Origin of the sequence: Pseudomonas syringae (assembly GCF_002157375.1) — a bacterium.
In the GTDB taxonomy this organism is placed as follows: Bacteria; Pseudomonadota; Gammaproteobacteria; order Pseudomonadales; family Pseudomonadaceae; genus Aquipseudomonas; species Aquipseudomonas syringae_T.
The window spans coordinates 1-57671 of the sequence record NZ_MTSA01000022.1; the positions used below are offsets into that span (position 1 = coordinate 1).

Genomic DNA, 57671 nt, shown 5'->3' on the forward strand with positions numbered 1-57671 from the left:
TCTGCGCCGGAAGTGGGGCGAATTATAGACAGATCACAGAGGGCGTCAACCGTTATTTTGAACTTTCTGCGATCCACCCTTCGCTGCCCCTCTTAAACGAGGGATCAACCGAGTAATCATCGGCACCCTCAGCAGCAGCAACGCTCCACCTATAGCCGCATACAACGCCCACTCTTTAAGGTCAGCCCTGACGATCCAGAACATGTGCAGCAAACCCAGCCCCAGAATCACATAGATAAGCCGATGCAGTTTCTTCCAGCGACTACCAAGACGGCGCTGACTGTAACGATTGGATGTCACCGCCAGGGCCAGCAGCCCAAGAAACGCCAGCGCGCCGACGATGATATAAGGACGCTTCACCAACTCGACGCCCAACTGCCCCCAATCCAGACCGAGGACGAACAGCGCGTACATCGTCATGTGCAGCACCACATAGGCAAAGCACCACAGCCCCAACTGGCGACGCACCACAATCCAGCCCGACCAACCGGTCAGACGCTGCAAGGGCATCATCGACAGGGTGATCAGCAACATGATCAATGTCGCCAGGCCGAAGTTCTCGACAAGGGCTTTTCCCGGATCAGGCCCTAAAGCGAAAATCCACGCCTGATAAAGCCACCAGACCGGTGCCACACAAGCCGCGACGAATACCGCCAGGCGAAAAAACGGGTATCGCATCAATAGTCCTTCCGCAAATCCATCCCGGCGTACAAAGAGGCGACCTCTTCCCCATAGCCATTGAACATTTGGGTGTCTCGCACATTGGGACTGAACAGCCCGCTCGGCAAGCGGCGCTCGCGAGCCTGCGTCCAGCGTGGATGATCGACCGTCGGATTGACGTTCGCATAGAAGCCGTACTCATTGGCCGCAATGCTTTGCCAGGTCGTCTTGGGCTGTTCGCTGACCAAGCTGATTCGCACAATCGACTTCACACTTTTGAAACCGTACTTCCACGGCACCACCAGGCGCAGCGGCGCGCCGTTCTGGTTGGGCAGTTCACGCCCGTACATGCCCACCGCCAGAATCGCCAACGGGTTCATGGCCTCATCCAGACGCAGCCCTTCTACATAAGGCCAGTCGATCAAGGCGAAATTGGACCGTTGACCCGGCATGGACTTGGCGTCCTCCAGGGTTTCAAAGCGAATGTATCTGGCCTTGGAAGTCGGCTCTACCTGCTTGAGCAGCGCAGAGATCGGAAAACCTATCCAGGGAATCACCATCGACCAGGCTTCTACACAACGCAGCCGATAGATCCGCTCTTCCAGTTGATAAGGCTTCATGAAGTCTTCAAGCGCATACCGACCCGGCTTGCCGACCTCACCATCGATCACGACACTCCACGGCTCGGTCTGCAAAGAGCCGGCGTTCTTCGCCGGGTCACCCTTGTCAGTGCCGAATTCGTAGAAGTTGTTGTAGTGGGTTGCGTCCTTGAACGGCGTGATCGCCTCGTCCTTGACGTTGACCGCCTGCCATTGCGTGGCGGGAAGTTTGTCGGCAAACCAGCCTGGCGCCTTGCCCGGCTCGACATCGGCATAACGGGACGCATCAGCCGCACCCGCCCAGCGTGGCAACGCCGTGACAGCCAGCCCCGCAAGCGAACTGGCAAGCAGTGTGCGTCGAGAGAGGTAAATGGATTCAGGCGTGACATCCGACTCTTTGGAGTCAGACGCAGAAGGAAGCTTGATTAGCATGATGACTCCGCAGCCTAGGGGAACTGATGCACCAATAGACTACGGAGTATGGTGGAAATTAGATCATTGCGATGCTTTATGACGACGCAACAGATATTGAATCGGCCCGGACAACGCATAGGCGAGGAAAATCAACAGCAGAATGCGCGGCGGATCACTGAACACCACAGCGAATACCAGCACAACGGCCAGAATCGCAACGAAAGGCACACGCCCTTTCAGGTCCAGCTCTTTGAAACTGTTGTACTTGATGTTGCTGACCATCAGCATGCCGGCAGCAGCCACCAGCAGCGCCACGAGAAACGACAGCTTGGAGCCCTGAATCCCGAAATCGCTGAATGCCCAGACCGTACCCGCCACGACACCTGCCGCTGCCGGGCTGGCCAGGCCGATGAAGTAGCGTTTGTCAGCCTTGCCGACCTGGGTGTTGAAGCGCGCCAGTCGCAGTGCAGCGCCAGCCACATAAATGAAGGCGACCATCCAGCCGACCTTACCCATGTCACCCAATGCCCAGCCGAACGCCAGCAATGCAGGCGCCACGCCGAATGCGACCATGTCGGACAGCGAGTCGTACTCGGCACCGAACGCGCTCTGGGTGTTGGTCATGCGGGCAACGCGACCGTCCAGCCCGTCGAGAACCATGGCAACAAAGATCGCAATGGCAGCGAACGCGAAATACTTGCTCGCCCCCGCATAATCACCCGCACTCATGGCACTTTGTGCGCTCATGGAACTGATGATCGAGTAGAAACCCGCGAACAGGTTCGCAGTGGTGAACAGATTGGGCAGCAGGTAGATGCCGCGATGACGGACCTGACGCCCTTCAGCGTCATGGCCTTCTTCTACGTGCTCATCGATCGGTAGCAGACTTTCAGCGTCAGAGGCCTTGATGGGCTCTTCAGGACGTTCGCTCATGGAGATTACCTTGCAGCGGTATGAAAAGGTTCGACACAGGTCTGGGGCGAGGGTTCGCCCGCAAACAATTGCAGCTTTATACCAGAGCCTGACCCATAACGAAAAAACGCGACCGATTGGCCGCGTTTTTTTTGAAGCGGAAACGCTTAGTTCTTGTCTTTGTCGACGATTTTGTTCGCCGCGATCCAAGGCATCATCGAGCGCAGTTTCTCGCCGATGATTTCGATGCCGTGCGCAGCGTTGTTACGACGCTTGGCGGTCATCGATGGGTAGCCAGTGGCGCCTTCAGTGATGAACATCTTGGCGTACTCGCCGTCCTGAATGCGCTTCAGAGCATTGCGCATGGCCTGACGGGATTCGGCGTTGATGACTTCTGGACCGGTCACGTATTCGCCGTACTCGGCGTTGTTGGAGATCGAGTAGTTCATGTTGGCGATACCGCCTTCGTACATGAGGTCAACGATCAGCTTCAATTCGTGCAAGCATTCGAAGTACGCCATTTCTGGCGCGTAGCCCGCTTCAACCAGTGTTTCGAAGCCAGCCTTGACCAGCTCGACCGTACCGCCGCACAGAACGGCCTGCTCGCCGAACAGGTCGGTTTCGGTCTCGTCCTTGAACGTAGTTTCGATGATACCGGTACGGCCACCGCCAACGCCCGACGCGTAGGACAGTGCAACGTTCTTGGCGTTGCCGGAAGCATCCTGATAAACCGCGATCAGGTCAGGAATACCGCCGCCCTTGACGAATTCGGTACGCACGGTGTGGCCTGGAGCCTTCGGCGCGATCATGATCACGTCGAGGTCAGCGCGTGGCACAACCTGGTTGTAGTGAATCGCGAAGCCGTGGGAGAAAGCCAGTGTTGCGCCCTTTTTCAGGTTTGGCTCGACTTCGTTCTTGTACAGCTGGGACTGGAACTCGTCCGGGGTCAGAATCATGACCAGGTCGGCAGCAGCAACGGCGGAAGCGACGTCAGTCACTTTCAGGCCGTGAGCTTCAGCCTTGGCGACAGTGGCCGAACCTTTGCGCAGGCCGACAGTAACGTCAACACCGGAGTCTTTCAGGTTGCACGCTTGAGCGTGGCCCTGCGAACCGTAACCGATGATGGCGACTTTCTTGCCCTGGATGATCGAAAGGTCACAGTCTTTGTCGTAGAAAACTTTCATGGAAATCCCCTGTTATCTCGGCCGTTCAGGCCCTTTGCTTAATTGAGTTAGATGCTCAGCACTTTGTCGCCACGGGCAATGCCCGTCACGCCACTGCGTACCGTTTCCAGGATGGCGGCAGTGCCGATGGCCTGAATGAAGCTGTCCAGTTTGTCGCTTGTGCCGCTCATCTGCACGGTGTAGACGCTGGCAGTCACGTCGACGATCTGGCCACGGAAAATATCCGTTGTGCGCTTGATCTCGGCACGCTGTGCGCCAGTGGCCTTCACCTTGACCAGCATCAGTTCGCGTTCGATATGAGCGCTTTCCGACAGGTCGACCAGCTTGACCACTTCAATGAGCTTGTTGAGGTTCTTGGTGATCTGCTCGATCACCTCATCGTGCCCCACGGTGGTCAGCGTCAGACGCGACAGTGTCGGGTCTTCGGTTGGCGCAACCGTCAGGCTTTCGATGTTGTAGTTACGCTGGGAGAACAGGCCGACCACACGAGACAGCGCACCCGGTTCGTTTTCCAGCAGCAGGGAAATGATATGGCGCATGATTATGTCCGCTCCGTCTTGCTCAACCACATATCGCGCATGGAGCCGTCCTTGATCTGCATCGGGTAGACGTGCTCGGTCACATCGACCTGAATGTCTAGGAACACCAACCGGTCAGTCATGGCAAAGGCTTCTTCCATCTTCGGCTTCAGATCTTTCAAATCGGTGATGCGCATACCGACATGGCCGTAGGCTTCGACCAGCTTGACGAAGTCAGGCAGCGATTCCATGTAGGAATGCGAGTGACGCGCGCCGTAGCTCATGTCCTGCCACTGACGGACCATGCCCAGCACACCGTTGTTAAGCAGGATGATTTTTACCGGCAGACCGTATTGCAGGCAGGTCGACAGCTCCTGAATGTTCATCTGGATACTGCCTTCACCGGTCACACAGGCCACGTGCTCATCCGGGAAGCTCAGCTTGACGCCCATTGCCGCCGGAAAGCCGAAGCCCATCGTGCCCAGACCACCGGAGTTGATCCAGCGGTTCGGCTTGTTGAACCGGTAGTACTGCGCAGCAAACATCTGGTGCTGGCCGACGTCCGAGGTCACGTAGGCATCGCCCTTGGTGACTTCGCACAGTGTTTCGATCACCGCCTGCGGCTTGATGACGGTGCCATCGCCACGGTTGTACGGGAACAGATCGCCCGTCCCGCGCCATTCGTCAATCTGCTTCCACCAAGCTTCGACCGATGCCTTGTCAGGCGTTTCGCCGATTTCCTTCAGGGTGGCAACCATTTCGGTCAACACGCTTTCAACCGGACCGACGATAGGCACGTCAGCCTTGATAGTCTTGGAGATCGACGCCGGGTCGATATCGATGTGGATGATCTTGGCGTTCGGGCAGAACTTGCTCGCGCCATTGATAACCCGATCATCGAATCGCGCGCCGACGGCCAGAATCACATCCGTGTGGTGCATCGCGAGGTTGGCGGTGTAGCTGCCGTGCATCCCGAGCATGCCGACGAACTGGCGGTCAGTGCCCGGATAGCAACCCAGCCCCATCAGGGTGTTGGTAACAGGTGCATTGAGCAACTGGGCCAGCTCGGTCAATTGCGCCGAAGCATTGCCCAGAATCACCCCGCCACCGGCGTAGATGATCGGACGCTTGGCAGCCAGCAGCATTTCGACGGCCTTGCGGATCTGGCCGGAATGGCCACGGACCGCAGGGCTGTAGGAGCGCAGCTTGGCTTTTTTCGGAAAGACGTATTCGAACTTTTCAGCCGGGTTGGTCATGTCTTTCGGAATATCAACGACCACTGGGCCGGGACGACCTGACTGGGCCAGGTAGAACGCCTTCTTCAGGATTTCCGGAATTTCCGACGGGTGCTTGATCATGAAGCTGTGCTTCACGATCGGCCGGGAGATACCGATCATGTCGGTCTCCTGGAACGCGTCGGTGCCGACCAGCGTGCTCGGCACCTGACCGGACAGCACCACCATCGGAATGGAGTCCATGTACGCCGTCGCGATACCGGTAATGGCGTTGGTGGCGCCAGGACCCGAGGTCACCAGTACCACGCCCGCCTTGCCGGTGGCGCGCGCATAGCCATCAGCCATGTGCGTGGCAGCCTGCTCGTGGCGAACAAGGATATGGCTCACAGCCGGTTCTTTGAACAGGGCATCGTAGACATGCAGGAGGGCACCACCCGGGTACCCATAGATATGCTCAACGCCTTCGTCACGCAAAAAGCGGACGACCATTTCAGCGCCAGATAAAAGCTCCACGTTGTTCACCTCTAAAACGCCAGAATACCGCCCACTCCGGGACGGGTCTTAATAGGTTTACTGCCAGCAGAGCATGAGCGACGGTGGTCGCCGACTACGTCAGCACTGACTGAGCAAGTATTGGGATGTCCCTGAGTGTTGCGGAACATTCCCACCCAGCGCGAGGTAACGCGTTGCGGGTGTTACAGGTCGGCGCGGATGTGCGCCTCATGATCTACCGAGAGGGTCTGCTTCTGGCAGTCCTTCTACAGCGAACTTTGGATTGTTGTGATTCCCCCCCTTCAAGTCAAGTCATCCGTGCGCTTTCTTGACGGCGTGTCCATGAATTCGCACCGTTTCGGACTGAAATGCACCGTTATGGTAGTTTTCTGCCTGCACAGACCTCTCAAGGACCCGACATGCATTGGATGATTCTCGCCGCCGCACTGGCCATCAGCACGACCAGTCACGCCGCTTCAATCTATAAGTGGGTCGATGCTCAGGGCGTGACACACTTCGACGCCCAGCCGCCGACCGGCCAGCAAGTGCAGGAAATCAACGTACAGACACCACCGCCTGCAGCCGCGCCCGACAAGCCTTCAGACGACGGTGCTGCACAGCAACGTGCGATTGACCAGAAAGTCAAAACCCAGGTGAAGGCTCAGGAAGCCCAGCGGGCGCAGAACTGCGAAACCCTGCGCACCAATCTCGCGCAGTTGCAGAACAATCCGCGAGTGCGCGAGCAAGTGGGTGGGGAGTCAAGGCGCCTGACGGATGAAAACCGCAAGACGCGCATTGAGGAAACCGAAAAGGCCATCAGCGAATTCTGTCGCTAGAAGGCTCGATCAACGTGCCGCTGTGATCAGTTGATCGAATCGTGCCAGATGCTGTTGCAGCAATCGGGCCTCACCCTGGCGACCGGCATAGACCATCTCGGCCATTTCAAGAATGCCGGACGCATTGGGCAGCGGCAGGTCGTTCTCGAGAATGATCTTCATGCGTGGCAGGAAGATCCATTGCAGCCACTGGGCAAACTCAAGGGTATCGACGCTGAACGGCTCCTGGCTGGCGAGCGCCTGTTCGCTAGGCGGTGTGGCATCCCACCAGCCCAGCGCACGCAACTCACGCTCGATCAACAGCAACTGTTCGGCAACTTCAGGCAAGCGCTGGTCCATTAGCGCGCCTTCTGGCGGGCCAGAGCAGCACCGGCCGCATCACCCTGTTTCTCGCGCGACTGGGCAATCAACCCCCACAGACTGGCTTGAAGGCTGGCACGGCCATTGGCGTACGTCAGGCCGCGACGCGCCAGTTGCTCGGCCTGAGCGGCATCGCCCTGAGCCAGACGCACCTGCGCCAGTCGATAAAGCACTTGAGGCTCGCGCGGCGCCACACGCTGGGCGCGCTCAAGGCTGGAAGAGGCGCCGTTGAGATCGCCACTGCCCTGTTGCTGCTGTGCCGTCGTGAGCAAGGCCAGTACGGGGCCATCAAGCTGCTCGTCCTCGGACAGGCCACCACCACTGGACGGGATACCCGTCGGTGCGGAAGCAGCCGGCATGCTGTAGCTGTTATTCGCCGGAGCCGGGCTGACCGGTGCCTGATTGACCGGAGCGGCATCGGCAGGAGGCGTATTGACACTGAAAGGCGCCTGACTGGCCGGGGCAGAGAAACTCTCTCCTGCGCCCGCACCACCGGCACCCGGCACCATCACCACGACACCCGAGTCCTGCGGCACGGCTTGAGGTTGCTGTTGGACCGGAGCAGTGTTGGCCCGGTTGGCGCCATTGCGCGAAGCGGCCACCCGCTCACCGTTGGACACCTTGGAACTCGAGTCCACGACCGGAATCGAGCCACGTTCCACACTGGCGCAGCCGTTCAGCAAGGCCAGTGTCGTTAAAGCCGGAATCCACCATTTATTCACTTAAAAACCTCGATTGCCTAGTTCAACCAACCTTTGACCCAGTCCATCACCTCAGTGGCCGGTGCTGGAGCGCCGCCGCATGTTGCGCCCGGCTGGGGTTCACTGCCGCGAATATACGGCATCTGCACTGCATTCGGGCAGCTGGCATCCGAACCCTGCCCCGTCTGCGAATCAACCCACGCCTGAACCACGTTGTCCGGCATCGCCATGTCGAGCGGCAACGGATTGGCTTTACGCATGAAGCTGGTCCAGACCTGCAAGGCACCGGTCGCGCCGGTAAACGGGGTTTTACCGTTATCGTCACGGCCCATCCACACCACTGCCAGCAGATCCTGGCTGAAACCGGCAAACCAGCTGTCGCGAGAATCATTACTGGTCCCGGTCTTGCCGGCCAGGTTCAACGAGCTCGGCAACACGTTGTAAACAGATTTGCCCGTCCCTTCGCGCATCACGCGCTGCATCGCATTCTGCACCAGGTAAATGGCACCCGGATCGAAGCGTTGCTCGATCTTGAACGGATAACGCTTGAGCGGTTCGCCTTCGGCAGTCAATACGCTGCGGATACCGCGCATCGGCGTATTGAACCCGCCGCTGGCGATGGTCTGATACATGGTGGCGACTTCCATCGGACTCAAGCCACCCGCGCCCAGCAACATCGACGGATAAGCAGGCCACTCACGTGTCACGCCCAGTTTGGCCAATGTCTTGAAGACCGTCGGAATGCCCAGCTCCAGGCCCAGTTTGGCGGTCGACAGGTTGTAGGAGTGCGCCAGCCCCTGATACAGGAAGATATTGCCGTGGGACTTGTGATCGTAGTTCTGCGGTTTCCAGACCTGACCGTCTGCGCCTTTGACCTGGAAAAGCTCGTCGGCGATCCAGCTGGTCAGCGTGTACTGGCTCGGACGCTCCAGTGCCGTCAGGTAGATCGCCGGTTTGACCAGCGAGCCAATCGGGCGTACCGCATCGATAGCACGATTGAAGCCTGAGAAACCTGCCTCGCGGCCGCCGATCAGAGCCTGCACTTCGCCGGTCTCCGGGTTGGTGACGACCATGCCCGCTTCGACCTCATCAACGCCCTTGCGCCCGGCGAGCTTTTTGAACGTGTCGTCCATCGCTGCCTGGGACTTCATCTGCAGGATCGGATCGAAGCTGGTGAAGATACGCAGCCCCTCCTCGGTCAAGTCTTCGTCGCGATAGTCTTCGCGCAACTGACGCTTGACCAGGTCCAGAAAAGCCGGGAACGAGCTGTCGGCGAGCGTGCCGGTCTTGGTCACGCCCAGCGGCATCTTTTTGGCTGCCGCAACGACTTCCGGCGTGGCGACACCTTGCTGTTCGAACAAGTCGAGCACCAGATTACGTCGCTCCAGCGCACGCTCAGGGTTGCGACGCGGGTTATAGAAGGATGGCCCTTTGACCAGACCGACCAGCATCGCCACCTGATGGATTTTCAGCTCGGACAGCGGCTGACTGAAGAAATACTGGCTGGCCAGACCGAAGCCGTGAACGGCACGCTGACCATCCTGACCGACGAACACCTCATTGAGGTAAGCCTCAAGAATTTCCTGCTTGCTGTAATGAATCTCCAGCAAGATGGCCATCATGGCTTCGGTCAGCTTGCGGGTCAGGCTGCGCTCGTTGGTCAGGTAGAAGTTCTTGACCAACTGCTGGGTCAGCGTACTGCCGCCCTGACGCATCTGCCCTTGCGAGGTATTGACCCACATCGCCCGGGCAATGGACTTGGGAGACACGCCGAAGTGGTGATAGAAATCACGATCCTCGACCGCCACCAGCCCGTCGAGCAGATACGGCGGTGCCTGATCGAGCTTGATCAGGATCCGGTCTTCGAGGTTCTTCGGGTACAGACCGCCGATCAGCAGCGGCTCGAGCCGTGCCACGGCCAGTTTTGCGCCGTTGCCTGAAGACAGGTCGGCCACATAATCGCCGGAAAACCGTACGCGCACCTGCTGCGCGGCGTCGGTGCCTTCGTAGAACTGGAAACCTCGGGTGTTGAGATCAACCGTATTGCCGTTGACTGCCGCAGCGCCCGGACCATTGGCCACGCTCTCACGGCGATAGCCCAATGCATCCAGTTCGATAAGAAAATCATCGCGGCTGAGCTTTTGCCCGACGAACAGCTCCAGCGGCCGGGCATAGACCTTTGCAGGAATCGTCCAGCGCTTGCCGGAAAACTTCTCCTGAACGATAGCATCGAGATAAATAGCCAGACCGCCCAGCAGAACCAGGCCGACAATACCAAGCTTCAACGCCCAGCCCAGCCATTTGTTAAGGCTGCGGGGAGGTTGTTTTTTTGAGGAACGAGAGGTGCGGGATCGAGTCATGGGCGCGGATTATACGCACTTTACCGAGGATCGACAGACGCCCGAGCAGCCGGTTTGCAGCCCGGCGCCAAGCGGCCATAATAGCGGCATCCAGTACTTACATTTTGTACACATTCCTGAAGGATCGCTCGTGAGCCAGTCTTTGATTGCAGCACTGCAGAACCCTGCCCTTTTCCCCCATCCGGTGGAAAACTTCCAGGTCATCGAAACACACATTTCGTGGGTTCTGCTGACGGGTCCTTACGCTTACAAAATCAAAAAGCCGATGAACTTCGGCTTCCTGGATTTCACCACACTGGCCCTGCGCGAACATTTCTGCCACGAAGAGCTGCGCCTGAACCGGCGCACCACCGACGATCTGTATATCGACGTCCTGCCGATTACCGGTTCGGCCGAGGCGCCGCAATTGGGCGGTGATGGCGAAGTCATCGAATACGCGCTCAAGATGCGCCAGTTTTCGCAGGACGGCTTGCTCAGCACGCTGCAGGCCAATGGCGAGTTGACCACTGCCCACATCGACGAACTGGCAGGCCAGATTGCCGCATTCCACCTCGACTCGCCGCGCGTAACCAGCGAAAGCGAGCTTGGTTCACCTGACAGCGTCATGGCGCCAGTCATACAAAACTTTGAGCAGATTCGTCCGCTGATCAGTGAAAAGTCCGACCTGGCTCAGCTTGATGCCTTGCAGGCCTGGGCCGAATCGAGCTTTGCCCGACTCAACCCCTTGCTGGCTCAACGCAAGGCAGACGGGTTCATCCGCGAATGCCACGGTGATATCCATTTGGGAAACGCCACCGTGATCGACGGCAACGTCGTGTTGTTCGACTGCATCGAATTCAATGAGCCGTTTCGCAAGACGGACGTCTATGCCGACATCGGCTTCCTGGCGATGGACCTTGAAGACCGGGGGCTTAAATCGCTGTCCCGACGCCTCATCAGTCAATACCTGGAAGTCACCGGCGACTATGACGGCCTGGAACTGTTGAATTTCTACAAAGCCTACCGCGCGATGGTCCGCGCCAAGGTGGCGCTGTTCAGCCAGGCACCCGACGCCGATGGTCTGCAGCGCGCCGCCACGCTGCGCCAGTACCGCAACTATGCCAATCTGGCCGAAAGTTACAGCGCCATTCCTTCACCGTTTCTGGCGATCACCCACGGCGTATCTGCTGTCGGCAAGAGCCACGTTGCCCTGCGTCTGGTGGAGTCACTGGGCGCCGTCCGTCTGCGTTCAGATATCGAGCGCAAGCGCCTGTTCGCCGGGCGCGATCAGGATATCTATGGCAGCCAGGCCAACATCGAAACCTATGCCCGCCTGCACGAACTGGCCGGCAAGACCTTGCGCGCCGGTTTCTCGGTCGTAATCGACGCCACTTACCTCAAGCACGACCAACGCGACGCGGCAGCAAAAATAGCTGAAAACACCGGCGTTCCGTTTCTGATCCTTGATTGCGAAGCACCAAAGGCCGTGATCGCCGGCTGGCTCGCGCAGCGGCAGGCACAGAACAACGACCCTTCCGACGCAACACTGGAGGTCATCGAGGCTCAACAGGCCAATCGCGAACCACTGGGCGCAGACGAAATCCTGCACAGCAAGAAGGTGGCGACCAACGTCAGCAGTGACATGGACAACCTGATCGACAATCTTCGCCAGCGCCTGCCAGGCCTTTAAAACCAATGCATGGCCGTTGAGCGGGTAGCGCTTCACGGCCTCACAATGGTGGCGATATAATGGCGCCACAATTCCAACGCAATCACGAGGCCGTCATGAGCCAGCCCAAACACATTGACTCACCGCTTTACATGCTGCTGCGCAAGGATGATGTCGAAGGTTTCAATCAGGAGAAACCACGAACCGGCACCATCGATATGGTCGGAGGCGATTTCCGGGGGCTGGACCTGCGTTTGCTGGATACCACAGGCATCGATTTCACCGACGCCTATTTCCGGTCCGCCGACCTGCGCGGCCTGGATTTGCGCAACACGCCGCTGGAAGGTGCGAGCATCGCCCATGCGCAGATATCGGGTGTATTTTTCCCCGCAGAACTTTCGGCTGACGAGATTCTGATGTCGGTCAACTTCGGCACGCGCTTGCGCTATCGCACCCGCTGAACCGATTGACGTTGCAGCCCGATCAAGACCCGGGCAAAAGAAACGTTGACTTACAAATGAGAATCGTTATGATTATCACATCCAGTCGCGAGACTGGCCGGTAGCCTGAAAGACCTTGGTTCGGACTTTCGGATTATCTCCTCATCAGGCTAATCACGGTTTTTGACCCGGCTTTTTGCCGGGTCTTTTTTTTGCCCGCAAAACAGTAGAACAACGTAAAGGCTTCAAAAGCCTCTGTGCCCCATCTCGACCAGGCCCAGTCTCGCCAGCAGATCGTCCAGCAAGCTGGAGCCCCCCAACCGCACGCGTCCTGCATTGACCCAGTGCGGACCAAACCGGGCACGGGCAAGCGCCATGTAAGACCGCACTTCTTCAAACGTGCGAATTCCACCTGCAACCTTGAACCCTGCCTGCCCGCCAACATCGGCAATCGCCCCCAGCATGATCCGCGCAGCCTGAGGCGTCACGTGCGCAACCGCCTTGCCAGTACTGGTCTTGATAAAGTCTGCACCGGCCTCGATCGCATCGCGACAAGCGTCGAGGATTATCTGCGAATCGCGCAGATCGCCGGTTTCGAGCGTGGCCGTCAACGCAGACTGTTTGCCGCAGAGCGATACGCACGCCGCCAACAGCTCGATACCGGCCTGTCGATCTCCGCCCAGCAGCGCGCGAAAGGGGTAAACGACGTCAATTTCATCCGCCCCGGACATCAGAGACGCACGAACTTCGGAAAGCACCGACGCGATATTGCTGCCGCCGTGAGGAAAATTGACGGTGGCAACCACCTTGATGTTCCTCGCCAGCATCCGATCCAGCGTGGTGCGTGCCAGGCACACAAAGCGAGGCTGGACACAAACGGCAGCGACCGGCCCGACGGGCGTCCACGCCCGCTGGCAAATGCCGACAATACGCTGCTCAGTGTCATCGGTATTGAGGGCAAACAACTCCAGCAATCCTATCGCCTGGCGCGCCAGCCGCTCCTCATCTGCAGTTAGCTCTTTCATGGTCTTCCCGTTCTGTAGCGGTTTGCAGAACGGTATACGGCCTCGCGGGCCAACGGACGCTGACGGCACGCTGCGAGACAAGACCTACACAAACACAGGAAGAATCCGACGTAACCTGTGTCCGCAAAAGCGACAGCCCGAAGAGTCTGTCAAACTGCTCCGGCCGAGTCCCGGCCCGACCATCGCTCTCTGGAGGCGTCTTGATATTCCTTTGCCCCTCGTCGCAGTTGCCGGAAGCCCAGAGCAGGGGTTTCGAGTCAGGCGCGCACTCGCTGCTGGCGGTCCGTCGTCAGGGCAAGGTGTTCATCTATGAAAACCGCTGCCCGCATCGCGGTATCCCACTGGAATGGCAACCGGATCAGTTTCTGGACAGCAGTGCCAGCCTGATCCAGTGCGCCACCCACGGTGCGCTTTTTTTGATCGAGAATGGCGAGTGCGTATCGGGGCCTTGTGAAGGTCAGTCACTGAACGCACTGAAATGCCATGAGGACAGGCATGGGATATGGATATCACTGCCTTCAGCAGATGAAGATCACTGAGCCACAGGCGACATGAATGCCTCAATCCGGCCAATGCACCTCGAGGCGGCGGTCGATGAACACTTCTTCCGGGGTCAGATGCACCCCGTAGGCCAGCACCTGAACACCGGCATCGACCGCTTCCCGTAACGCGGCCGCGTAAGCAGGGTCGATCTCTTTGGCCGGGCGCACTGCCTCGATACCGGTGAGATTGACGCAGTACAGCAACACCGCACGAACGCCTTCACGCGCCAGCGCAGCCAGCTCGCGCAGGTGTCGCGCACCGCGTTGGGTAACGGCATCGGGAAAAGCCGCCACTGCCGAACCGTCGAATCCCAACGTGACGCTCTTCACTTCCAGATACAAATAGCCATCCGGGTATTCAAGCCGGAAGTCCACACGACTTTTTTCCTGACCGTAGGCGACTTCGCGCTTGAGCGCCGTGAAACCCTCCAGTTCGCGGATCACTCCGGCGCGCAATGCCTCTTCAACCAGCGTGTTGGCTCGCCCGGTGTTGATACAGGCGAAGCGTCCCTGCGGCGTTTCCGTGATTTCCCACGTGCCCGGCAGTTTGCGCTTCGGGTCGTTGGAGCGGCTGAACCACACTCGCCCGCCAGGCACCATGCAGTTGAGCATCGACCCCGTGTTCGGGCAATGGATGGTCAACAGCTCTCCGTTGTCGGTTTCGATGTCCGCCAGAAACCGCTTGTAGCGAAGTCGCAGACGCCCCTGTTCAAGCTCAGGCGAAAAGCGCATCAGAGACTCCAGCTGCGCAGACCGCGGGCAATTCGCTCGACCGCCTGTTCCAGGCGCGGCAAGCTTTGCGTGTAGGCAAAACGTACGTGATGGCCTGCCTTGAAGCGCCCGAAGTCCAGGCCTGGCGTGAAGGCTACGTGCTCGGTTTCCAGAAAATGCCGGCAGAATGAAAAGGCATCGCCTCCAAACGCGGAAATATCGGCGTACAGATAAAAAGCCCCTTCCGGCTCGACAGCGATACTGAACCCCATTTCCCGCAAGGCAGGCAGCAGAAAGTCCCGACGCCGACCGAACTCGGCACGCCGCTGCTCCAGAATAGCCAGCGTCTGCGGTTCAAAGCAGGCCAGCGCTGCATACTGCGCCATGCTTGGGGCGCTGATGTAGAGGTTCTGCGCCAGTTTCTCCAGATCACCCACCGCCTCTGGCGGCGCAACCAGCCATCCCAACCGCCACCCCGTCATACCGAAATATTTTGAAAAGCTATTTAGCACGAACGCGTCGTTATCCACTTCCAGCACGCTGCTCGCGTCAACGCCATACGTCAGGCCGTGATAGATCTCGTCCACGACAAGGTGGCCGTCGCGTGCTTTCAGCGCATGAGACAAGGCGGCCAACTCGTCACGATTCAAGAGCGTACCGGTGGGATTGGCGGGCGATGCCACCAACGCACCAACGCTGTGTTCATTCCAGTGCTTCGCGACCAGTTCGGGCGTCAATTGATAGCGCTCTTGCGGACCGACCGGCACCAACTGTGCCTCGCCTTCGATCAACCGCAAAAAATGCCGATTGCACGGGTATCCCGGATCAGCCAGCAACCAGTGCTTGCCCGGATCGACCAGCAGGCTGCTGGTCAACAACAAGGCGCCTGAACCACCCGGCGTGACCAGAATTCGCTGCGGATCGATGTCGAGCCCATAGCGCTGGGCGTAGAACCCGGCAATGGCTTCGCGCAGCTGGGGCAGGCCGCGCGCGGCGGTGTAACGGGTCTTGCCGTCCGCCAGGGCCGCCTGGCCTGCCTGGATGATGGGCTCTGCGGTCGTGAAATCCGGCTCGCCGATTTCGAGGTGAATGACATCACGGCCTGCCGCCTGCAACTCATTGGCACGCGCCAGCAGCGCCATCACATGAAAGGGTTCGATGGCGCGACTGCGCGCACTGTAAGGCTGGGCCATGGGTGTTCCTTATAGTGAAGCGAGAGCAAAATATGATTGTCATGACAGCGAGGCATGATTCTACCCGACCGCCGGGCCAGCATGCGTTCAAAGGCCTGCCTGTGCTAGCGGGCGGATGCAGGACAAAAGAAAAATACGACGGTGCGATGCAACCAGAGTTCATTTAAGTGCGGGGCTGTTTGGCAATGGCCATCGTTGCTAGCGCATTGCGCCATCATGCTCGACAACCGGGAGTAGCGCACTCCGATTTGATCTGGTAAGTTCGCCCGCTTGCAGCTGCAGGGCCGACGGGTGTCGGTGATGGAACAATCCTGCGCAATTGATTAGAAGAGTGAGAGGCGGTCCATACATGCCCACCCCAGAAAAGCAACAGAACCATCTAATCGGCGGCTTTGAACCCTATGTAGCGACAAAGGGCGAAGAGTACATGAGCGAGCCCATGAGCGCGCACTTCACCAAGATCCTGAACAAGTGGAAGCAGGACTTGATGCAAGAGGTCGACCGAACGGTGGATCACATGAAGGACGAAGCTGCCAATTTCCCTGATCCGGCCGACCGTGCCAGCCAGGAAGAAGAATTCAGCCTTGAACTCCGTGCCCGTGACCGCGAGCGCAAGCTGATCAAGAAGATCGACAAGACGCTGCAATTGATCAAGGACGAAGAATACGGCTGGTGCGAATCCTGCGGCGTCGAGATCGGTATTCGCCGTCTTGAGGCTCGGCCAACGGCTGACTTGTGCGTTGATTGCAAGACCCTTGCTGAAATCAAGGAAAAACAGGTCGGTAAATGACCTGAGGCCGCCTTGAACCCAAAAAGACGCTTCGGCGTCTTTTTTTATGCTCGCTCAGCCTGGATTATCGTGCCGACGCTCTGCGTCGCATGCAGTTCTGGACGCTCCGCGTCCGGTCTTGAGCTTGGGATGCCTGAGATTCAGGCTCGACTTGAGTCACCTTTTCGCCCCTCGGCGACCTACTTTGATGGGGCCAAAGTAGGCAAAGCCCCTGGCTCCGTTTCCGGCCCGACTTCGTCGGGTTCCTTCGCCCTGTCACTGATCCGGGGGTCGCCGCAACGGGCCATCCTTGGCCCGGTGCGGCTTGCTCGGCGTCCTGCCTCGCATCCCCCGGATCAGCGCCAGGACTCAGCCGTCACTTACGTCGCACTCTGCGTCGTCAGTGCCATCGCGACAGAAAGGCGCTTTTTTTATAGGCAGTGACGACGCACAAGGCATGGCGTTGTGTTGCAGCATAACGTGGCGACCCGCCGCGTTTCGCTTGCTCGCCCAAGCCCGCCGCCCGTAACATCCCGCCAATGAAAAAACCGGCCTATATCGGGCGCTTTGCGCCGACTCCCAGTGGTTATCTGCATTTTGGCTCGCTGGTCGCAGCGCTGGCGTCTTATCTGGATGCACGTGCGGTGGGCGGTCAGTGGCTGTTACGCATGGAAGACCTCGACCCGCCGCGCGAGGTGGCTGGCGCACAAGTGGCGATTCTTGAAACACTCGAACGCTACGGCTTTGAATGGGACGGCGAGATGGTCCGGCAGAGCGAGCGGCATGATGCCTACGCCGAGATTCTTCAGCGTTGGTTCAATCACGGCCTTGCCTATGCCTGCACCTGCTCGCGCAAACAGCTTGAAGAATTTCAGGGTGTCTACCCGGGTTTCTGCCGCAATGCCGGCCACGCGCCAGACAATGCAGCAATCCGCATTCGCGTGCCGGAGCTGGAATATCGCTTCGAAGACCGGGTTCAGGGTACTTTCAAAATGCACCTGGGCCGCGAAAGCGGTGACTTTGTGATCCGCAGGCGTGACGGGCTTTACGCCTACCAGCTTGCCGTGGTCATTGATGATGCCTGGCAAGGCGTCACCGATATTGTGCGTGGCGCCGATCTGCTGGACTCCACACCGCGCCAGTTGTACTTGCAGGAACTGCTGGGCCTGCCTCAGCCACGATACCTGCACGTACCGCTGATCACCCAGCCGGATGGCCACAAGCTTGGCAAATCCTATCGCTCGCCCCCCTTACCGGCGGATCAGGCGACACCGCTGTTGCTGCGAGCGCTGAAGGCACTCGGGCAACCGGTCGATGCGCACAGGGTCGAGGGCAACGCGCAGGAAATTCTGGCCTGGGGTATCCGCCACTGGAACCCCGACCTCATACCCAGACTGCGAACGCTCGAAGAAGCCCGTATAGACTGATCCAGAGCGGTCGCCGAAAACGGCGACGCAAGGATACTTGCAGGTTATCCGGCATCCGTTAACATGCCGCTCCTCATCTACCAGCGCAGGGAGACCAGATGTACATATACCGGTTGGTTTTACTTCTGGTGGTAGGCATCTATCTGTTCTCCCCGGCCATCATGGACTGGTGGATCGATGCAACCGGCGCGTGGTATCGGCCCTACATGCTGTGGCTGATCCTGATCGTGGTGACGTTCATTCTCCAGAGCCAGCGAGATGCCGATGAGCTTTAGCCTGACGCAGATGCTGCTGGTCAGCGCCGCCTATCTGCTGCTGCTGTTCGGCGTGGCCTGGATCAGCGAGCGCGGGCTGGTGCCGCGCTGGATCATTCGTCACCCCCTGACGTACACCTTGTCACTGGGCGTGTACGCCAGCGCGTGGGCGTTTTACGGCACGGTCGGTCTGGCGTATCAATACGGCTACGGTTTTCTGTCCAGCTACCTCGGCGTTTCCGGGGCCTTTCTGCTGGCGCCGGTACTGCTTTACCCGATCCTCAAGATTACCCGCACCTACCAGTTGTCATCGCTGGCCGACCTGTTCGCCTTCCGCTTTCGCAGCACCTGGGCGGGCGCGCTGACCACGGTATTCATGCTCATTGGTGTCCTGCCGTTGCTGGCCTTGCAGATTCAGGCCGTCGCCGACTCCATCGGCATTCTGACCCGCGAACCGGTGCAGGACCGGGTGGCTCTGGCGTTCTGCGCACTGATCACCCTGTTCACGATTTTCTTCGGCTCGCGGCACATCGCAACCCGTGAGAAACACGAAGGGCTGGTGTTCGCCATCGCCTTTGAATCGCTGATCAAGCTGATCGCCCTGGGCGGTGTCGGGCTGTACGCGTTGTACGGCGTGTTTGACGGCCCGCAACAGCTTGAACTGTGGCTGTTGCAGAACCAGACCGCCCTCGCCTCATTGCACACGCCGTTACAGGAAGGCCCGTGGCGCACGCTGCTGCTGGTGTTTTTTGCGTCGGCCATCGTCATGCCGCACATGTATCACATGACCTTCACGGAAAACCTCAACCCGCGCTCGCTGGTCAGCGCCAGTTGGGGGTTGCCGCTGTTTCTGCTCCTGATCAGCCTGGCCGTGCCGCTGATCCTCTGGGCGGGACTCAAGCTGGGCGCGACGACCAGCCCGGAATATTTCACGCTGGGCATCGGCATCGCTGCCAACAGCAAGTCACTGGCCCTGCTCGCCTACATCGGCGGCCTGTCGGCAGCCAGCGGGCTGATCATCGTCACCACGCTGGCGCTGTCCGGCATGGCACTCAACCATCTGGTACTGCCGCTTTATCAGCCTCCCGCTGAAGGCAACATCTATCGCTGGCTGAAGTGGACCCGGCGCGGGCTGATCGTGGCGATCATCGCCTTGGGTTACGGCTTCTACCTGATGCTGGGTGCCCAGCAGGATCTCGCCAATCTGGGCATCGTCGCCTTCGTGGCGACCCTGCAATTCTTGCCGGGCGTGCTGTCGGTGTTGTATTGGCCAACGGCCAACCGGCGCGGGTTCATCGCCGGGCTGCTGGCCGGTATCGCCGTCTGGGTGGTGAGCATGCTGTTGCCGCTGATCGGCAACCTGCAAGGCGTCTATATTCCGTGGCTGAATATGATCTACGTGATGGACGACACCAGTTGGCACATGGCGGCGATTGCGTCGCTCGCGGCCAACGTGTTGCTGTTCACCCTGGTCTCGCTGTTCACCAACGCCAGCCCTGAAGAAGTCAGCGCTGCCGAAGCCTGCGCCGTCGACAACGTGAGCCGCCCGCAACGCCGTGAACTGCACGCCGTGTCACCGCAGGAATTTGCCACACAGCTGGCCAAGCCTCTGGGCGCAAAAGCGGCACAAAAAGAAGTCGAACAGGCGCTGCGCGATCTGTACCTGCCGTTTGACGAGCGCCGTCCTTATGCGCTGCGCCGTTTGCGTGACCGGATAGAAGCCAACCTGTCCGGCCTGATGGGGCCGAGCGTTGCTCAGGACATGGTCGAGACCTTCCTGCCTTATAAATCAGGCAGCGAAAAATACGTCACCGAAGATATCCACTTCATTGAGAGCCGACTTGAGGACTACCACTCACGCCTGACCGGGCTGGCCGCCGAACTTGACGCCTTGCGCCGTTACCACCGCCAGACCCTGCAAGAATTGCCGATGGGGGTCTGCTCACTGGCCGAAGATCAGGAAATTCTGATGTGGAACCGGGCCATGGAAGAACTGACCGGAATTGTCGCCAAACGTGTCGTAGGTTCGCGTCTGGACACCATCGCCGAACCCTGGAAAGGCCTTCTTACCGGGTTCACCAGCGTCCCTGACGAGCACTTGCACAAGCAGAAACTCGGGCTGGACGGGCAGACACGCTGGCTCAACCTGCACAAGGCAGCCATCAACGAGCCGCTCGCCCCCGGCAACAGCGGGCTGGTGGTGCTGGTCGAGGACCTGACCGACACGCAGATGCTCGAAGACAAACTGGTCCACTCGGAACGGCTGGCCAGCATCGGCAGGCTGGCGGCAGGTGTGGCGCACGAAATCGGCAACCCGATCACCGGCATCGCCTGCCTCGCGCAGAACCTGCGTGAAGAGCGCGAAGAAGATGGCGAACTGAAAGAAATCAGCAGCCAGATTCTCGAACAGACCAAACGCGTATCGCGTATTGTCCAGTCGCTGATGAGTTTCGCCCACGCAGGCGCTCATCAGCACAGCGACGAAGCCGTGTGCCTGGCTGAAGTCGCTCAGGATGCTATTGGTCTGCTGGCGCTGAACCGGCGTAATTTCGAAGTACACTTCTACAACCTGTGCAACCCCGATCACTGGGCCGTCGGCGATCCGCAACGGCTGGCACAGGTGCTGATCAACCTGCTGTCCAATGCGCGCGACGCCTCCCCGGCAGGCAGCGCGGTCCGGGTCAGAAGCGAAGTGTCCGAGCACGCAGTAGACCTCATCGTCGAAGACGAAGGCAGTGGTATTTCAAAGGCAATCATGGACAGATTGTTCGAGCCGTTCTTCACCACCAAGGACCCTGGCGAAGGAACCGGACTAGGCCTCGCGCTGGTCTATTCCATCGTGGAAGAGCATTATGGACAAATCACCATCGACAGCCCGGCCGATCCCGAGCAGCAGCGTGGTACCCGTATTCGGGTGACCTTGCCACGCCATGTCGACGCGACGTCCACCGCGAACTGAGACCGTCGAGAGAACTGAATCAATGCCGCATATTTTGATCGTCGAAGACGAAACGATTATCCGCTCAGCCCTGCGTCGCCTGCTTGAACGCAACCAGTATGAAGTCAGTGAAGCCGGCTCGGTCCAGGAGGCCCAGGAACGCTTCAGCATTCCCTCGTTTGACCTGATCGTCAGCGACCTGCGCCTGCCAGGCGCACCGGGCACTGAACTGATCAGACTGGGCGAAGGCAAACCGGTGCTGATCATGACCAGTTACGCCAGCCTGCGCTCGGCAGTCGACTCGATGAAAATGGGCGCGGTGGATTACATTGCCAAACCGTTCGATCACGACGAAATGCTGCAAGCCGTATCCCGCATTCTGAGCGATCGCCAGACCGTCAAGAACCTGCAGGACGAACGCAGCGCCATCGCCAAAGCGGGCAATACCGAAAAAGGTCCTGCGCAGAATCACAACGGCGAAATCGGCATCATCGGCTCGTGCCCGCCGATGCTGGACCTCTACAGCAAGATCCGCAAAGTGGCGCCGACCGATTCCAACGTGCTGGTTCAAGGCGAATCCGGCACAGGCAAAGAGCTGGTCGCCCGCGCACTGCACAACCTGTCACGCCGTGCCAAGGCACCGATGATTTCCGTCAACTGTGCGGCCATCCCCGAATCGCTCATCGAGTCAGAACTGTTCGGCCACGAGAAAGGCGCGTTTACCGGTGCCAGCGCAGGTCGCGCAGGGCTGGTCGAAGCGGCTGATGGCGGCACGCTGTTTCTCGATGAGATCGGCGAACTGCCTCTGGAAGCCCAGGCCCGGCTGCTACGCGTGTTGCAGGAAGGTGAAATTCGTCGTGTCGGCTCGGTGCAGTCGCAAAAAGTCGATGTTCGCCTGATCGCGGCCACGCACCGAGACCTCAAGACGCTGGCCAAGAATGGCGAGTTTCGTGAAGACCTGTTCTATCGCCTGCACGTCATCGCCCTGAAACTCCCGGCGTTGCGCGAGCGCGGCAGCGACATACTGGAAATCGCCCGGGCGTTCCTGATCCGTCAAAGCGCGAAAGTCGGCCGCAACGACCTGAAATTTGCCCCCGATGCCGAACAGGCCATCCGTCACTACAGCTGGCCGGGCAACGTGCGTGAACTGGAAAACGCCGTAGAACGTTCGGTAATCCTCTGCGAGAACCCGGAAATCACTGCCGATTTGCTGGGCATCGATATCGAACTGGACGGCCTGGATGACGACGAGTACATGGGAATGGCGCCGCTGCCGGGTTCCTCCAGCTCGACGGGCAACGAGCCGGCCGAGGACTTGTCGCTTGAAGACTACTTCCAGCACTTCGTTCTGGAGCACCAGGACCACATGACCGAAACCGAACTGGCGCGCAAACTGGGCGTGAGTCGCAAGTGCCTGTGGGAACGTCGCCAGCGCCTGGGCATTCCCCGCCGCAAGGGCGTGGCCAACGAGACGTAAACCTTGACGCAAGGCTCTGGCACCCGCGGTACAGAGCCCTTGCGAAAACTGTTACCTCGAATGCTTCACGTAACAAAAGCCGGGTCTATCGGTAACGAATCCCGGCTTTTTTGTGCCTGCAAAAATCGCCAGGGTGCCGCAAAGCCCCGGTTTACGGGGCTTCGCAAAAGTTGGCACAGCTTCTGCTATATCCTTAGTACAAGAAGAACAACAAGCAGTACGACACCCATAATAAAAACAACACGAATCGACTCACGCATAACAAGAACAACACGGCGGAGGCGCAGCTAACTGATTCTTTTGGAGAGGCGTTGTATTTGGGGCTTGCCCCGCAACCAGGCCGAGAACAACAAAAACTACCCTTAGGTAGCGCCTGAACTGGTTGGATCGAATGATCATTGCAACACAGCGACCAAAGCAATCCGTTTGCTCTTGACTCCCGATTGGGAGGCTTCACAGGCGACAGTCTCGTGAAGGGGCACTCAACAAAAACAAGAAGCCCGTACAGAAAACAATAATAAAGAGCACACACTTTGGGGGAGCTTCGGCTCCCCCAGTAGCTTACGCGCCAATGCGCTGGCCGCAGTTTCCCCCTTCCGCAACAGCTTCCTACACCATCCCTCGACTAAATGCTAGAATCCCCGCCCATCATGCGGTCATTCCACGTTTTTGGCCGAATATTCCTTCAAACAGTGCATCCCATGCTGAAGAAGTTGTTCCAGTCATTTCGTTCCCCACTGCGCAAACCGCAGCAACATACGCGCACCACGCCTGAAGTGCTCAATAGCAGCCAGCATTCGCTGCAGCGCAATCAGTTCAGCCGTTATGCCGTGAACATTGTCGAGCGTCTGCAAAATGCCGGCTATCAAGCCTATCTGGTCGGTGGCTGCGTGCGTGACATGATGCTCAATATCACGCCCAAGGATTTCGACGTCGCCACCAGTGCCACGCCTGAACAGGTACGGGCCGAGTTCCGCAATGCGCGGATCATCGGCCGCCGGTTCAAGCTGGTGCATATCCACTTCGGTCGCGAGATCATCGAAGTGGCGACGTTCCGCGCCAACCATCCGCAGGATGACGAAGAAGAAGACAGCAACCAGTCTTCGCGCAACGAAAGCGGGCGTATTTTGCGTGACAACGTGTACGGCACACTTGAAGAGGACGCCCAGCGTCGCGACTTCACGATCAATGCGCTGTATTACGACCCGGTCAGCGAGCGTGTGCTGGACTACGCCAATGGCGTTCATGACATCCGCAACCGGCTGATCCGCCTGATCGGCGATCCTGAACAACGCTACAAGGAAGACCCGGTGCGCATGCTGCGCGCCGTGCGCTTCGCCGCCAAGCTGGATTTCGGCATCGAGAAACACAGCGCCCAGCCGATCCGCGCACTGGCGCCCATGCTGCGTGATATTCCTTCGGCGCGCCTGTTCGAAGAAGTGCTCAAACTGTTCCTCTCGGGCCACGCGGCACCCACCTTTGAAATGCTGGTGGACCTGGAACTGTTCGAGCCTTTGTTCCCGGCCAGTTCGAAGGCACTGGAATACAACCCGACATACACCCATACGCTGATCAGCAATGCCTTGATCAACACTGACCTGCGCATCAAACAGAACAAACCGGTAACGCCGGCGTTCCTGTTTGCCGCCCTACTCTGGCCTGCGCTGCCTGCCAAGGTGTTGCGCGCTCAGGAACGTGGCATGCCGCCGATTGCCGCCATGCAGGACGCCGCTCACGAACTGATCATCGAACAGTGCCAACGCATCGCGATTCCGAAGCGTTTCACGTTGCCGATCCGCGAGATCTGGGACATGCAGGAACGTCTGCCGCGCCGCTCAGGCAAGCGTGCCGACCTGTTGCTGGACAACTCGCGTTTCCGGGCCGGTTACGATTTCCTGCTGCTGCGTGAAAGCGCGGGCGAACAGACTGACGGTCTGGGCCAGTGGTGGACGGACTACCAGGACTGCAACGACAGTGAACGTCGCGACATGATTCGCGACTTGAGCAACAAACCCGAAGCCGCAGGCGCTGCACCGCGCAAGCGTCGCCGCAGCAGTGGCGCCAAGCGCAAGCGCAGCGGTGGCGAGACACAAAGCGGTGAATGAACCGCTGTTGGCCACCGAACGGGCCTACATCGGGCTGGGCAGCAACCTCGCTGACCCGGCCGGGCAACTGCGCAACGCCCTCGACGCAATGGCACGGTTACGCGATTGCACGCTGGCTGCCGTCTCTTCGTTTTACGTCAGCGATTCGCTGCTGCCCGGCCAGCCCCGCTTCACCAATGCCGTCGCGGCACTGGACACCTCGCTGACACCGTTGGCGCTGCTTGATGCATTGCAGGCCATCGAACTGGATCAGGGCCGTGAACGCCACGAGCGCTGGGGGCCTCGCACCCTTGACCTCGATATCCTGCTGTTCGGCACCCGACTGATCGACGAGCCGCGCCTCAAAGTCCCGCATTATCACCTGCATGCCCGCGCGTTCGTGCTGTACCCGCTGGCCGAGCTGGCACCGGGGCTGATTCTCGCCGACGGGCGCGAGCTGGCACGGTTGCTGAGTGAATGCCCTTTCACGGGGCTCGAACGCCTGCCCGGCGAAGCGTAAAGCCCAACCGTTCCACCGCCTGTGTAACCGGTTCGGCACACAGGTAACACCTTCAATTGACTTAACGTCCCCTCCTCACGAAGATAGGCCTCCCGCCGCTGCCCCACTGGCGAACGGGCGCGAAACAGGCCATTGCAAAACACCGCGACACGACGGTGTGCCTGCTTTTCCAGGATGACTCTCACGCGCTGAGCACCCGCGTTCACAGCGCCTGATGGAGAACTTTACATGCCGAACATAACCGTTACGTCGCTGCTGGCCATGAAGCAGAAGGGTGAGAAAATCACCATGCTGACCTGTTACGACGCAACCTTTGCCCACACGGCCTGCCAGGCAGGTGTCGAAGTGCTGCTGGTCGGCGACTCACTGGGCATGGTCCTGCAAGGGCACGACAGCACCCTGCCCGTGACCACCGCCGAAACGGCGTATCACGTTGCCTGTGTGAAACGGGGCAATCAGGGCGCGCTGATTCTTGCCGACCTGCCGTTCATGGCCAACGCCACGCTGGAGCAGACCTTCACCAACAGCACGACGTTGATGCAGGCCGGTGCGCACATGATCAAGGTTGAGGGCGCCGCCTGGCTGGGCGAGTCGATCCGCTTGCTGGCAGAGCGCGGGATTCCGGTCTGCTCACACATGGGGCTGACCCCGCAATCGGTCAACGTGCTGGGCGGTTACAAGGTTCAGGGCCGCCTGGAAGCCCAGGCCCGGCAGATGCGCGCCGATGCCATCGCGCTGGAGCAGGCTGGCGCAGCGATGATCCTGCTGGAGTGCGTGCCGAGCGAGCTGGCTGACGAAATCACTCAGGCCGTGAAAATCCCGGTGATCGGCATTGGCGCAGGCAGCGCCACCGACGGTCAGGTGCTGGTGCTGCACGACATGCTGGGCCTGTCGATCAGCGGGCGCGTGCCCAAATTCGTGAAAAACTTCATGATCGGCCAGCCTGATATCCAGTCGGCCATTCAGGCATATGTGGGCGCCGTCAAAGACGTCAGCTTTCCGGCCATCGAACACGGGTTTTCGGCATGAACACAGTCAAAACAGTTCTGGAACTGCGCGCAGCCGTTGCGCAGGCACGCCGCGAAGGCAAGCGTATTGCCCTGACCCCGACAATGGGCAACCTGCACAGCGGCCATGCCACACTGGTCGCCAGAGCCGCGCAGTGCGCAGACTTCGTGGTCGCGACCATCTTCGTCAACCCGCTGCAGTTCGGCCCCAAGGAAGACCTGGCCACCTACCCTCGCACCCTGGCCGCCGATCAGGAAAAACTGCTCCAGTCCGGCTGCAACCTGCTGTTCACGCCCAGCGTCGAAGAGATGTACCCCAACGGCATGGCCGACCAGACGCTGGTCAGCGTTCCGCACCTGTCACAGGGCCTGTGTGGTGCCAGCCGCCCCGGCCATTTCGAGGGTGTCGCGACGGTCGTCAGCAAGCTGTTCAACATGGTGCAGCCTGATCTGGCGATCTTTGGCGAGAAAGACTTCCAACAACTGGCGGTCATTCGGGCAATGGTTCGTGACCTGAACATGCCAATCCAGATCATCGGTGAACCCACGGTTCGTGCCGACGACGGTCTGGCCTTGTCATCGCGCAACGGTTATCTGTCGGAGGAGCAACGCGCAACGGCGCCCGCGCTGTATCAGGCCATCTGCAAGACGGCCGACGCCATCCGCGCAGGCGAGCAGGATTTCGACACGCTGCTGACGGGCAAGAAGCAGCAACTGGAAGCCGCCGGCTTTCGTATCGATTACCTGGAAATACGTGACGCCGGCAGCCTGCGCCCGGCGACTGCACAGGATCGCGATCTGGTCATTCTGGCCGCCGCCTTTCTGGGCAAGACCCGCCTCATCGATAATCTGCACCTGACCAAAGGCTGAAAGGATTGACCGGTCGATGAACTAAGCCACACCCGCAGTGCCCTATCGGTACAGGTTGCCTGAACCACGACCGACAGTATTTGAGTAAAACCCCGGTTCCTTGTGTGCGAAAAAGTACCGGGGGCAGGTAGGACGAGGCGCAGACAAACCGGTACGTGAAGGGTAGTCTGCGATGTATAGCCCATGAGAGCTTGCGACCTCGCTCTAAAAATATCCAAAGACCGAACCCGTTAAAGGAAACCCGCAGCGATGGCGTACTACCGCAATCCTTCCGATGTGACCGCGTTGCCCGCCTGGCAAGCGCTGAGCAAACACCGCCAGGCCATGCAGAACTTCAGCATGCGCGAAGCGTTCAACACCGATCCGCAGCGCTTCAGCCAGTTCACGCTCAGCAGCGCCGGCCTGTTTCTCGATTACTCCAAAAACCTGATCACCACCGAGACTCGCGACCTTCTGGTCGACCTGGCCGGTGAAGTGGGCCTCAAGGACGCGATCAAGGCTCAGTACGATGGCGAACTGGTCAACTCATCCGAAGGCCGCCCGGCGCTCCACACCGCGCTGCGCCGTCCGGTGGGCGACAAGCTGAAAGTCAACGGCGTCGACGTGATGCCGGACGTGCATCGCGTCCTCAACCAGATGACCGAGCTGGTCGGCCGCATTCATGACGGCCTGTGGCGCGGTTACACCGAGAAGCCGATCACCGACGTGGTCAACATCGGCATCGGTGGCTCGTTCCTCGGTCCGGAGCTGGTCTCCGAAGCGCTGGTGGCCTACGCGCACAAAGGCGTTCGTTGCCACTACCTGGCGAACATCGACGGAAGCGAGTTTCACGAGCTGTCGATGAGGATTCGCGCCGAGACCACGCTGTTTATTGTCTCGTCCAAATCCTTCAACACGCTGGAAACCCTGAAAAACGCCCAGGCTGCGCGCGCCTGGTATCTGGCGCAAGGCGGTTCCGAAGTCGAACTGCATCGCCACTTCATTGCGGTCTCCAGCAACAATGCGGCGGCGGTGGCATTCGGCATCCGCGAAGAAAACATCTTCCCGATGTGGGACTGGGTCGGCGGTCGCTATTCGCTGTGGTCGGCCATCGGCTTGCCTATCGCGCTGGCCATCGGCATGTCCAACTTCAAGGAGCTGCTGTCCGGTGCCTACACCATGGACCAGCATTTCCAGAGCGCGCCTTTCGAGCAGAACATGCCGGTATTGTTGGCGCTGCTGGGTGTCTGGTACGGCAATTTCTGGAACGCGCAAAGCCATGCGATCCTGCCGTACGACCACTACCTGCGCAACATCACCAAGCATTTGCAGCAACTGGACATGGAATCCAACGGCAAAAGCGTACGCCAGGACGGTACACCGACGTCCACCGACACCGGGCCGGTGATCTGGGGCGGCGTAGGCGCCAACGGCCAGCATGCTTATCACCAGTTGCTGCACCAGGGCACGCAGATGATCCCGGCTGACTTCATTGTGCCGATCGTCAGCTTCAACCCGGTTGCCGACCACCACCAGTGGCTGTACGCCAACTGCCTGTCGCAGAGCCAGGCCCTGATGATGGGCAAGACCCGCGGCGAAGCCGAAGCCGAGTTGCGCGAAAAAGGCATGACCGAGGACGAGGTGCAGAAACTGGCACCGCACAAGGTCATCCCGGGCAACCGTCCGAGCAACACGCTGGTGGTTGAGCGCATCAGCCCGCGTCGCCTTGGCGCGCTGGTCGCCATGTATGAGCACAAAGTGTTCGTACAGAGCGTGATCTGGGGCACCAACGCCTTTGACCAATGGGGCGTGGAGCTGGGCAAGGAAATGGGCAAGGCGGTGTATCAGCGCCTGACCGGCGGCACCGAAGAACCGGCTGACGATGCATCCACTCAGGGCTTGATCAACTACTTCCGCGGCCGTCACCGCGGCTGATTTGTCCGGCTCATGACCTTCGTTCCCACGCTCCGCGTGGGAATGCCGTTCGTGACGCTCTTCGTCACAAAGAGGACGCAAAGCATCCAGAACTGCATGCCGACGCGGAGCGTCGGCACGATAGTCAGTCAGATTTGTGTATAACGTCGACATGATAGTCAGTTGGACGTGTGCATCACAGTGATGCACTGCGCGCTTGGCATGAGCTTCAGTCGGTTTTATCCACGCCCTTCCCGTGTACGAGCCCGACATGGAATTCATTCGCACCCGCATCGAAACTCAAGTCATCAGCCTCACCGGCCTTGCGCTCGGGCAACTGGATCTGGAGAACCCCAAGGGCGATCCCGGTCTGTTTGGCCCGCAGGCTGTGTGCTGGAAAGTGCATGGCGATTTCACCAGCATGCTGGTCGGCGGCATCAGCGCGTTGATGTTGCAGGCACTGCACCCGCTGGCCCTGGCAGGTATCTGGGATCACTCCAACTTTCGCCAGGACATGCTCGGCCGTCTTCGGCGTACGGGGCAGTTTCTGTCCGGCACCACGTATGGCGCCACACAGGACGCCAACTGGCTGATCGACAAAGTGCGCGCCATTCACCTGAACGTCACCGGTACTGCGCCGGACGGGCGGCCCTATGCGGCCAGCGATCCGGACTTGCTGACCTGGGTGCATGTGGCAGAAGTCAGCAGCTTTCTGGCCGCGCATTTGCGCTACCTCGATCCGGCGTTGTCGCTGGCGGATCAGGACCTGTATTACGCCGAAACCGCGTTGGTCGCCGAGCGGCTGGGCGCGCGCAACGTGCCACGCTCCCGGCAGGCCATTGCGGACTATCTGGCGAGCATTCAGGGCGATCTGGTCTGCGACGGTCGCAGTCGTGAAGTATTGCGCCTGCTGCTGGACGCGCCGGCCCCCAACTGGCTCGCCAAGCCTTTTGGTGTGTTGATGATGCGCGCCGGTATCGACTTGCTGCCGGTCTGGGCCAGCGACCTGCTCGATGTCACCCAAAGCCCTTTGAAGCGAAGGATGATCCGGCTGGGCGTCAACTCCACCGCGCCGGTGCTGCGCTGGGCCGTGCAGGACGGTTCGGCACAGCGCGCGAAACGTCGCATGGCGGTTTGAACGGTCGTTTCAGGCTGACAGCCAAACGTGACTGACCGGTTCACGGTTGGAATCTGTGTCCCTATCTGTGACACCATGAGTCTTCAATAACAATGAGGACAGCCCCATGCATGACGTCGTTATCGTTGCCGCCACCCGCACCGCCGTGGGCAGCTTCCAGGGTTCACTGGCCGCCGTTTCTGCCGTCGATCTGGGCGCTGCGGTCATTCGCCAGCTCCTGGCCCGGACTGGCGTGGACGGCGCGCACATCGATGAAGTCATCATGGGCCAGGTGCTCACCGCCGGGGCGGGGCAGAATCCGGCACGGCAGGCCGCCATCAAGGCGGGCCTGCCGTTCTCCGTACCTGCCATGACCCTGAACAAGGTCTGCGGCTCGGGCCTCAAGGCGCTGCACCTGGCAACCCAGGCGATTCGCTGCGGCGATGCCGAGATCGTCATCGCTGGCGGCCAGGAGAACATGAGCCTGTCCAACTACGTCATGCCCGGCGCAAGGACCGGTCTGCGCATGGGCCATGCGACGATGGTCGATACGATGATCAGCGACGGGCTGTGGGATGCGTTCAACGATTACCACATGGGCGTGACCGCCGAAAACCTCGCACAGAAGTACGGCATCAGCCGTGAGGCGCAGGACGCCTTCGCCGCCCTTTCTCAGCAAAAAGCCATTACCGCTATCGAGTCGGGCCGCTTTGTCGATGAAATCACCCCGATCCTGATTCCTCAGCGCAAGGGTGATCCAGTGTCCTTTGCCACTGACGAACAACCCCGGGCCGGCACCACAGCGCAAACCCTGGCCAACCTCAAGCCCGCGTTCAAAAAGGATGGCACGGTCACGGCGGGTAACGCGTCTTCGCTCAACGACGGGGCTGCTGCGGTGATGCTGATGAGCGCGGTCAAAGCCGAACAACTGGGCCTGCCCGTGCTGGCCCATATCGCGGCGTACGCCAACGCAGGCGTCGACCCGGCGATCATGGGCATCGGCCCGGTCAGCGCAACCCGCCGCTGCCTGGACAAGGCCGGCTGGACGCTGGACGAACTGGATTTGATCGAAGCCAATGAAGCCTTCGCAGCGCAGGCGCTGTCAGTGGGCAAGGAACTGGGGCTGGACCCGGAAAAGCTGAACGTCAATGGCGGAGCCATCGCCATCGGCCATCCAATCGGCGCGTCGGGCTGCCGCGTGCTGGTGACGCTGCTGCACGAAATGATCAGGCGTGATGCCAAGAAAGGCTTGGCCACGCTGTGCATCGGGGGTGGCCAGGGTGTTGCCCTCGCGCTGGCGCGCTGAGGGCATTCACACGGCTGTGATCAGGCGCCTGCGGGCGCCACGTCCATGCCTGCAACTTCCGGCCGTTTGATCACCGCATAGATCACGCCGGTTACCACGCTACCGATCACAATCGCCAGCAGGTACAACAACGCATGGTTGATCGCGTTGGGGATCAACATCACGAACAGGCCGCCATGCGGTGCCATCAGCTTGCAGCCGAAGTACATCGACAATGCACCGGTCAGCGCGCCACCCACGACGCTGGCCGGAATGACCCGCAACGGGTCCTTGGCAGCAAACGGAATGGCACCTTCGGAAATAAAGCACAGCCCCAGTACGAACGCGGCCTTGCCTGCTTCTCGCTCGCTTTGGGCAAACTTGCGGCGGGCCAGAATCGTGGCGATGCCCATACCGATCGGCGGCACCATACCGGCAGCCATCGCGGTGGCCATCGGTGCATAGCTCTGTGAGGCCAGCAAACCGACAGAGAATGCGTAGGACGCCTTGTTGATGGGGCCACCGAGGTCGACGCACATCATTGCGCCCAGCACCACGCCCAACAGAATGGCGTTGGTGGTGCCCATGCTGTCGAGGAAGTGAGTCAGCGCTTCGAGCATCCCGGCAACCGGCTTGCCGACCACGTAGATCATCACCAGACCGGTGAACAGGCTCGACAGCAGCGGGATGATGAGGATCGGTTTGAGGGCTTCGACGCTGGCTGGCAGGCGAGCGTAACGGTTGATTGCCGCCGCGCTGTAACCGGCCAGGAAACCGGCGATGATACCGCCGATGAACCCGGCACCCAGCGTACTCGCCAGCAGACCGCCAATCATCCCCGGCGCCAGACCCGGACGGTCAGCGATGGAATAGGCGATGTAACCGGCCAGCAATGGCACCATCAGTTTGAATGCGGCTTCCCCGCCGATCTGCATCAAGGCGGCAGCCAGTGTGCCCTGCTCCTTGAACGCATTGATGCCGAACACGAACGACAGGGCAATCAGCAGACCGCCCGCCACCACCATCGGCAGCATGAACGACACACCGGTCAGCAAGTGCTTGTAGACGCCGGTCTTCTCTTGCCGGGCAGGCGATTTGGCGGCAGTCGAGTCGGACTCCACCGCCCCTTCCGCCAAGGCTTTCTTCAGCGTCGCTTCAGACTGCTTCAACGCAATGCCGGTGCCACAGCGATAGATTTTCTTGCCTGCAAAACGGTCGGTGTTGACCTCGATGTCTGCGGCCAGCAGCACCACGTCGGCATCGGCGATGGCCTGTGGGCTGAGCGGGTTGCGCGCCCCGACCGAGCCTTGGGTTTCGACCTGCAGGTCGTAATCCAGACGCTTGGCCGCCTGCTGGATGGCTTCAGCGGCCATGAACGTGTGTGCGACACCGGTCGGGCAGGCGGTGATTGCCACGATGCGCGGTTTCGCCCCGGCGCTGCCTGCGGTGTCAGGCGCAACCGCCTGCGACGCGACATGGACCTTTGCATCCTGCGCAGCACGCTGCAGGAAACCGTCGACGTCCTGCAACGCATGAGCCGGCGAGTCCTGAAACAGGCGCTTGCCGACGAAACGGCTCAAGTCTACCGGCCCGGTGTTGACCACCAGCACCAGATCAGCGGCTTCGATATCCTGAGCGGACAGCTGCGCATCCGCCTTGTGGGGGTCGATGATTTCAACGCTGGTTTCCCAGCCCTGACGCAATGCCGCCGCTTCGAGTAATCGTGCGCTGAGTACGCTGCTGACCTTGCCGCTCGGGCAGGCCGTGACTATGGCTAACTTCATGACGATCCTCTCTTATTGTTCTGAAAGGCTGCGTACAGTGACGCCGCCTTCAAGCCGTTTGAGTTGTGCGGCATCGGTGATCCCGAAACCGATCTGGGTCACGGCCATCGCGGCAATCGCGGTGGCGGTGCGCAGCGTCTTTTGCGGATCGTGGCCGCCGATCAGACCATGCACCATGCCCGCCAGCAGCGAGTCGCCAGCCCCAACGGTACTGGCCACCGTGACCTTGGGCGGCAATGAGTGCAGTGCCACATTCGGACTGAACCAGTGAACACCCTCGGATCCCTGAGAGATCACCACATGCTCGATACCTTGAGCGTGCAGACGAGCAGCGGCCTCGGCCTGAGCGGCGATGGAAATGATCGGCGCGTCGAGCGCGTCGGCCAACTCTTCAGTATTGGGTTTGATCAGCCACGGACCTGCCGCCAGACCGGCACGCAGGGCCAGGCCGCTGCTGTCCAGCGCCACTTTGAGACCGAGGTCCTTGAGCATCAGCAGCAGCTTTTGCAACCACTCCGGCGTGACGCCGCGCGGCAGGCTGCCTGCGACGACAACCACGTCAAAACCTGCCGCGATCTGCTCGACGCGGGCGAACAGCGCTTGCTGCGCCTCTTCGCTGACCTGCGGGCCAGGGCCATTCAGGTCGGTGATGCGGCCACTGCCCTCGGCCAGCTTGATGTTGCTGCGGGTTTCCCCCGGCACACGGACGAACTCGTCGACAAAGTGACGACGCTCGAACAACGCTTCGAACGCTTGCTGGTTGTCGATGCCCAGAAAACCGGCAACGGTCAGGTCATGGCCGAGGTCAGCCAGCACCTGCGCCACGTTGAGCCCTTTGCCCGCTGCGTGGGTGAGCATTGCGTTGCTGCGGTTGACCTGGCCCAGTTCCAACTGCCCCAACTGCACAGTCAGGTCCAGCGCCGGGTTCATGGTCAGGGTAAGAATCTTCGCCATTACAAGGCCTCCACAAGCGCGCGGACTTCGGCGGCGCTGCCCGCCGTCAGCGCATTTTGCGCCAGTTGCTGAGCGGTGCTCAGGGTCAGTTCACGCACACAGGCCTTGACCTCGCCAATGCTGCGCGCCGACACACTCAATTCATCCACGCCCAGCCCGACCAGAACCGGCACGGCCAGCGGGTCGGCAGCCAGTTCGCCACACACGCCCACCCATTTGCCGTTGGCGTGCGCAGCGCGCACCGTCATGTCGATCAGTTGCAGCACCGAAGGGTGCAGCCCGTCGGCCTGGGCCGACAGGGTCGGGTGACCACGGTCGATGGCCAGTGTGTATTGGGTCAGGTCATTGGTGCCGATGCTGAAGAAATCCACTTCTTTGGCCAGCACCGGCGCAATCAGCGCAGCCGAGGGCACTTCGATCATGATCCCCAGTTGCAGATCGCTGACAGGAATTTCCTTGCGCAGCCGCTCGGTCATGTCTCGCGCCTGACGCCATTCTTCAAGGGTGCCGATCATCGGGAACATGATGCGCAACGGGCCGCTTTCGGCCGAACGCAGCAGAGCACGAAGCTGGCTTTCCATGACGTCCGGGCGTTGCAGGGTCAAACGGATGCCGCGCACGCCAAGAAACGGGTTTTCTTCTTTGGCGATAGGCCAGTAAGACAATGGCTTGTCGCCGCCCACATCCAGCGTCCGCACCACCAGCGGGCGTCCGCCCAGATCAGTCAGTACCCGACGATATTCAGCTTCCTGGGTGGCTTCATCCGGCGCTTGGGAATGGGCCATGAACAGCAATTCGGTGCGCAACAGGCCGACACCTTCGGCGCCCTGCTCTACAGCAGCGGGCGTGCCGGTGCTGTCGCCAATGTTGGCGAACACCTCGACAGCATGGCCATCGCGAGTCACTGCCGGTTCCATACGGGCCTCGGCAGCGGCCTTGAGGCGCACTTCACGGGCATCGCGATCCTGAACCGCACGCTGCAAGGTGACTTCGTCAGGCGCCACCGTCAGACGTCCGCGCTGGCTGTCGAGCAGCAGCACGGTGCCTGGCTTGATCAGCAGTACTTCATCACCGGCACCGACCAGTGCGGGAATGCCCAACGCACGCGCGACGATAGCGCTGTGCGCCGTCGCGCCGCCTCGGGCGGTGAGGATGCCGGCAACCTGCACCGGATCCAGACGGGCGACGTCGGACGGGCCGACTTCGTCCATCACCAGAATATAAGGCTCGTCCGGTGCCGCGACGGTTTCGACACCACAGATCTGCGCCAGTACACGGCGGCCCACGTCACGCAGGTCAGCGGCGCGCTCGGCCAGTAACGCGTCCTGCAGTTGCTCCTGCTGGACGGCCGCCGCTTCGATAACGCTGGCCCAGGCGGCCGCCGCGCTTTCATCGTTATTCAGACGCTGTTCGACTTCGCGGGTCAGTTCCGGGTCTTCAAGCATCTCTTGGTGGGTGATGAAGATTTCACGAATGGCCTTGGACTTGCTGCGCTGGATCAGATGTTCGATATCGGCGCGCACCTCGCCAATTGCCTTGTGCAGGCGCTCGCGCTCGGCAGCCACCGACTCACCCTGTTGGGGATAATCGAACGTTTGCAGCACCTGAACGTGTGCCGGCCCGATGGCAATGCCCGGCGAAGCCGGCACAGCCTGCAATACGCTGCCGGCAGCCGGCGCGTTGACGGGTTTGGCGACGGCAGCGGGGGCCGCCGTAGCCTGAGGCTCGGAAACAGCAGGCAACGGCTCGACTTCTTCACCCAGGCCCTGCTCTACCGCAGCAATCAGTGCCGGCAGCGCATCGGCCGCAATCGACGGTTCGGCGATGAATTCCAGCGTCTGGCCACGGCGCGCACCGAGGCTGAGCAACTTGCTCAGGCTCTTTGCAGACACAGCAGCTTCGCCGGTTTCCAGCACGCGCATACGGATTTCGCCGTCAAATTCCTTGGCCAGTTGCGCCAGGATTTTGGCCGGGCGGGCATGCAGACCGTGGGCGTTCGCCAGTTGAATCTGTCGGGTCGGCCACTCGGCAGGCAATTCACCGCCCAGCGCTTCCAGTACCACACGGCTATTGGTGGCATGGCCCAACTCGTGACCACGGCCTTCGATCAGCAGCAGGCACAAACGCTCAAGCAACGCCTGATGCGCCTCGCCCAGACTGGCAAGGCAGAACAGACCGGTCAGCGGCTGGCCCAGGTAACGGATGGGCTTGTCCGGGGTCACGAAGGCAAGACCAGGACGCTTGACGGTCTGCTCGCTGTGCAACCACCACAGGCCATCACCCAGCGACAGCGCCTCGACCTGCTGCAGCACGGCAGCAAAGCCATTGCTCACGCAGTCGGCCTTGCGCAGCAGACGTGCGCCACGCCAGACCAGCTCTTCGAAATCGTCGGCCGATACACCGAGGCTGATCATCTGTGCGTCGAGCGCCAGTTCCTGGGGCGCGCCCTGTAGCAGCTTGAGCAGGTCTTCCGGAGTCTGCGCTTCACGCAGCGCCTGCCCCAGATCTTCTTCACCCAGCGCTCGGGTCAGCAGTTGCAGCAGACGCAAGTGTTCATCGGACTTGGCCGCAATACCGATTGCCAGATAGACCATCTGCCCGTCGCCCCAATCCACCCCTTCGGGGAATTGCATCAGGCGCACGCCGGTGGTGGACACCAGGTCACGGGTTTCAGGCGTACCGTGTGGGATGGCGATGCCCTGACCGAGAAAGGTCGAGCCCTGCTGCTCACGGTTCATCAGACCGGTAAGGTAGCCTTCGGCTACCAGACCATCAGCGACCAGGTGGTCGGCAATCAGCTTAAGTGCGGCAGTCTTATCGACGGCCGACTGCGCCATCGATATTTGCTCCAGAGTGAGTTCGAGCATTGCCTTGACTCCTGTGCAGCGCCAAGGCGCCACCTGATTCTTGTTTTAATGACGATCATAGGACCGACAGCTTGGGGGATGATAGTGACACCGATCGAACATCGTATCGGACATCCTTTTCATCTCGATTGCAGCAGACAACAGGCGTGCTGAATCGTTTAATCTATAATTGCACGGCACGTTACTCGATTCTGCGGATTCATTGAAGCCCAACCGCTCCGATCGCTGTAGGAGACATCCCAAAATACTTGAAGCAGTTGGGAATTTCCTACGGTCTGGTGTAAAGATCATTACCACAGCAAAAATAATTCCAATGTTCTGAACCGCTTACCTAACTAAAGGAATTCCGGGGTGAAACTGAGCGATATTGCACGTCTGGCAGGTGTTTCTGTCACGACGGCCAGTTACGTGATCAACGGCAAGGCCGAACAACAACGCATCAGCCCAGCAACGGTCGAGCGTGTCAAAGCAGTTGTCGAGCAGCATGATTTCCGGCCAAACCCGCAAGCGGCAGGTCTGCGCAGCCGACACAGCAAAACCCTGGGTTTCATCCTCCCGGATCTGGAAAACCCCAGCTATGCACGCATCGCCAAACTGCTTGAGCAGGGCGCTCGCAGCCTGGGCTATCAATTGCTGATCGCCAGCTCCGACGATGACCCGGTCAGTGAGCTGCAACTGTTGCAACTGTTCCGGGCGCGGCGCTGTGATGCCCTGCTGGTCGCCAGTTGCCTGCCATCGGGCGATGAAAGCTATCGGGATTTGCAACTCAAAGGCATGCCCGTCATCGCCATCGACCGGGAAATGAACCCGGAGTTTTTCTGCTCGGTGGTCAGCGACGACCACGATGCCAGCCTGCAACTGACTCAAAGCCTGCTGCAGACCCAGCCAAGGCACATTGCCCTGATCGGCGCACGCCCTGAACTGAGCATCAGCCGGGCGCGCGCAGCCGGTTTCGAAGATGCCCTCGAGGGTTTTGCCGGAGCCCGGATTGTCGAGCATGGCGAGGCCTTCAGTCGGCAGTGCGGCCAGCGCCTGATGACCGAGATGCTGCAACGTCAGGGGCATTTCCCCGATGCACTGATCACCACGTCTTATGTCCTGCTGCAAGGCGTGTTCGATGTGTTGCAAAGCCAGACGCTGCAATCGACCTCATTGCACCTTGGTACTTTTGGTGACACGCAGTTGCTGGATTTCCTGCCGTTACCTGTGAACGCAATGGCCCAGCAACACCAGCTGATCGCCGACAAGGCCTTGCAACTGGCCCTGGCGGCCATCGAAAAGGATGATTACCAACCCGGCGTCCACGCGATTGCCCGGGCCTTCAAGCAACGTATTCACCCGGCATGAGCATGACGCTGATCGATACCCACACTCACCTGGACTTCCCGGACTTTGATGCCGACCGGGCCGAGGTGCTGGAGCGTTGCCGTTCGCTCGGCGTGCAGCGCATGGTGGTACTCGGGGTCTATCAGCGTAACTGGCAGCGTTTGTGGGATTTGACCGAGTCCGACCCGGCGCTGCAAGCAGCCTTCGGGCTGCACCCGGTGTATATCCACGAGCATCGGGCCGGGCACCTGATCGAACTGGGGGAATGGCTGACCCGCCTGAAGGGCCATCCGCAGCTGTGCGCGGTGGGTGAAATAGGTCTGGACTACTACGTTGAACATCCGGACAAGGCGCGTCAACAAGCCGTATTTGAAGCGCAGCTCGGGCTGGCATCGGACTTCAATCTGCCTGCGCTGCTGCATGTGCGTCGCAGCCACGCCGATGTGATCGCCACCTTGAAACGCTACAGGCTCAAACGCAGCGGCATCATCCACGCCTTCGCGGGCAGCCGTGAGGAAGCCCGTGAATACATAAAACTGGGTTTCAGGCTGGGGCTTGGCGGGGCCGCGACCTGGCCACAGGCACGGCGCATGCATCGCGTCATTGCTGAGTTGCCGCTGGACAGCGTGGTGCTGGAAACCGACTCACCGGACATGGCGCCCGCCATGCACGCCAATCTGCGCAACAGCCCGCAGCACCTGCCCGACATCTGTCAGGCACTCGCGACACTGATGAAGATCAGCCCGCAACGCCTCGCCGAGGCGAGTACGGAGAATGCCTGCGCCCTGTTCGACTGGCCTCGGCAGGTCAGTCGCTGAGCCGGGTCAGAGCAGCAGGGTCCACAAGGCAAAACCGGCGTACCAGACAATCGCCGCCCGAACCAGCAGTTCCCAGAGCATATCGAGGCTGGTAACGCCTTCTGCACCCATGACCGGAGGCGGCACTTCGCTGGCTGCGCAACCGACGCGAGTGATCAACTGGGCAGCGCTGATGTTCCAGTTGAGCAGCTCGTGCAGCATCACCCGGCTTACCGCGACGAAATTACCCACCAGTGCGAAGCTGGCGGCCAACAGCCTGACCGGCACCCACTCGAACGCATGGCGCAGTTGCCCTGCCCGCTCGACCAGCTCAGGGGTCTTGCCATACTCGGCCGCGAGGGCCAGCAGGCGATAAGCCAGTGCGGCGACCGGACCCAGTACGAAATACCAGAAAATCACGGCGAAGAAACTCTGGAACGCCTGCCAGAGCATGTAGCCCTGCACGCCCTGCAGCAATTGCTCGCTGTTGTCGGCCTGGACGCCCATGTCGCGCTCGGCCACATGCACGGCAGCCTGGACGTCTCCCCGTCGACAGGCGTCCCGGAACGGACCCAGCACCGCAATCAGATCGACCCGGCCCAGGCTGTAGATCAACACCAGCAAATGGATAGGCAGGACCAACCAGCCATAAGCCACCGACCCCACGATGGTCAGCACCAGTTGCAGCAGCAGAACCGGCACCAGAACCAGCAGCGCCAGCATGAACCAGGGACGTGTCGCCGTTCGCGGACCGGCCTCGAGCTTCGCCAGCTCATTGAGCCACGGCCCGTCGCGCTGCACGCGCTGCCGCAGGGCAGAAAATTTCTCGACAAGAACGGCCAGCAGTAGCACCAGAAAACTCATTGTTTCTCCCTCACCTCAATCCAGCAAAGCCGCGTGAAACCTGCCCCAATCGAAACAGGGGCCAGGGTCCGTCTTGCGTCCGGGCGCTATGTCGCTGTGGCCACAGATACGCTCGCCCGTAATTGCCACGAAAGCCTCGCGCAGCTGGCGCGTCAGAGCAATCAGGGCGTCGTATTGCGCATCGGTGAACGGCTGCTCGTCCGTCCCTTCCAGCTCGATGCCGATGGAGAAGTCGTTACACCCTTCACGCCCCTGAAAACTGGAAACACCGGCATGCCACGCGCGATCAAGACAAGAGACGAACTGAATGACCTCGCCATCACGTTCAATCAGAAAATGCGCTGAAACGCGCAGATCGGCAATCCCCGAAAAGTAGGGGTGCTCGTTGATGTCCAGCTGATTCTGAAAGAAGGCCTGCACCTTTCCGGTCTTGAACTGCGCAGGCGGAAGGCTGATGTTATGGATGACCAGCAGCGAGATCTCGCCCTCGGGTCGCGCATTGAAGTTGGGCGAAGGGCAGTGCTGCACGCCATCGCACCAACCGCTTGCGGAGTCCAGTTGCATGAGCGCTCCTATAACAGCGAAAAGGTAAGGGGCGTCAATTATGCCTGCGACAGGAGCAGATGTGGGGTCCGGTCACGGACCCGCCATGTAGGAAACACCCTATATCCTGGAGGATTGTTCCCACAGGCTTTCTTCAGCAAGAAAAGCCTGTAAAAACCGCCGAGGCCCGGTCAGGCGCCTTTGAGCTTACGCAGGTTGCTGATCACCGATTCCAGCGCCCGGTCGAACAACAACGCATCGTCCAGAATGCGGATAGCGCCGCGACGGAATTCCACGGCAAGGCCGACACGGGTCTTTTCCAGTACCTTCATGCCTGTGCGGTTGACGAACACGTAGCGACCGGTCGGCTCGACAATGGCGGTCAGTTTGCAGCGCAGTTTGTGCTCTTCGTCCTCCTGAATCTCGACCCAGGACCCGACCCGCAACTTATCAACCATCTGCAGACCGGCGTCATCGTCAGGCAACTGCACCAGCGGCTCATTGAGCATCTGTTCCTCGGGCGCAATCAGCACGATCTCTTCGATAACGGCCATCATCGACGGCCCGTCTGCGGGGTCGACGCCTGCCGCAGCGGCATCGCCGTGGGCAGCATCGCCGCCGGCCTCCTGCAGACGCGAGAATTGCTGAAAGGCCTGAACATGCAACGACTCGAGCTGGCTGAAGAATTCGCTGGTAGCGAACGGATCGAACGCTGCACTGGTGAGCCCGTCACGCAATGACTTGAGCAGCCCCGGAACCAGGTCCAGCAAACGCTGAAGTGCCTGCGGATCGTCGTGCTGTTCGACACTCCAGATCAGCTCGTCCATGGTCGTCAGCCCGGCCTGCCATTCGCCAGACTCATTGCCGTGCTTGAGACAGGTCAACAGCAGCACCTTGCTCCAGGCCTCCTGCAACAGGCGCACAACGACTTCCGGCAAGGTTTTGCCCAGCAGTCGTTCATTCAACTCATGCTGCACCTGCTGCCGGGCCAGCTCAGCGCGTGCGCGGCCTTCTTCGGCATCGCGGGTGCGCTGCTCAAGCAGCTCGCTGCGACGGCGCTCATCACTGGTGAAGGCCAGGAAGTCGGCGAGCAGTTCGGAGAAAATTGCCGGGTCATCGACAAAATCATTGAGCAGGCGCTGCACGATCTGCTCGACGCGCTGGTAAAGCGAGTCACGCTGATAGTCGTCGCGCCCGCCCCACCCCAACGCTGCGGTGGCAATTTCGTTGAGCAGACGACGGGCCGGATGGCTGCCGCGACTGAAAAAGCTTTTATCGAGGACTGCCACCTTGAGCATCGGAATCTGCAAACGCCCGATCAACGCGCGCAAGGACGGGGTCAGGTTGCGATCGTCGAGGATAAACTCGAACAGCATGGCAATCAGGTTGATCACATCCTCGTCGCCGACGCCGACAATTCTGGACTTGCCGGTCTTGACGTTGACCCGCGTCAGCAACTGTTCCAGCTGATTGCGCAGATCGAATTCGTCGGCAGCCTCCTGAGAGGGCACGTATTGCTGCAAGTGCGAGAGCAGGCGCAGCAAGTCCTTGCTGGAAATCGGTCGCACTTCGGCATTGGGTTCGTGCCGTGGAGCCAGATTGCCGCGAACGTGCAGCAGTAATTCCTGCAAGGCCGTAAAGACTTCCTGCACGCCTTTGTCGAGCTTGTCGGCGGCCTGGTTCAAGACTGGATCGGAGAGCTCGGCGGCCTGATTACGGGGTGCCGCACGGTCAGACGCACGGCGGGCCGGCAATACTTTCATGTCCGGCAAGACACCCGTGGCAACCAGCAGCTTGTTCGCTTCGCTGTACAGGTGATCGGTGTTGGCGAGGACGTATTTCTCGAACAGCTTGAGGATGATCAGCTTGACCTTGATCTCGACGCCCAGACTGCGTCCGGCCTCAAGAAAGAAGCGGCACAGCAACGCTGGCCCCAACGGATTGCTCTCTTCGGCAATGGCTTGAGGAACCAGCACATTCAGGCGCGCGGTGAGCTGACCCAGCGCGAGGCTGTCGCGACTCATGACCTTGGCGACCATCGCATCGACCGCCACGGTTTTTTCTAGATCATCGTTATGCACCAGCGCCAGCTTGTCGAATGACACGGCGGCCGGCATCACGGGCTCATGGATCTGGTACTGCCCCAGCGCCAGAAAGGCCTCGTAGAACTTGTCGAGAAAGCCGCGCTCGATGCTTTTGCGTTTGAGGCGCAGGTCGCGCATGGCTTCGAAAAAGAGGTTTTGTTCGGTGTTGTTGCGAGCGCGGTCTGCCATTTCGAACAGTGTGTCGTCGGCGTTATCAAACAGCGCCTGCAGGCCGTCCTTGAGCTGCTGGGCCGCACGGTCACGAACCTGCAACAGCACAACGGGCAACCGGGCCAAAGGCGTATTGGACCCTTGCGCAGGAAGCACTTTGCTCAACGGCACCACTTTTTCGTCGTTTGGCATTACACCCCCCTGACAGGAAATTATTCGAGCCCTGTCACAAACGTGGCTTGCGACCCTCGCTTTGCGACACGACCCCCTTGGCCCAGCGAGAGTCAAACCTATGACGTCAATTGCAAGGCGGATTATGTTTTAAAACATGCCAATAACACCAGTAAGACTTTTTTCACACCTTTTTGAGTGGCAGTGGCAAAACCTTCATGTGCAGCGATAGACCGCGACTTTTGCATTCCATCGCAAACGAATTTGCCTAACCGACCAACTGCACATTCCGAATGCACGACCAGCCTCTCTGCCCGGTGGGTTCCAGAGAGGCTCTGCCTTATACTCGGACGACTTTGTGAGTGGAGCCCGCTATGCCGAATGTACGAATTGCCGACCTGACCGCCGAGATCGAAGCCAATGTGCGACGCGCATTGCTTGAGGATGTCGGCAGCGGTGATATCACTGCGCAATTGATCCCGGCAGAACGGCTGGCCAAGGCCACCATCATTTCCCGCGACGCAGCCGTGATCGCCGGTACGGCCTGGGTCGATACCGTTTTCCGTCAACTGGACCCTCGCGTGGCCGTGCATTGGCAGGTGATCGACGGCGACCGGGTCAGCCCGAATCAGGCCCTGTTCCACCTTGAAGGTCCTGCCCGCTCGCTGCTGACGGGCGAACGCAGCGCACTCAATTTTCTGCAGCTGCTGTCGGGCGTCGCCACCCGTGCGCAGTACTTTGCCGATATCGTGGCGGGTACTCAGGTCAAATTGCTCGATACCCGCAAGACACTGCCAGGCTTGCGTCTGGCGCAGAAATACGCGGTCACCTGTGGCGGCTGCCATAACCACCGTATTGGCCTGTATGACGCATTTCTGATCAAGGAAAACCACATCGCAGCCTGTGGCGGCATTGCCCGGGCCGTGGACACGGCGCACCGGATTGCACCGGGCAAACCGGTGGAAATCGAAGTGGAAAGCCTGAGCGAACTCAAGCAGGCGCTGGACGCCGGAGCGGACATCATCATGCTGGACGAACTGAGTCTGGATGACATGCGCGAGGCCGTGCGGCTGACCGCGGGTCGCGCCCGCCTGGAAGCCAGCGGCGGTATCAACGACGACACTTTGCGGGTGATTGCCGAAACCGGCGTCGACTACATTTCCATCGGCGCCATGACCAAGGATGTGAAGGCTGTGGACCTGTCCATGCGCTTGAGCCTCTGACGGCAACGCACACTGACGACTATCACGATTGGCTTGAGGGTAGACGCTTTGGAACACTGGTTTGTGATGAATGGGGGCAAGCAACTGGGGCCGATGGACGCTGACGCTGCGCGCCTGATTGCACGTGAATCGCCCGGTGCCTGGTGCTGGCAACAAGGGATGCCGGACTGGCAGCCGATCTATCAGGTCCCGCAAGTGCGGGCCATGAAAAAGGACGGCGTGACGCCCTTTCCGGCGCCGACACCGGAGATGATCCAGCCGAAGCCCTACGGGCTGCCCGCACATGCCGCCCCGGCCGCCAGCGCCAACCCGGCCCCGGCTCCCGCGCCGGCCCCGAACAAACGCCCTTCTTTCACGCCGGACGCGAACGCTTCGGGTGGCTTTGGCCTGGCGCAGGCCACTGACGGCGTTGATTTCAAGCTGTACGGCTCGGAAACCCAGTTTGTCGAGCTGGAGCTGGACCCCGGTGAAAGTGCCGTCGCCGAAGCAGGCGCGATGATGTACAAGACCTGCGACGTGCAGATGGAGACCATCTTCGGCGACGGCAGCAATCAGTCGTCCGGGTTGCTGGGTTCTCTGTTCGGTGCCGGTAAACGCATGTTGACCGGCGAAAGCCTGTTCACCACGGTGTTTTCCCAGCAAGGCGCCGGCAAGGGCCGCGTCGCTTTCGCTGCGCCCTACCCCGGCACCATTCTGCCTCTGAACCTGCGCGACTTCGGCGGTAAGCTGATCTGTCAGAAAGACAGCTTTCTGGCCGGCGCCAAGGGCGTGTCCATCGGCATCCAGTTTCAGAAGAAGATTCTTACCGGGCTGTTTGGCGGTGAAGGTTTCATCCTCCAGAAACTGGAAGGCGACGGCTGGGTGTTCGTCCACATGGGCGGCACAGTGCGCAAGATCGAGTTGGCGGCCGGCGAAGCGCTGGATGTCGACACGGGCTGCCTGGCGGCCATGACCCAGACGGTCGACTACGATATCCGCATGGTCGGCGGCGGCATCAAGTCAATGCTGTTTGGTGGCGAGGGCGTGTTCTTTGCCAGACTGACCGGCCCCGGCACCGTCTGGCTGCAGAGCCTGCCCTTCTCGCGTCTGGCCGGGCGCATGCTAGCGGCCGGGCCTGCCGGTGTGGGCCGAAGCGAACGTTAACGTGACGACTTCGTCATTCGACCGAGGGCTATTTGACGCCCTCTTTGCCCCCTCTTTGCCAAGGAAGCGACATGCAGATTACTCAAGGCCAACGCATCCCTCTTTCCACGCTGATTCAGGGCAACGATCTCACGCTGTCGCTCGTGATCAAATCCGCGCATGTGATTGATTACGTCTGCTTTGGCGTCGATGCCAACGGCAAGCTGTCGGACGACCGCTACATGATCTTCTTCAATCAACCGACCAGCCCATGCGGCAGCGTAAAACAGGCCAACGGCGGGGATTTCCAGCTGGCACTGGGCAGCTTGCCAGCGTCTATCGACAGGCTGGTGTTCACCGCGTCCATCGATGGTGCGGGCGTCATGAGCGATATCCAGGCGAGTCATTTCAGCATTCGGCATCAGGGCAGCGAAGTGGCTCGTGGCGAATTCTCCGGCGCAACCTTCGCCGCCGAGAAAGCCATCATGGTTGCTGACATTTACCGCAAGAACGGTGAATGGCGCATCGCATCCAACCTGCAGGGCTACAACGCCGGGCTGGACGCGCTGGTGGTGCATTTTGGTGGCGAAGTCGCTGACGCGCCGCCGGCCGCACCTGCCGCCCCCGCGCGCATTTCACTGGAAAAGAAAATTGCCGACGCGGCACCGCAGTTGATCAGCCTGGCGAAGAAAGCTCAGGTCAGCCTGGAGAAAGCCAGGCTGACTGACACCAAGGCACGGGTCGGTCTGGTGCTGGATGCGTCTGGCTCGATGAACCCGCAATACACCCGTGGCCACGTTCAGGAAGTGATTGATCGCCTGATCCCCCTCGCGGTGCATTTCGATGACGACGGCGCGCTGGATTGCTGGGCGTTCGGGGCAAAACCGCAGCAGTTGAACGCGGTCACGCTGGCCAACTTCCAGAACTTCATCAAGACCGACCACGGTGGCTGGAAAGACTGGGAGCTGGGCGCACGCATCAACGATGAGCCGAAGGCGATGCGCATGGTCATCGACTATTATAAGAAGTCGGGTGACAAGACGCCGGTCTACATCCTGTTCATCAGCGACGGCGGCGTGCATCAAGACCGCGAAATTACCAAACTGATGATTGAGGCCGCCAGGCTGCCGATCTTCTGGCAGTTCGTGGGCCTGGGCGGTCGCGGCTACGGCATTCTGGAAAAGCTCGATGACATGGGCGGCAGGGTTGTCGACAACTGCAATTTCTTCGCCCTGGACCGCCTGGACGAAGTGCCGGAAGAGAAACTCTATGACCTGCTGATGGAAGAGTTTCCGGACTGGCTGAAAGCGGCCAAGGGTGCGGGGATTTTGTAGAACGTCGAGCGTGCGGAACGATAACCCCAACCAGGGCCGGCATGATCGCCGAGAAACCCATCGTCTGATACACCGTCTTCGCGGACAAGCCCGCTCCCACGCCCTTTGGGCAGAAGCCTGAAAAGCTCCAATAAAAAACCCCCGCCGTTGCTGGCGGGGGTTTTTATCGGACGCTGATCGGGTTTAGCCGATTGCAACGCCGTGAGCTTCTGCCAACGGCTTCAAACCGCCCGCAAAGCCCTGGCCGATGGCCTTGAACTTGAACTCGTCGCCGTTGCGATACAGCTCGCCGAAGATCATCGCGGTTTCAGTCGATGCATCTTCCGACAAGTCGTAACGAGCGATTTCCTTGCCATCTGCCTTGTTCACAACGCGGATGTAAGCGTTTCCGACCTGGCCAAAGCTCTGCTTGCGCTCTTCAGCCGAGTGGATGGTGACCGCGAAAACCAGCTTCTTGACCGCAGCAGCCAAGCCGGTGAGCTTGACGTTAACCTGCTCGTCGTCGCCGTCACCTGCGCCTGAGCGGTTGTCGCCCAAGTGCTCGACCGAACCGTCAGCCGACTTTTTGTTGTTGTAGAAAATGAAGCTGTTGTCGTCCAGCACTTTGCCATTTTCGCCAACGATGAAGATCGACGCATCCAGGTCGAATTCGGTGCCATCGGTAACACGAGGATCCCAACCCAGGCCCACGGTGATTTCTGTCAGACCAGGCGCTTCCTTGGAGAGGGAAACGTTGCCGCCTTTACTCAGACTTACAGCCATGTTCGTAATCCTTTCTGGAAAATTGATAGGGCGCGAATCAGAAATTCATGCCGAAGGAATTGGCCACAGCTTTCAAGCCACCGGCATAACCCTGGCCTACTGCACGAAACTTCCACTCGCCAGCGTTGCGGTACAGCTCGGCAAACACCATTGCAGTTTCGGTCGAAGCATCTTCTGCCAGGTCGTAGCGAACAACTTCAGAGCCTGACTTTTCGTTCAGGACGCGAATGAACGAGCCGCCCACCTGCCCGAAGTTCTGCTTGCGGCTGTCGGCATCGTGAATGGTCACGACGAAAACAACCTTATCGACATCGGCTGGCACGCGGGTCAGATCAACCTTGAGCACTTCATCATCGCCGTCGCCAGCACCCGTGCGGTTGTCGCCGGTGTGCTCGACAGAACCGTCGGCGCTCTTGAGCTGGTTGTAGAAAATGAAGTCAGCTTCACTGCGGACTTTGCCATTGGCACCCAACAGGAATGCGCTGGCGTCCAGGTCGAACTCCTGGCCGTCAGTGGCACGCGGATCCCAGCCCAGACCGATCAGTACATTGGTCAGGGTCGGGTCGGTTTTCGACAGCGAAAGGTTGCCACCTTTTTGCAGAGTCAAAGCCATGATTCGTTTATCTCCTTTATCCAGTGTTTACGCTTTTTCTTCGGCGGGTTCTTCTTTACCCGGGAAGAGCAGGCTGGCGACGATACCGATGATCAACACGACAACTACAACCAGCAGGCTGGCGTTGGCGCTGATCTCGTAACCGTGATGGAACAAGTGGTTGGTCGCGTTCAGGCCCAGCTTGATGGCGATGAAGAACAGCAAGGCAATAACCGCTTTCTCCAGATGCACCAGGTAACGCTTGAGGGCTTCAAGTACGAAGTAGAGCGTACGCAGACCGAGAATCGCGAACAGCATGGCCGAGAACACGATCAGTGGCTCGCGGCTCACGGCGATGATTGCAGGCACGGAATCGAACGCGAACAGCACGTCGGAGATTTCAGCCACAACCAGACACAGGAACAGCGGGGTCGCAAACAGAGCGCCCTTGGCGGCCAGAGTGATGCCGGCGTTTTCAGGCTTTTTGACTTCTTCTTCCAGCACCGAGCGACGCACGAAGAAGTTGCTGCCGTGCAGTTTTGGCCACACCGGGAACAGTTTCTTGGCGAAGCGGTACGCCATGTGTTGCGAGTAATCGACTTCTTCGTCGTCGTCATCGCCCGCTCTGAGCATCATGATGGCTGTCCAGGCAACGATGACCGCGAACACCACCTCGACCCACGGACCCAGCGCCAGCAGGCCTGTACCGATGGCGACGAAGATGCCGCGGAAAACGATGGCACCGATGATGCCCCAGTACAGGACACGGTGGCGCAAGCCATCCGGAATCTTGAACCAGGAGAACAACGCCATGAACACGAACAGGTTGTCGACGCTCAGCACTTTTTCCAGCGCATAACCGGTCACGAACAGGGTGGCAACTTCAGAGCCGTGCTGCACGTACAGGAAACCGGCGAAAGCCAGCGAAATGGCGACCCAGAAAATCGACCATGCCGAGGCTTGCGCGAGGGTGATCGGCTTGTTTCCGCGGTGGGAAAACATGTCGATGGCCATGGCCGTGATGGCCAGACCGACGAAAACCGCCATCGTGAGTGGAGGGAAGCCTAGAGAGGTGCTTTCCATTTAACTGCGTTCCTTAGGGTAAAAAATTACAGGTCGAAATCAGACGGGTTCAGGCCAAGCTCTCGGCAGATCGTGCGGCAGACTTCCCGCTCTTTCTCATCGAAGCTGCCATCTGCACCACCGATAGCACAGCAGACGCGCACCAACAGGCGGGAGGCATCTTCTTTCTTCTTGATCTTGCCGATGGTTTTCAACGCTTCGGCACGGCCAATTTCATAATCGAATTCAAACTTGGAGCAGGCTTCCTGGAAGCCTTGGATGACCTCCTTCATGTCAAAGACCTTCAGTTCCTGAGAGTTCTGAATGAAGCCGGCCATTTTCTGCTTTTCACTGGAGCTGATGTCGCCGTCAGCGGCAGACACCAAAGCACAACCGGACACCACAGCGTCCATGAATTCACGATTCTTGAACTTCGAAACTTCAGTTGCCAGCTTGTCGCGGGCCGCTGTCGCGTTTGTTTTCAACCAGTCCAGCATGTCTATCTCCCATGAGGCGGCACAGCCAGCCCAGAAATTCCACGGTGTTGTTTACTTGGAGCCAGCGGCCCAGCGCATGCCCCAGCCATAGGCCTTGTCCATATTGCTGTGGCCGTTGTGGAAATCAACCCGGCGCGTCACTTTGACCGCACCGTTGTCATTCTCCAGCAAGGCGATTGCGCACATGCCCTGACGCCCGCCCTCTTCGTTGAGGCGGACCTCGATCGGGGGCTGGCCCGGCGCATGAATGGTGACAACTCCGTCTGTCTCTTTCCAGTTTGGCGCGCCTTCGTAAATGAAGGCATAGACCAGAATTCGACGAATCTTGTTCCAGTGAGCGCCATTGATGTGCAACCACTCACCGTCGCTGATAGAGCCGGTGCGGTCGTCACCCATCAATTTGATGAAAGGCTCGGTATTGAGTGAACCGAACGAGTTGCCCAGCGCCTGAACAGCGCCTTTGGCGCCGTCCTGCAATTCGAAGAGGCAGCCTACATCAAGGTCGATGGCATTGCTCTTTTTCATCGAGAAGAAGCCGCCGCCTTTGCTGTCGTTACGGCGGTTCCAGTTCAGGTTGACGCGAATCTCGCCGAAACCGGCGCTGGATTTTTCCAGGCTGATCGACGCCCGGGTCTTGTCCAGTGTGATCTTGCTCAGGTTGACGGTCGACCTGGCTGCAGGAGCGGGCGCAGGCGCAGGTGCAGGTGCAGGTGCAGGTGCAGGTGCAGGTGCAGGTGCAGGTGCAGGTGCAGGTGCAGGTGCAGGTGCAGGTGCAGGTGCAGGTGCAGGTTGATCCTGGGGCGCGGCGACTTCAACGCCAAAGTTTTTCGCCAGAGGCTCAAGCCCGCCTGCAAACCCCTGCGCCACACAGCGGAATTTCCAGGCGCCCTGACGCAGGTAGAACTCGCCCAGAATCAGCGCGGTTTCTTTCATGCCGTTCGTAGGGATATCGGCTTCGATACCCCCGGTAATGTTCAGGGCCAGACGCGACACACTGCCAAAGCTGGCTTTGTTTTCGTAGATGGTCGCCGTCAGGGCAACCTTCTCGATGACGGCATCCAGACGGCTCGGGTCAAGACTGAACACCGCACGACCCGCCGACGCTTCCGTCTGCTGGACCGCGCCGCCGTTAACGCTTTTCTGGCCGTAGAAACACATGTCCTGATCGCCGCGCACCTTGCCGGAGCTGGTGAGCAGAAATGCAGACACATCGATGTCTGCGTCCGCCAGCGGTGAGTAAATGATCTCTACCGTCAAAGGACCGGTAGCGACTGGCGCGTTGGCGCCCGGGACAAGTTGGGTCATCCGCGTATGGCTCCGATGGCCAGGTCAACCAGGTCCTCGGCAGTGCGGCCATTGGTGACCTTGCCCACTGCGGTGAAATCCCAGCCCGCAGGCGTGCGCGACAAGTAGGACATCACCACGCCGGTGTGCTGGCCTTTTTCAGGCAGATCGAAGCGGCCCAGCTCGTTACGGCTGCCCATGTCCACGATGCGGCAATAGGCATTGGCGACTTTTTCGAAGTTCTGACCGGTGAACGAGTTCACGGTAAACACCAGGTAGCTGACGGTAGCAGGCAGCTTTTCCAGGTCGATGTTGATGGTCTCGTCATCGCCAGCACCTTCGCCGGTGCGGTTGTCGCCGGAGTGAACAATGGCACCATCACGCGACTGCAGTTGGCGGAACCAGACCAGATCGACGCGATTTTTGTCAGCGTCGAGCATGATGCAGGATGCGTCCAGATCGATATCACCGCCGCCATCGCCGAGCAATTTACCGAAAAAGCCACTGGCTTTTTCAGGGTCCCATCCCAGGCCCATACTGACTTTCTTGAGGCCGGTGCCAGCAGTTTTCTCGAGTGAGATCGTCTGGTTCTTTGCCAAAGTGAGTGCCATTTTTCGCTCCATGTGGACGTCGGGATACAGATAAAAGTGTTACAGCCTCACCGGGTTGGCCCGTCTTTGCCATCAGGATTGTGTAACTTGGCGTTAACGGGGCCTTTATAACGGCCTCGACGCCACGTCGGGTGGAACAATCGCCAGTGCGCATCCTGAGCAGCGGCGAGCAGTTCGTGGTCACCCCGCGTGTCGCCCCAGGCACGAACCCGGAACTGCGTGAGCGGGCCGTAAACGCTTTCCAGGCGCGCCACTTTCGAGTCGCAACGGCAATTGCTGCCCTCGATCAACCCGGTCAGTTTGCCGTCGATGACTTCCAGGTTGGTGCCGATCAGCTCTACTTTCAAGCGATCAGCGAAGGGTTGCAGGACCATAGCAGGCGATGCTGAACATAGCGTGACAATGGCGCCCTTCTCGATTTCAGCCGCAATGGACTCCAATGCAGCCGGACGCATCAGGCGTTTCCAGTGAGACTGGCAGAAGGCTTCGGCCTTTTGCTGCAGCCACTGCACTTCAACGCCGCTCAAGAATGCCTTGATCAGACGGCCTTTGAGTTCATCGCGGGTCAGGCGTTTGGCCAGGTAGCCAATGCTCGGCAAGACCAGTCGGGCCATGCGCATGGAAAAAGCACGCTGCCCGAAAGCGAATTTGAGAAAAGGGACAAAGCTGTCATGCCGGGTGATGGTCCCGTCGAAATCGAACACCGCCAGCAAGCGTTGTTCCACTTCGATTTCAAGATCAGGTCCTACAGGTTCGATATCCGGTTCTACAGTTTCAAGGTCAGGTTCTATCATCTAGCTAACTGCCTCAGCGAGTCGAATGCTGGCATCCATGATCGAAGCGGGTGTGGGTAACACTCCGTGCCATTTGGCGCGCTCCATGATGTGGGTTGCCCATTTGTAATGGGTCGCCGGTTCACACATAGCATCGTTGTACTTGAACACGGCGGGGGCCACAGAGTTCAAAATCATCCGGGCGGAGTTCATGTCCTCCAGACTGACGCGTAGTGCATTCTGAATGATATTGACCTGCGAGGGGTGAATTGCCGTCTTTCCGACCAATCCATTGGTGATATCAAGCGCCAGTTCCTGCTCCAGAATGTCCGGTGTGGCCAGTTGCTCGAATACCGGCGCCGTCAGCGCAAACCCTTGAGCACCCATAACGCCGGCCAGCATGGGAATGACATAACCCATTGGCGTCGAATACAGCGTCATGGCCGGGTTGCGGCGCAAACCCAGGCAACCCATCAGGTCATTGCCGCCAATGCGCAACGCAATGATCCGCTCGTGCAGGCTGGCTTTCAACGCCTGCCCCAGTTCGACCATAGCGGTCGGGTTGAATACTTCCGGCGTTTCCAGTGTCGGCATCAAGGCCAGTGCCGGATTGGTCACCGCCTGCTCCCAGCGGGTCAGGGTGCTCAGCGACAACTTGGGGACGACAAAGCCGTCAACGTGCGACATCAGCGGCCAGTCGTTGAGAATGCGCGCCATTTCAGCGTCTCGAGGGCGCACGAACAACAGCGGACCATTGGCCGGACGCCCCCCGCGATCCTGAATGCGGGTCAGCACCTGGCGAAGGTTGAGCAGCGCAGTTTCGACATCAATCAGGGCGACCGCGTCTTCAAGACAGACCACCAGCGAACGCAGCTCGGGAATCTTCTCGCCGAATACCACATCGATAATGTCGTCACGGGTGGCGGGCATGTACAGCGTTGCCCCCAGCGCGTAAGGCGAAAACAAGGCCATTAGCTGAGACTCCGAATGATGGTCACTGCCCGATAAGGCCCCAGAACATCGCCGACTTCTTCGACGGGAATTCCCGCCTTCTCGGTCAGGTGCAGCAGCAATTGCACGTCGCTGTCGGCCAGGTTGCGGACCAGCACGTGATCCGGCACACGGCGCATCACCGCCCGGGTCGCCTCGGCGATGCCCGGTTTGACGCGATTGAGATTATTGATGCCGAAGCGTTCGGCCAGACGGTCGATCACCTGTGACGCGGCAGCGTTAAGCCCGCTGCGTTGCGACGGCGTCCAGGGGGACAGCGTCAGCGTTGAACGCTTTTGACGGCGCAGGCGCTCGATCTGTTCAATAAAAGAACGGGTGACGTCGTGGCCCTGCAACTGCCCGTACACCACACAGCCATGCAACCCGCCGTCCGCCGGCCAGATGGAACGCGACACCAGCCCGGAGACCGTTGCGCCGAGGATGCCTGAAGGAATCACCCAATCCTCTGCGGAAGCCGCCAGCCAGGCACAGCCACAGGGATCAGCCAGCACCACCAGCCGCGGGTCTGCGGGGAAACGCGCATCCCCTGCCAGACTGCGCCGGATCTCCCCGGAGATAGCGCCTTTCCCGGTCCAGCCATCGACAAACACGATGTTCTGCGCGCCGTGAGCCTGAACGATGGCTTCCAGCGCCACGTTGTCGATGCCGCGGTCACGCACGATGCTGATGCCGTAATGATGCGCTTCACGGCCCAGTTCGATCAGCGCCCGACGCAGCAGCACGCCCAGCGGCAGGCCGGCACGCACGAACGACACCAGAATGATTTCAGGCCCGGTACATTGCCGGTCAAGTGCCTGCGCCAAGGCCTGGACATCATAGGCCATGCGCTCGCCGTTCTGACTGAGCGCCCGCTCATACAACGCTTGATGAGCAGCGCTTGGGGCGGACTCCTCGCTGATCATTTCCGAATAATGTTTTTGCCGTGTCTGGATCAGGCGTTCCTTATCCTCGACACGAGTGGTCTGTATCTGGACGCTGCGCAACAGAAAATGCACGTCATCGGCCAGATAACTGCCACTGCCGACGGTATCGAGCCCGTGAACGGGATCACTCATGTGCGGCTCCGACAAACATTTTCGCCAACTGGCTGCGGGCAGGCGTCGCCCACCAGTGGCACTCGTCCATGAAGCCCAGGTCGGTGATGCTGTCGCCAAAACCCAGTACCGGACGCTCGCCGTTGATCGCCCTGTCGCGGCGCAGCCATTCCTGCACGGCGTAACGCTTGGCCAGACCGTCAGGCAGAAATGCCAGGTTGTTGCCATTACCGTGAATGTGCATGCCTTCGAGCAGGCCACGGGCCTGAACTTCGGCCAGCACCTGCGTCAGGATGCCGTCATCGCTTTCGTTGTGCTTGGTCACGACGTAATGGAACAGTTGCGCCTCTTCGACCACCCAGCCGCGTAACGAAAAGCCCAGTTCCTGACCGATGGCCAGCGTGGTGGCAGACAACTCATGCAGGCGCGACTGATAGCCGGCCAGGGTCTGCTTCATCTGCTCGTTCCAGTCATGATCCAGTCGCCCCATGACGTCGAGCATCACGCCACCGTGCGAACAGATCGCGCCGGCAGTGAACGGCAACCTGACCCGGCTGTAGGCCTCGACACTGCGTGCGGTCACCGGCACCACATCGGAGTGGGCCAGCAACCAATGGGCGAACGACTTCTGCACGTTGGTCATGTAACCGTTGGCGTTACCGCTGATATCCAGCGTTGCGACGTGCTTTTCAATGTCGGCCGGTGTTTTGCGCGCGGTCTGGAACAGCGTGTCGTCCAGGTCGACGAAGATCAGCGGGCGGTCATTACTCATCGCAGATCACCTCGGCGTTCAGCGCCTCGATCAGCTCGGCCGGCACGGCCTGCCTCGGGGTTTCGGTGCAGATCAGCACCCGGTCAAACTGACCCGGTCGCACGTTGTAAAGGAAGTTGGGGATGCCCAGGCCGTAGTTGTCGGAGAACGACAGCGCGTGATCAATGGCGTGACCCAGCGCGATCGGTGAACGGCTGGTGGAGCTGAAATGCACATCCGCGCCGGCTTTTTCCAGACGCTCGGCGAGCAGAAACGGACGCCAGACGAACTCGCTGGTGCCGACCACCAGCACACGCTCGCCCTTACTGACCGCAAGGCCCGGTGCCAGGGTGTCGGCCACCGACAGCACGCCCATTCGGCCCCAGTCATTGGCGGTCACCAGAGGCCAGTCCCCCATCGCGACGGTGCCGACTTCCGGCATGTCCGGCAATGGCGCGCTGATGTCTTCGTAGAAGGAATACGAACCCTGCAACAGCGATACCTGCTCGGCCGACGCGCCCATTGACGTGCTGACCGCGCCCGCCGACCAGTCGGTGAGCACGCAGGTGACCACGCGCTCGACCTTGCTCAATCCTGCCTCGACCAGCGCTTGATGAAGATTGATGAAGGTCTTGCCAGTAGACGCCTCGTCATCGACCAGCACCAGCGAGCGCGCATTGAGCATCATCTCGCGCATCGCCGGGTCGGCAGGCAGATGAATCAGGTGGGCGCTGGCGTGACTGTGTTCTTCTTCAAAGCGGGCAAACAACTCGGTGCCGGTCGGATGGCGAGTGCTGACCAGGTACAACGCATCGGGCCGCGTTGCGCTATAGGCACGATGCACGCCAGCGCCGAGTCCGACGGCGGTTTCGGCCATGCCGATGACCAGTACCGGGCCGGGCAGGTCGGCCGGGATCTTGCCGGCCAGGTCCTGAAAGCTTTTGAGCATCACACTCGGGCGCGCTGGAATATGACGACCCAGAACGCGTGACACGAACAGGAACGCGCGTTTGGGGTTACGCCGTTCAGCGAATCCAAATAGAGAGTCCGGGGCAATGGTGGACGAGTCGACGCTTACATCGAGGCGACCACGGAGCAGATCAGCACGAAGCCTTGTAGGGGTGGAAATAGCTGCGCTGCTGTCCATCGATAAATTCCTGAGTAACGGGGCCGCAGCCCCAGACGCCAGCCACCTGGGCTGGCAACACCGACGTCATTGGCGAGAGGCTTCAAGGAGCCATAACGATGACTGGGCGGTGCGTGAGATTTCTGTCGTGGTGTAAGACCTTTCCGGACGGGCATGCGGCGCATCGATACGGCAAGCCTGCAGAAAGGACAGAAGCAGTGCGGATTTCACTGCGAAATTCATGTTTTGCCCGTCAGGGACGGTGGACGTCACCATCCCGATGACCGCACCGCCGTTGTCGAATAACGGGCTCCCGCTGGAACCCGGCTGAATGGGCGCCGTGAACTGGAACAGGCTGGCGTCGTTATGCAGCCCGAACAGTCCGGAGATCCCGCCCTGAGTCACCTGCAACCCGCCACCGGAAATCGACGCGAGCGGATAGCCCAGCACCGCCACCGTATCACCCGGCTCACAGCCCTGCCCGTCCCGGAATGTAACCGGAGACAACAGCGGCGCGCCCTGCACCCGCAGCAGCGCAATGTCATTGCGGCGATCAATCACCACGGGCTCAGCCTTGTAACGGCCTTGCAGGGAAGAGATGTAAAACACGCCCATGTCTTCAATGACATGCGCACAGGTCATGACGTGTGCCGGGCCTACCACAAACGCGGTGCCGGTCGCCGACTCGTGTCGAGGACCGCCTGCCGAGCCGCCCGACCCACCGGACGGGCGGCGCGGGTGACGGTCATCCACTTCGAGGCCGATCTTGCGCCCGAACGCCGACAACCCGTACGCCGAGCCTTCGCTCAGCGCCCGGAATTTCCATTGATCATGACGCTTGTAGAACTCGCCGATGATGATCGCCGCTTCGCCGTTGTCACGCAGGTCCAGGCGATGCTCGATGTCGGCGTCCACCTTCAGGTGCAGGCTGGCGAAGTCGCGAACCGGCCCCATCGCGGCGTACACATAAACCATCAACAGCACCCGGTCACTGCCCGCCGGGAGCCGGTCCAGCTTCAGCGTACAGCCGACGTCCTGAGGGCCGCCGCTCCACTCCATCCAGCTCTGCTCCTGATGCAGCAGCGCCGGATCGCCCATCGGCTGACGTTTCTCGTTGACCGCCAGCAAAGCGACTGCTGCGTATTCACCAAAAACCGAAGAGGTACCGCTCTGCAGGTTCCAGGTGCAGTGAGCGTTTGCTAAAGCAGTGTTTGCACCTGGCGCCAGAAGCTTCATGCCCGATCCTCCTTGATAAGAGCGATTATTGATAGCAAAAATCTATTATCCTGATCAAACCAGAGCCCGTACAGCGACGGTGATGGGCTTGACCCGAATATCCTCAAGCCAATGTGTTTCCGGTTCTTTCAGCCCGAGACGCCGAGTTGCAAAAATACCCGGCAGGTTGATGCCAGTTTGACGCGTATAACCGATGCCGCCCGAGTAGCGCGGGTTGATCT

52 protein-coding genes (1 of these 52 running past the window's edge) are annotated in these 57671 nt (G+C 59.9%); 21 read left to right on the forward strand and 31 right to left on the reverse strand.

Translation table 11 applies throughout. The features are described 5' to 3' along the window. Nucleotides 1-45: 45 nt before the first annotated feature. From msrQ to BW686_RS22905, 6 genes are all read right to left on the reverse strand, one after another. Nucleotides 46-678, reverse strand: coding sequence for a protein-methionine-sulfoxide reductase heme-binding subunit MsrQ (gene msrQ / locus BW686_RS22880; RefSeq protein WP_084919756.1), 633 nt, complete (start codon nucleotides 676-678; stop codon nucleotides 46-48). Beyond that, a complete protein-coding gene (msrP, locus tag BW686_RS22885) occupies nucleotides 678-1691 on the reverse strand; it encodes a protein-methionine-sulfoxide reductase catalytic subunit MsrP (protein WP_084919758.1) in 1014 nt (337 codons plus the stop codon). The genes msrQ and msrP overlap by 1 nt, the downstream gene beginning before the upstream one ends. A 63-nt stretch (nucleotides 1692-1754) precedes the next feature. Then, a complete protein-coding gene (gene pssA / locus BW686_RS22890) occupies nucleotides 1755-2606 on the reverse strand; it encodes a CDP-diacylglycerol--serine O-phosphatidyltransferase (RefSeq protein ID WP_084919761.1) in 852 nt (283 codons plus the stop codon). A gap of 146 nt (nucleotides 2607-2752) precedes the next feature. After that, a complete protein-coding gene (ilvC, locus tag BW686_RS22895; RefSeq protein WP_024675773.1) occupies nucleotides 2753-3769 on the reverse strand; it encodes a ketol-acid reductoisomerase in 1017 nt (338 codons plus the stop codon). Between the two features lie 47 nt (nucleotides 3770-3816). Continuing rightward, nucleotides 3817-4308 carry an acetolactate synthase small subunit gene (gene ilvN / locus BW686_RS22900; protein ID WP_005895788.1) on the reverse strand — a complete coding sequence of 164 codons (492 nt, stop codon included), beginning with the start codon at nucleotides 4306-4308 and terminating at the stop codon, nucleotides 3817-3819. 2 nt (nucleotides 4309-4310) lie between these two features. After that, complete coding sequence (locus BW686_RS22905; RefSeq protein WP_084919889.1) at nucleotides 4311-6035, reverse strand: acetolactate synthase 3 large subunit; 1725 nt, start codon at nucleotides 6033-6035, stop codon at nucleotides 4311-4313. 398 nt (nucleotides 6036-6433) lie between these two features. On the opposite strand from BW686_RS22905, the gene BW686_RS22910 reads away from it, so the two are divergent. Further along, nucleotides 6434-6850 carry a DUF4124 domain-containing protein gene (locus BW686_RS22910; protein ID WP_084919764.1) on the forward strand — a complete coding sequence of 139 codons (417 nt, stop codon included), beginning with the start codon at nucleotides 6434-6436 and terminating at the stop codon, nucleotides 6848-6850. A 9-nt stretch (nucleotides 6851-6859) separates the two neighbouring features. Here the strand turns inward: BW686_RS22910 and BW686_RS22915 are convergent, their stop codons facing one another. Genes BW686_RS22915 through mrcB form a run of 3 tightly spaced genes read right to left on the reverse strand, consistent with a single transcriptional unit; the run spans nucleotide 6860 to nucleotide 10271 of the window. Next, nucleotides 6860-7189 (reverse strand): YqcC family protein, encoded by a 330-nt coding sequence (locus BW686_RS22915; protein WP_084919766.1) that lies wholly within the window; start codon nucleotides 7187-7189, stop codon nucleotides 6860-6862. Then, nucleotides 7189-7893 carry a tetratricopeptide repeat protein gene (locus tag BW686_RS22920; protein ID WP_179149362.1) on the reverse strand — a complete coding sequence of 235 codons (705 nt, stop codon included), beginning with the start codon at nucleotides 7891-7893 and terminating at the stop codon, nucleotides 7189-7191. The genes BW686_RS22915 and BW686_RS22920 overlap by 1 nt, the downstream gene beginning before the upstream one ends. Before the next feature lie 56 nt (nucleotides 7894-7949). Continuing rightward, on the reverse strand, nucleotides 7950-10271 hold the full coding sequence (gene mrcB / locus BW686_RS22925; RefSeq protein ID WP_084919771.1) for a penicillin-binding protein 1B: 2322 nt from the start codon (nucleotides 10269-10271) through the stop codon (nucleotides 7950-7952). A 130-nt stretch (nucleotides 10272-10401) separates the two neighbouring features. On the opposite strand from mrcB, the gene BW686_RS22930 reads away from it, so the two are divergent. Together BW686_RS22930 and BW686_RS22935 are read left to right on the forward strand one after the other, a co-directional pair. After that, nucleotides 10402-11940 carry a bifunctional aminoglycoside phosphotransferase/ATP-binding protein gene (locus BW686_RS22930; protein ID WP_084919773.1) on the forward strand — a complete coding sequence of 513 codons (1539 nt, stop codon included), beginning with the start codon at nucleotides 10402-10404 and terminating at the stop codon, nucleotides 11938-11940. Nucleotides 11941-12035: 95 nt separating this feature from the next. Next, a complete protein-coding gene (locus BW686_RS22935) occupies nucleotides 12036-12380 on the forward strand; it encodes a pentapeptide repeat-containing protein (RefSeq protein ID WP_084919892.1) in 345 nt (114 codons plus the stop codon). Between the two features lie 224 nt (nucleotides 12381-12604). On the opposite strand, the gene deoC is transcribed toward BW686_RS22935, so the two are convergent. After that, a complete protein-coding gene (gene deoC, locus BW686_RS22940; RefSeq protein ID WP_084919776.1) occupies nucleotides 12605-13384 on the reverse strand; it encodes a deoxyribose-phosphate aldolase in 780 nt (259 codons plus the stop codon). A 200-nt stretch (nucleotides 13385-13584) separates the two neighbouring features. Between deoC and BW686_RS22945 the strand changes: the two genes are divergently transcribed. After that, a complete protein-coding gene (locus tag BW686_RS22945) occupies nucleotides 13585-13923 on the forward strand; it encodes a Rieske (2Fe-2S) protein (RefSeq protein ID WP_084919777.1) in 339 nt (112 codons plus the stop codon). A 21-nt stretch (nucleotides 13924-13944) separates the two neighbouring features. Here BW686_RS22945 and sfsA read toward each other — a convergent pair whose 3' ends face one another. Together sfsA and BW686_RS22955 are read right to left on the reverse strand one after the other, a co-directional pair. Continuing rightward, entirely contained in the window at nucleotides 13945-14658 is a 714-nt protein-coding gene (gene sfsA / locus BW686_RS22950) for a DNA/RNA nuclease SfsA (protein WP_084919780.1), read from the reverse strand. Next, nucleotides 14658-15830: a pyridoxal phosphate-dependent aminotransferase gene (locus BW686_RS22955; RefSeq protein WP_084919782.1), complete on the reverse strand. Its 1173-nt coding sequence runs from the start codon at nucleotides 15828-15830 to the stop codon at nucleotides 14658-14660. The genes sfsA and BW686_RS22955 overlap by 1 nt, the downstream gene beginning before the upstream one ends. A 349-nt stretch (nucleotides 15831-16179) precedes the next feature. Between BW686_RS22955 and dksA the strand changes: the two genes are divergently transcribed. The 12 genes from dksA to BW686_RS23020 all read left to right on the forward strand — a co-directional run bounded on the left by dksA (nucleotide 16180) and on the right by BW686_RS23020 (nucleotide 31492). Further along, a complete protein-coding gene (dksA, locus tag BW686_RS22960) occupies nucleotides 16180-16620 on the forward strand; it encodes an RNA polymerase-binding protein DksA (protein ID WP_084919784.1) in 441 nt (146 codons plus the stop codon). Nucleotides 16621-17138: 518 nt separating this feature from the next. Beyond that, nucleotides 17139-18026 carry a tRNA glutamyl-Q(34) synthetase GluQRS gene (gene gluQRS / locus BW686_RS22970; RefSeq protein WP_084919786.1) on the forward strand — a complete coding sequence of 296 codons (888 nt, stop codon included), beginning with the start codon at nucleotides 17139-17141 and terminating at the stop codon, nucleotides 18024-18026. 98 nt (nucleotides 18027-18124) lie between these two features. Further along, a complete protein-coding gene (locus BW686_RS22975; RefSeq protein ID WP_002552060.1) occupies nucleotides 18125-18301 on the forward strand; it encodes a hypothetical protein in 177 nt (58 codons plus the stop codon). Continuing rightward, nucleotides 18285-21239 carry a sensor histidine kinase gene (locus BW686_RS22980; protein ID WP_086934839.1) on the forward strand — a complete coding sequence of 985 codons (2955 nt, stop codon included), beginning with the start codon at nucleotides 18285-18287 and terminating at the stop codon, nucleotides 21237-21239. The genes BW686_RS22975 and BW686_RS22980 overlap by 17 nt, the downstream gene beginning before the upstream one ends. A gap of 22 nt (nucleotides 21240-21261) precedes the next feature. Then, nucleotides 21262-22695 carry a sigma-54-dependent transcriptional regulator gene (locus BW686_RS22985; RefSeq protein WP_084919791.1) on the forward strand — a complete coding sequence of 478 codons (1434 nt, stop codon included), beginning with the start codon at nucleotides 21262-21264 and terminating at the stop codon, nucleotides 22693-22695. 701 nt (nucleotides 22696-23396) lie between these two features. Then, a complete protein-coding gene (locus BW686_RS22990; protein ID WP_084919795.1) occupies nucleotides 23397-24800 on the forward strand; it encodes a polynucleotide adenylyltransferase PcnB in 1404 nt (467 codons plus the stop codon). Then, nucleotides 24793-25299 (forward strand): 2-amino-4-hydroxy-6-hydroxymethyldihydropteridine diphosphokinase, encoded by a 507-nt coding sequence (gene folK / locus BW686_RS22995; protein WP_084919798.1) that lies wholly within the window; start codon nucleotides 24793-24795, stop codon nucleotides 25297-25299. Before BW686_RS22990 ends, folK begins: the two co-directional genes overlap by 8 nt. A gap of 228 nt (nucleotides 25300-25527) precedes the next feature. Next, on the forward strand, nucleotides 25528-26328 hold the full coding sequence (gene panB / locus BW686_RS23000) for a 3-methyl-2-oxobutanoate hydroxymethyltransferase (RefSeq protein WP_084919801.1): 801 nt from the start codon (nucleotides 25528-25530) through the stop codon (nucleotides 26326-26328). Next, nucleotides 26325-27176 carry a pantoate--beta-alanine ligase gene (gene panC / locus BW686_RS23005; RefSeq protein WP_084919804.1) on the forward strand — a complete coding sequence of 284 codons (852 nt, stop codon included), beginning with the start codon at nucleotides 26325-26327 and terminating at the stop codon, nucleotides 27174-27176. The genes panB and panC overlap by 4 nt, the downstream gene beginning before the upstream one ends. 249 nt (nucleotides 27177-27425) lie before the next feature. Next, on the forward strand, nucleotides 27426-29090 hold the full coding sequence (gene pgi / locus BW686_RS23010; RefSeq protein WP_084919806.1) for a glucose-6-phosphate isomerase: 1665 nt from the start codon (nucleotides 27426-27428) through the stop codon (nucleotides 29088-29090). 250 nt (nucleotides 29091-29340) lie between these two features. After that, nucleotides 29341-30207, forward strand: a complete 867-nt coding sequence (locus BW686_RS23015) for an oxygenase MpaB family protein (protein WP_084919894.1) — start codon at nucleotides 29341-29343, stop codon at nucleotides 30205-30207. A gap of 106 nt (nucleotides 30208-30313) precedes the next feature. Then, nucleotides 30314-31492 (forward strand): acetyl-CoA C-acetyltransferase, encoded by a 1179-nt coding sequence (locus tag BW686_RS23020; RefSeq protein WP_084919809.1) that lies wholly within the window; start codon nucleotides 30314-30316, stop codon nucleotides 31490-31492. Between the two features lie 20 nt (nucleotides 31493-31512). On the opposite strand, the gene BW686_RS23025 is transcribed toward BW686_RS23020, so the two are convergent. Genes BW686_RS23025 through ptsP form a run of 3 tightly spaced genes read right to left on the reverse strand, consistent with a single transcriptional unit; the run spans nucleotide 31513 to nucleotide 37076 of the window. Next, complete coding sequence (locus tag BW686_RS23025; RefSeq protein ID WP_084919812.1) at nucleotides 31513-33255, reverse strand: PTS fructose-like transporter subunit IIB; 1743 nt, start codon at nucleotides 33253-33255, stop codon at nucleotides 31513-31515. 12 nt (nucleotides 33256-33267) lie between these two features. Then, on the reverse strand, nucleotides 33268-34209 hold the full coding sequence (pfkB, locus tag BW686_RS23030; RefSeq protein WP_084919817.1) for a 1-phosphofructokinase: 942 nt from the start codon (nucleotides 34207-34209) through the stop codon (nucleotides 33268-33270). Then, entirely contained in the window at nucleotides 34209-37076 is a 2868-nt protein-coding gene (ptsP, locus tag BW686_RS23035) for a phosphoenolpyruvate--protein phosphotransferase (RefSeq protein WP_084919819.1), read from the reverse strand. The genes pfkB and ptsP overlap by 1 nt, the downstream gene beginning before the upstream one ends. Before the next feature lie 351 nt (nucleotides 37077-37427). Here ptsP and cra point away from each other — a divergent pair, with 351 nt between their 5' ends. Then, entirely contained in the window at nucleotides 37428-38423 is a 996-nt protein-coding gene (cra, locus tag BW686_RS23040; RefSeq protein ID WP_084919821.1) for a catabolite repressor/activator, read from the forward strand. Next, nucleotides 38420-39220 carry a TatD family hydrolase gene (locus tag BW686_RS23045; protein ID WP_179149360.1) on the forward strand — a complete coding sequence of 267 codons (801 nt, stop codon included), beginning with the start codon at nucleotides 38420-38422 and terminating at the stop codon, nucleotides 39218-39220. The genes cra and BW686_RS23045 overlap by 4 nt, the downstream gene beginning before the upstream one ends. A gap of 6 nt (nucleotides 39221-39226) precedes the next feature. On the opposite strand, the gene ampE is transcribed toward BW686_RS23045, so the two are convergent. From ampE to BW686_RS23060, 3 genes are all read right to left on the reverse strand, one after another. Continuing rightward, complete coding sequence (ampE, locus tag BW686_RS23050) at nucleotides 39227-40063, reverse strand: regulatory signaling modulator protein AmpE (RefSeq protein ID WP_084919825.1); 837 nt, start codon at nucleotides 40061-40063, stop codon at nucleotides 39227-39229. Between the two features lie 15 nt (nucleotides 40064-40078). Continuing rightward, nucleotides 40079-40627: a 1,6-anhydro-N-acetylmuramyl-L-alanine amidase AmpD gene (ampD, locus tag BW686_RS23055; protein ID WP_084919827.1), complete on the reverse strand. Its 549-nt coding sequence runs from the start codon at nucleotides 40625-40627 to the stop codon at nucleotides 40079-40081. 170 nt (nucleotides 40628-40797) lie between these two features. Then, nucleotides 40798-43053 carry a DUF1631 domain-containing protein gene (locus tag BW686_RS23060; RefSeq protein ID WP_084919829.1) on the reverse strand — a complete coding sequence of 752 codons (2256 nt, stop codon included), beginning with the start codon at nucleotides 43051-43053 and terminating at the stop codon, nucleotides 40798-40800. 353 nt (nucleotides 43054-43406) lie between these two features. Between BW686_RS23060 and nadC the strand changes: the two genes are divergently transcribed. The 3 genes from nadC to BW686_RS23075 all read left to right on the forward strand — a co-directional run bounded on the left by nadC (nucleotide 43407) and on the right by BW686_RS23075 (nucleotide 46711). Continuing rightward, nucleotides 43407-44255: a carboxylating nicotinate-nucleotide diphosphorylase gene (nadC, locus tag BW686_RS23065; protein WP_084919832.1), complete on the forward strand. Its 849-nt coding sequence runs from the start codon at nucleotides 43407-43409 to the stop codon at nucleotides 44253-44255. Between the two features lie 48 nt (nucleotides 44256-44303). Then, the gene (locus BW686_RS23070; RefSeq protein ID WP_179149361.1) at nucleotides 44304-45398 is read left to right on the forward strand and encodes a TIGR00266 family protein; all 1095 of its coding nucleotides are present in this window, start codon (nucleotides 44304-44306) and stop codon (nucleotides 45396-45398) included. 71 nt (nucleotides 45399-45469) lie between these two features. After that, on the forward strand, nucleotides 45470-46711 hold the full coding sequence (locus tag BW686_RS23075; RefSeq protein WP_084919835.1) for a VWA domain-containing protein: 1242 nt from the start codon (nucleotides 45470-45472) through the stop codon (nucleotides 46709-46711). A 183-nt stretch (nucleotides 46712-46894) separates the two neighbouring features. Here BW686_RS23075 and BW686_RS23080 read toward each other — a convergent pair whose 3' ends face one another. The 13 genes from BW686_RS23080 to BW686_RS23140 all read right to left on the reverse strand — a co-directional run. After that, complete coding sequence (locus tag BW686_RS23080) at nucleotides 46895-47473, reverse strand: TerD family protein (protein WP_084919837.1); 579 nt, start codon at nucleotides 47471-47473, stop codon at nucleotides 46895-46897. A gap of 37 nt (nucleotides 47474-47510) precedes the next feature. Then, nucleotides 47511-48086 (reverse strand): TerD family protein, encoded by a 576-nt coding sequence (locus BW686_RS23085; RefSeq protein ID WP_005895685.1) that lies wholly within the window; start codon nucleotides 48084-48086, stop codon nucleotides 47511-47513. Nucleotides 48087-48113: 27 nt separating this feature from the next. Beyond that, complete coding sequence (locus BW686_RS23090; protein ID WP_003383242.1) at nucleotides 48114-49148, reverse strand: TerC/Alx family metal homeostasis membrane protein; 1035 nt, start codon at nucleotides 49146-49148, stop codon at nucleotides 48114-48116. A gap of 26 nt (nucleotides 49149-49174) precedes the next feature. After that, the gene (locus BW686_RS23095) at nucleotides 49175-49624 is read right to left on the reverse strand and encodes a tellurite resistance TerB family protein (RefSeq protein ID WP_084919840.1); all 450 of its coding nucleotides are present in this window, start codon (nucleotides 49622-49624) and stop codon (nucleotides 49175-49177) included. Nucleotides 49625-49675: 51 nt separating this feature from the next. Continuing rightward, complete coding sequence (locus BW686_RS23100) at nucleotides 49676-50929, reverse strand: TerD family protein (RefSeq protein WP_084919843.1); 1254 nt, start codon at nucleotides 50927-50929, stop codon at nucleotides 49676-49678. Beyond that, complete coding sequence (locus tag BW686_RS23105; RefSeq protein ID WP_084919845.1) at nucleotides 50926-51519, reverse strand: TerD family protein; 594 nt, start codon at nucleotides 51517-51519, stop codon at nucleotides 50926-50928. Before BW686_RS23105 ends, BW686_RS23100 begins: the two co-directional genes overlap by 4 nt. A 47-nt stretch (nucleotides 51520-51566) precedes the next feature. Beyond that, entirely contained in the window at nucleotides 51567-52313 is a 747-nt protein-coding gene (locus tag BW686_RS23110) for an HAD-IB family hydrolase (RefSeq protein ID WP_084919848.1), read from the reverse strand. Further along, nucleotides 52314-53264, reverse strand: a complete 951-nt coding sequence (locus BW686_RS23115; RefSeq protein ID WP_084919852.1) for an HpcH/HpaI aldolase/citrate lyase family protein — start codon at nucleotides 53262-53264, stop codon at nucleotides 52314-52316. Next, nucleotides 53264-54358: a cysteine protease StiP family protein gene (locus BW686_RS23120; protein ID WP_084919854.1), complete on the reverse strand. Its 1095-nt coding sequence runs from the start codon at nucleotides 54356-54358 to the stop codon at nucleotides 53264-53266. Before BW686_RS23120 ends, BW686_RS23115 begins: the two co-directional genes overlap by 1 nt. Further along, nucleotides 54351-55109 (reverse strand): trehalose phosphatase, encoded by a 759-nt coding sequence (locus BW686_RS23125; protein ID WP_084919857.1) that lies wholly within the window; start codon nucleotides 55107-55109, stop codon nucleotides 54351-54353. The genes BW686_RS23120 and BW686_RS23125 overlap by 8 nt, the downstream gene beginning before the upstream one ends. Further along, a complete protein-coding gene (locus BW686_RS23130; RefSeq protein WP_084919860.1) occupies nucleotides 55102-56235 on the reverse strand; it encodes a phosphoribosyltransferase domain-containing protein in 1134 nt (377 codons plus the stop codon). The genes BW686_RS23125 and BW686_RS23130 overlap by 8 nt, the downstream gene beginning before the upstream one ends. A gap of 66 nt (nucleotides 56236-56301) precedes the next feature. Next, nucleotides 56302-57450 (reverse strand): trypsin-like peptidase domain-containing protein, encoded by a 1149-nt coding sequence (locus BW686_RS23135; protein ID WP_084919862.1) that lies wholly within the window; start codon nucleotides 57448-57450, stop codon nucleotides 56302-56304. A 54-nt stretch (nucleotides 57451-57504) separates the two neighbouring features. Further along, nucleotides 57505-57671, reverse strand: partial view of an ATP-grasp domain-containing protein gene (locus BW686_RS23140; RefSeq protein WP_084919865.1) — the 3' portion only. 832 nt of this gene lie beyond the right edge of the window; the window shows 167 of its 999 coding nt (coding positions 833-999); the start codon falls outside the window, past its right edge; the stop codon is at nucleotides 57505-57507.

Excerpts from the sequence above, each read along its gene's own strand:
- BW686_RS22955 (WP_084919782.1), bottom strand. The coding sequence starts at position 15,830 with ATGGCCCAGCCTTACAGTGCGCGCAGTCGCGCCATCGAACCCTTTCAT.
- BW686_RS23060 (WP_084919829.1), bottom strand. The coding sequence starts at position 43,053 with ATGCCAAACGACGAAAAAGTGGTGCCGTTGAGCAAAGTGCTTCCTGCG.
- BW686_RS23100 (WP_084919843.1), bottom strand. The coding sequence starts at position 50,929 with ATGACCCAACTTGTCCCGGGCGCCAACGCGCCAGTCGCTACCGGTCCT.
- ampD (WP_084919827.1), bottom strand. The coding sequence starts at position 40,627 with ATGCAACTGGACTCCGCAAGCGGTTGGTGCGATGGCGTGCAGCACTGC.
- BW686_RS23015 (WP_084919894.1), top strand. The coding sequence starts at position 29,341 with ATGGAATTCATTCGCACCCGCATCGAAACTCAAGTCATCAGCCTCACC.
- BW686_RS22915 (WP_084919766.1), bottom strand. The coding sequence starts at position 7,189 with ATGGACCAGCGCTTGCCTGAAGTTGCCGAACAGTTGCTGTTGATCGAG.
- BW686_RS23020 (WP_084919809.1), top strand. The coding sequence starts at position 30,314 with ATGCATGACGTCGTTATCGTTGCCGCCACCCGCACCGCCGTGGGCAGC.
- BW686_RS22985 (WP_084919791.1), top strand. The coding sequence starts at position 21,262 with ATGCCGCATATTTTGATCGTCGAAGACGAAACGATTATCCGCTCAGCC.
- BW686_RS23080 (WP_084919837.1), bottom strand. The coding sequence starts at position 47,473 with ATGGCTGTAAGTCTGAGTAAAGGCGGCAACGTTTCCCTCTCCAAGGAA.
- BW686_RS23110 (WP_084919848.1), bottom strand. The coding sequence starts at position 52,313 with ATGATAGAACCTGACCTTGAAACTGTAGAACCGGATATCGAACCTGTA.
- ampE (WP_084919825.1), bottom strand. The coding sequence starts at position 40,063 with ATGAGTTTTCTGGTGCTACTGCTGGCCGTTCTTGTCGAGAAATTTTCT.
- pssA (WP_084919761.1), bottom strand. The coding sequence starts at position 2,606 with ATGAGCGAACGTCCTGAAGAGCCCATCAAGGCCTCTGACGCTGAAAGT.
- mrcB (WP_084919771.1), bottom strand. The coding sequence starts at position 10,271 with ATGACTCGATCCCGCACCTCTCGTTCCTCAAAAAAACAACCTCCCCGC.
- ilvC (WP_024675773.1), bottom strand. The coding sequence starts at position 3,769 with ATGAAAGTTTTCTACGACAAAGACTGTGACCTTTCGATCATCCAGGGC.
- ptsP (WP_084919819.1), bottom strand. The coding sequence starts at position 37,076 with ATGCTCGAACTCACTCTGGAGCAAATATCGATGGCGCAGTCGGCCGTC.
- BW686_RS23025 (WP_084919812.1), bottom strand. The coding sequence starts at position 33,255 with ATGAAGTTAGCCATAGTCACGGCCTGCCCGAGCGGCAAGGTCAGCAGC.
- sfsA (WP_084919780.1), bottom strand. The coding sequence starts at position 14,658 with ATGCGCTTTTCGCCTGAGCTTGAACAGGGGCGTCTGCGACTTCGCTAC.
- BW686_RS22935 (WP_084919892.1), top strand. The coding sequence starts at position 12,036 with ATGAGCCAGCCCAAACACATTGACTCACCGCTTTACATGCTGCTGCGC.
- BW686_RS23085 (WP_005895685.1), bottom strand. The coding sequence starts at position 48,086 with ATGGCTTTGACTCTGCAAAAAGGTGGCAACCTTTCGCTGTCGAAAACC.
- pgi (WP_084919806.1), top strand. The coding sequence starts at position 27,426 with ATGGCGTACTACCGCAATCCTTCCGATGTGACCGCGTTGCCCGCCTGG.
- BW686_RS22990 (WP_084919795.1), top strand. The coding sequence starts at position 23,397 with ATGCTGAAGAAGTTGTTCCAGTCATTTCGTTCCCCACTGCGCAAACCG.
- msrP (WP_084919758.1), bottom strand. The coding sequence starts at position 1,691 with ATGCTAATCAAGCTTCCTTCTGCGTCTGACTCCAAAGAGTCGGATGTC.
- BW686_RS23120 (WP_084919854.1), bottom strand. The coding sequence starts at position 54,358 with ATGAGTGATCCCGTTCACGGGCTCGATACCGTCGGCAGTGGCAGTTAT.
- BW686_RS23095 (WP_084919840.1), bottom strand. The coding sequence starts at position 49,624 with ATGCTGGACTGGTTGAAAACAAACGCGACAGCGGCCCGCGACAAGCTG.
- BW686_RS23105 (WP_084919845.1), bottom strand. The coding sequence starts at position 51,519 with ATGGCACTCACTTTGGCAAAGAACCAGACGATCTCACTCGAGAAAACT.
- dksA (WP_084919784.1), top strand. The coding sequence starts at position 16,180 with ATGCCCACCCCAGAAAAGCAACAGAACCATCTAATCGGCGGCTTTGAA.
- nadC (WP_084919832.1), top strand. The coding sequence starts at position 43,407 with ATGCCGAATGTACGAATTGCCGACCTGACCGCCGAGATCGAAGCCAAT.
- BW686_RS22910 (WP_084919764.1), top strand. The coding sequence starts at position 6,434 with ATGCATTGGATGATTCTCGCCGCCGCACTGGCCATCAGCACGACCAGT.
- gluQRS (WP_084919786.1), top strand. The coding sequence starts at position 17,139 with ATGAAAAAACCGGCCTATATCGGGCGCTTTGCGCCGACTCCCAGTGGT.
- BW686_RS23135 (WP_084919862.1), bottom strand. The coding sequence starts at position 57,450 with ATGAAGCTTCTGGCGCCAGGTGCAAACACTGCTTTAGCAAACGCTCAC.
- BW686_RS23075 (WP_084919835.1), top strand. The coding sequence starts at position 45,470 with ATGCAGATTACTCAAGGCCAACGCATCCCTCTTTCCACGCTGATTCAG.
- ilvN (WP_005895788.1), bottom strand. The coding sequence starts at position 4,308 with ATGCGCCATATCATTTCCCTGCTGCTGGAAAACGAACCGGGTGCGCTG.
- BW686_RS23130 (WP_084919860.1), bottom strand. The coding sequence starts at position 56,235 with ATGGACAGCAGCGCAGCTATTTCCACCCCTACAAGGCTTCGTGCTGAT.
- panB (WP_084919801.1), top strand. The coding sequence starts at position 25,528 with ATGCCGAACATAACCGTTACGTCGCTGCTGGCCATGAAGCAGAAGGGT.
- BW686_RS23045 (WP_179149360.1), top strand. The coding sequence starts at position 38,420 with ATGAGCATGACGCTGATCGATACCCACACTCACCTGGACTTCCCGGAC.
- panC (WP_084919804.1), top strand. The coding sequence starts at position 26,325 with ATGAACACAGTCAAAACAGTTCTGGAACTGCGCGCAGCCGTTGCGCAG.
- BW686_RS22980 (WP_086934839.1), top strand. The coding sequence starts at position 18,285 with ATGCCGATGAGCTTTAGCCTGACGCAGATGCTGCTGGTCAGCGCCGCC.
- BW686_RS23115 (WP_084919852.1), bottom strand. The coding sequence starts at position 53,264 with ATGGCCTTGTTTTCGCCTTACGCGCTGGGGGCAACGCTGTACATGCCC.
- pfkB (WP_084919817.1), bottom strand. The coding sequence starts at position 34,209 with ATGGCGAAGATTCTTACCCTGACCATGAACCCGGCGCTGGACCTGACT.
- deoC (WP_084919776.1), bottom strand. The coding sequence starts at position 13,384 with ATGAAAGAGCTAACTGCAGATGAGGAGCGGCTGGCGCGCCAGGCGATA.
- msrQ (WP_084919756.1), bottom strand. The coding sequence starts at position 678 with ATGCGATACCCGTTTTTTCGCCTGGCGGTATTCGTCGCGGCTTGTGTG.
- BW686_RS23090 (WP_003383242.1), bottom strand. The coding sequence starts at position 49,148 with ATGGAAAGCACCTCTCTAGGCTTCCCTCCACTCACGATGGCGGTTTTC.
- BW686_RS22975 (WP_002552060.1), top strand. The coding sequence starts at position 18,125 with ATGTACATATACCGGTTGGTTTTACTTCTGGTGGTAGGCATCTATCTG.
- BW686_RS23125 (WP_084919857.1), bottom strand. The coding sequence starts at position 55,109 with ATGAGTAATGACCGCCCGCTGATCTTCGTCGACCTGGACGACACGCTG.